The sequence below is a fragment of the Weissella paramesenteroides genome (genome assembly GCF_051903945.1).
In the GTDB taxonomy this organism is placed as follows: Bacteria; Bacillota; Bacilli; order Lactobacillales; family Lactobacillaceae; genus Weissella; species Weissella paramesenteroides_A.
In genome coordinates, this window is the sequence record NZ_CP192268.1 from 1,150,858 (window position 1) to 1,208,528 (window position 57,671).

Annotated in this window: 54 protein-coding genes (2 of these 54 only partly in view); 6 read left to right on the top strand and 48 right to left on the bottom strand. The window is 37.6% G+C overall.

The features are described 5' to 3' along the window. The 4 genes from ACQ4QH_RS05505 to ACQ4QH_RS05520 all read right to left on the bottom strand — a co-directional run. Positions 1-1,006: the 5' portion of an ABC transporter permease/substrate binding protein gene (locus ACQ4QH_RS05505; RefSeq protein ID WP_439818078.1), read on the bottom strand. 725 nt of this gene lie to the left of the window's left edge; 1,006 of the gene's 1,731 nt are visible here — the first part of the coding sequence; the start codon lies at positions 1,004-1,006; the stop codon falls past the left edge of the window. A 191-nt stretch (positions 1,007-1,197) separates the two neighbouring features. After that, entirely contained in the window at positions 1,198-1,581 is a 384-nt protein-coding gene (locus tag ACQ4QH_RS05510; protein WP_439818079.1) for a VOC family protein, read from the bottom strand. A gap of 21 nt (positions 1,582-1,602) precedes the next feature. Then, on the bottom strand, positions 1,603-2,337 hold the full coding sequence (locus ACQ4QH_RS05515; RefSeq protein ID WP_216811134.1) for a fructose permease: 735 nt from the start codon (positions 2,335-2,337) through the stop codon (positions 1,603-1,605). Positions 2,338-2,339: 2 nt separating this feature from the next. Next, positions 2,340-3,356 carry a zinc-dependent alcohol dehydrogenase family protein gene (locus tag ACQ4QH_RS05520; RefSeq protein WP_439819509.1) on the bottom strand — a complete coding sequence of 339 codons (1,017 nt, stop codon included), beginning with the start codon at positions 3,354-3,356 and terminating at the stop codon, positions 2,340-2,342. 370 nt (positions 3,357-3,726) lie between these two features. On the opposite strand from ACQ4QH_RS05520, the gene ACQ4QH_RS05525 reads away from it, so the two are divergent. Beyond that, on the top strand, positions 3,727-4,485 hold the full coding sequence (locus ACQ4QH_RS05525) for an SDR family oxidoreductase (protein WP_439818080.1): 759 nt from the start codon (positions 3,727-3,729) through the stop codon (positions 4,483-4,485). A gap of 150 nt (positions 4,486-4,635) precedes the next feature. On the opposite strand, the gene ACQ4QH_RS05530 is transcribed toward ACQ4QH_RS05525, so the two are convergent. From ACQ4QH_RS05530 to ACQ4QH_RS05605, 16 genes are all read right to left on the bottom strand, one after another. Continuing rightward, on the bottom strand, positions 4,636-6,042 hold the full coding sequence (locus ACQ4QH_RS05530; RefSeq protein ID WP_439818081.1) for a flavocytochrome c: 1,407 nt from the start codon (positions 6,040-6,042) through the stop codon (positions 4,636-4,638). 178 nt (positions 6,043-6,220) lie between these two features. Next, complete coding sequence (locus tag ACQ4QH_RS05535) at positions 6,221-6,649, bottom strand: universal stress protein (RefSeq protein ID WP_439818082.1); 429 nt, start codon at positions 6,647-6,649, stop codon at positions 6,221-6,223. An 18-nt stretch (positions 6,650-6,667) separates the two neighbouring features. Continuing rightward, entirely contained in the window at positions 6,668-8,080 is a 1,413-nt protein-coding gene (locus ACQ4QH_RS05540) for an amino acid permease (protein WP_439818083.1), read from the bottom strand. A gap of 563 nt (positions 8,081-8,643) precedes the next feature. Next, positions 8,644-9,321 carry a beta-phosphoglucomutase gene (gene pgmB / locus ACQ4QH_RS05545; protein WP_439818084.1) on the bottom strand — a complete coding sequence of 226 codons (678 nt, stop codon included), beginning with the start codon at positions 9,319-9,321 and terminating at the stop codon, positions 8,644-8,646. Between the two features lie 6 nt (positions 9,322-9,327). Continuing rightward, entirely contained in the window at positions 9,328-11,634 is a 2,307-nt protein-coding gene (locus ACQ4QH_RS05550) for a glycoside hydrolase family 65 protein (RefSeq protein ID WP_439818085.1), read from the bottom strand. Positions 11,635-11,655: 21 nt separating this feature from the next. Next, positions 11,656-13,167, bottom strand: coding sequence for a PTS transporter subunit EIIC (locus tag ACQ4QH_RS05555; RefSeq protein WP_439818086.1), 1,512 nt, complete (start codon positions 13,165-13,167; stop codon positions 11,656-11,658). Positions 13,168-13,183: 16 nt separating this feature from the next. Next, a complete protein-coding gene (locus tag ACQ4QH_RS05560) occupies positions 13,184-13,672 on the bottom strand; it encodes a PTS sugar transporter subunit IIA (RefSeq protein WP_439818087.1) in 489 nt (162 codons plus the stop codon). A 13-nt stretch (positions 13,673-13,685) separates the two neighbouring features. Beyond that, positions 13,686-14,390 (bottom strand): trehalose operon repressor, encoded by a 705-nt coding sequence (gene treR / locus ACQ4QH_RS05565; protein ID WP_439818088.1) that lies wholly within the window; start codon positions 14,388-14,390, stop codon positions 13,686-13,688. Positions 14,391-14,725: 335 nt separating this feature from the next. Continuing rightward, a complete protein-coding gene (gene larC / locus ACQ4QH_RS05570; RefSeq protein ID WP_439818089.1) occupies positions 14,726-16,033 on the bottom strand; it encodes a nickel pincer cofactor biosynthesis protein LarC in 1,308 nt (435 codons plus the stop codon). Further along, positions 16,026-16,715, bottom strand: coding sequence for a nickel pincer cofactor biosynthesis protein LarB (gene larB / locus ACQ4QH_RS05575; RefSeq protein WP_439818090.1), 690 nt, complete (start codon positions 16,713-16,715; stop codon positions 16,026-16,028). Before larB ends, larC begins: the two co-directional genes overlap by 8 nt. Positions 16,716-16,837: 122 nt before the next feature. Next, positions 16,838-17,683, bottom strand: a complete 846-nt coding sequence (gene larE, locus ACQ4QH_RS05580) for an ATP-dependent sacrificial sulfur transferase LarE (protein ID WP_439818091.1) — start codon at positions 17,681-17,683, stop codon at positions 16,838-16,840. 52 nt (positions 17,684-17,735) lie between these two features. Beyond that, the gene (gene larA, locus ACQ4QH_RS05585; protein ID WP_439819510.1) at positions 17,736-19,022 is read right to left on the bottom strand and encodes a nickel-dependent lactate racemase; all 1,287 of its coding nucleotides are present in this window, start codon (positions 19,020-19,022) and stop codon (positions 17,736-17,738) included. Between the two features lie 29 nt (positions 19,023-19,051). Beyond that, positions 19,052-20,065 (bottom strand): HoxN/HupN/NixA family nickel/cobalt transporter, encoded by a 1,014-nt coding sequence (locus ACQ4QH_RS05590; protein WP_439818092.1) that lies wholly within the window; start codon positions 20,063-20,065, stop codon positions 19,052-19,054. Positions 20,066-20,339: 274 nt separating this feature from the next. Then, a complete protein-coding gene (gene map, locus ACQ4QH_RS05595) occupies positions 20,340-21,143 on the bottom strand; it encodes a type I methionyl aminopeptidase (RefSeq protein ID WP_330154932.1) in 804 nt (267 codons plus the stop codon). A 19-nt stretch (positions 21,144-21,162) separates the two neighbouring features. After that, entirely contained in the window at positions 21,163-21,798 is a 636-nt protein-coding gene (locus tag ACQ4QH_RS05600) for an NAD-dependent epimerase/dehydratase family protein (RefSeq protein ID WP_439818093.1), read from the bottom strand. Positions 21,799-21,911: 113 nt separating this feature from the next. After that, positions 21,912-23,543 carry a peptide ABC transporter substrate-binding protein gene (locus tag ACQ4QH_RS05605; protein WP_439818094.1) on the bottom strand — a complete coding sequence of 544 codons (1,632 nt, stop codon included), beginning with the start codon at positions 23,541-23,543 and terminating at the stop codon, positions 21,912-21,914. A 263-nt stretch (positions 23,544-23,806) separates the two neighbouring features. Between ACQ4QH_RS05605 and ACQ4QH_RS05610 the strand changes: the two genes are divergently transcribed. Next, the gene (locus ACQ4QH_RS05610; RefSeq protein WP_439818095.1) at positions 23,807-25,141 is read left to right on the top strand and encodes an ISL3 family transposase; all 1,335 of its coding nucleotides are present in this window, start codon (positions 23,807-23,809) and stop codon (positions 25,139-25,141) included. 149 nt (positions 25,142-25,290) lie between these two features. Here ACQ4QH_RS05610 and ACQ4QH_RS05615 read toward each other — a convergent pair whose 3' ends face one another. The 16 genes from ACQ4QH_RS05615 to ACQ4QH_RS05690 form a co-directional block, all read right to left on the bottom strand. Then, positions 25,291-26,088, bottom strand: a complete 798-nt coding sequence (locus ACQ4QH_RS05615; protein ID WP_439818096.1) for an alpha/beta fold hydrolase — start codon at positions 26,086-26,088, stop codon at positions 25,291-25,293. A gap of 34 nt (positions 26,089-26,122) precedes the next feature. Then, on the bottom strand, positions 26,123-27,529 hold the full coding sequence (lpdA, locus tag ACQ4QH_RS05620) for a dihydrolipoyl dehydrogenase (protein WP_439818097.1): 1,407 nt from the start codon (positions 27,527-27,529) through the stop codon (positions 26,123-26,125). Between the two features lie 3 nt (positions 27,530-27,532). Next, entirely contained in the window at positions 27,533-28,840 is a 1,308-nt protein-coding gene (locus ACQ4QH_RS05625) for a 2-oxo acid dehydrogenase subunit E2 (RefSeq protein WP_439818098.1), read from the bottom strand. After that, on the bottom strand, positions 28,833-29,813 hold the full coding sequence (locus ACQ4QH_RS05630; protein WP_002827039.1) for an alpha-ketoacid dehydrogenase subunit beta: 981 nt from the start codon (positions 29,811-29,813) through the stop codon (positions 28,833-28,835). Before ACQ4QH_RS05630 ends, ACQ4QH_RS05625 begins: the two co-directional genes overlap by 8 nt. A 2-nt stretch (positions 29,814-29,815) precedes the next feature. Then, the gene (locus ACQ4QH_RS05635) at positions 29,816-30,952 is read right to left on the bottom strand and encodes a thiamine pyrophosphate-dependent dehydrogenase E1 component subunit alpha (protein ID WP_439818099.1); all 1,137 of its coding nucleotides are present in this window, start codon (positions 30,950-30,952) and stop codon (positions 29,816-29,818) included. A 16-nt stretch (positions 30,953-30,968) separates the two neighbouring features. Further along, complete coding sequence (locus ACQ4QH_RS05640; RefSeq protein WP_002827036.1) at positions 30,969-31,967, bottom strand: lipoate--protein ligase; 999 nt, start codon at positions 31,965-31,967, stop codon at positions 30,969-30,971. A gap of 269 nt (positions 31,968-32,236) precedes the next feature. Continuing rightward, positions 32,237-33,295, bottom strand: a complete 1,059-nt coding sequence (locus ACQ4QH_RS05645; RefSeq protein WP_439818100.1) for a SepM family pheromone-processing serine protease — start codon at positions 33,293-33,295, stop codon at positions 32,237-32,239. A 1-nt stretch (position 33,296) separates the two neighbouring features. Then, a complete protein-coding gene (gene coaD / locus ACQ4QH_RS05650; protein WP_439818101.1) occupies positions 33,297-33,773 on the bottom strand; it encodes a pantetheine-phosphate adenylyltransferase in 477 nt (158 codons plus the stop codon). A gap of 3 nt (positions 33,774-33,776) precedes the next feature. Further along, complete coding sequence (rsmD, locus tag ACQ4QH_RS05655; RefSeq protein ID WP_439818102.1) at positions 33,777-34,331, bottom strand: 16S rRNA (guanine(966)-N(2))-methyltransferase RsmD; 555 nt, start codon at positions 34,329-34,331, stop codon at positions 33,777-33,779. Beyond that, entirely contained in the window at positions 34,331-34,642 is a 312-nt protein-coding gene (locus ACQ4QH_RS05660) for a YlbG family protein (RefSeq protein ID WP_439818103.1), read from the bottom strand. The genes rsmD and ACQ4QH_RS05660 overlap by 1 nt, the downstream gene beginning before the upstream one ends. Beyond that, positions 34,643-35,854: an FtsW/RodA/SpoVE family cell cycle protein gene (locus ACQ4QH_RS05665; protein ID WP_439818104.1), complete on the bottom strand. Its 1,212-nt coding sequence runs from the start codon at positions 35,852-35,854 to the stop codon at positions 34,643-34,645. A gap of 161 nt (positions 35,855-36,015) precedes the next feature. Then, a complete protein-coding gene (gene typA, locus ACQ4QH_RS05670) occupies positions 36,016-37,860 on the bottom strand; it encodes a translational GTPase TypA (RefSeq protein ID WP_439818105.1) in 1,845 nt (614 codons plus the stop codon). 75 nt (positions 37,861-37,935) lie between these two features. Next, complete coding sequence (locus ACQ4QH_RS05675) at positions 37,936-38,721, bottom strand: inositol monophosphatase family protein (RefSeq protein WP_439818106.1); 786 nt, start codon at positions 38,719-38,721, stop codon at positions 37,936-37,938. 5 nt (positions 38,722-38,726) lie between these two features. Continuing rightward, positions 38,727-39,056 (bottom strand): UPF0223 family protein, encoded by a 330-nt coding sequence (locus ACQ4QH_RS05680; protein WP_439818107.1) that lies wholly within the window; start codon positions 39,054-39,056, stop codon positions 38,727-38,729. Next, positions 39,020-39,607, bottom strand: a complete 588-nt coding sequence (gene def, locus ACQ4QH_RS05685; RefSeq protein ID WP_439818108.1) for a peptide deformylase — start codon at positions 39,605-39,607, stop codon at positions 39,020-39,022. Before def ends, ACQ4QH_RS05680 begins: the two co-directional genes overlap by 37 nt. A gap of 45 nt (positions 39,608-39,652) precedes the next feature. Beyond that, a complete protein-coding gene (locus ACQ4QH_RS05690; RefSeq protein WP_439818109.1) occupies positions 39,653-40,135 on the bottom strand; it encodes a hypothetical protein in 483 nt (160 codons plus the stop codon). Positions 40,136-40,392: 257 nt separating this feature from the next. Between ACQ4QH_RS05690 and ACQ4QH_RS05695 the strand changes: the two genes are divergently transcribed. Both ACQ4QH_RS05695 and rnjA read left to right on the top strand, forming a co-directional pair. Next, entirely contained in the window at positions 40,393-40,605 is a 213-nt protein-coding gene (locus tag ACQ4QH_RS05695; RefSeq protein ID WP_002827023.1) for a DNA-directed RNA polymerase subunit epsilon, read from the top strand. A gap of 3 nt (positions 40,606-40,608) precedes the next feature. Beyond that, the gene (gene rnjA, locus ACQ4QH_RS05700) at positions 40,609-42,288 is read left to right on the top strand and encodes a ribonuclease J1 (RefSeq protein ID WP_439818110.1); all 1,680 of its coding nucleotides are present in this window, start codon (positions 40,609-40,611) and stop codon (positions 42,286-42,288) included. A 63-nt stretch (positions 42,289-42,351) separates the two neighbouring features. Here rnjA and ACQ4QH_RS05705 read toward each other — a convergent pair whose 3' ends face one another. The 6 genes from ACQ4QH_RS05705 to ACQ4QH_RS05730 all read right to left on the bottom strand — a co-directional run bounded on the left by ACQ4QH_RS05705 (position 42,352) and on the right by ACQ4QH_RS05730 (position 48,364). Continuing rightward, a complete protein-coding gene (locus tag ACQ4QH_RS05705; protein WP_439818111.1) occupies positions 42,352-43,293 on the bottom strand; it encodes a diacylglycerol/lipid kinase family protein in 942 nt (313 codons plus the stop codon). A gap of 74 nt (positions 43,294-43,367) precedes the next feature. After that, positions 43,368-43,898 carry a peptide-methionine (S)-S-oxide reductase MsrA gene (gene msrA, locus ACQ4QH_RS05710; protein ID WP_439819511.1) on the bottom strand — a complete coding sequence of 177 codons (531 nt, stop codon included), beginning with the start codon at positions 43,896-43,898 and terminating at the stop codon, positions 43,368-43,370. A gap of 12 nt (positions 43,899-43,910) precedes the next feature. After that, positions 43,911-44,756 (bottom strand): MetQ/NlpA family ABC transporter substrate-binding protein, encoded by an 846-nt coding sequence (locus tag ACQ4QH_RS05715; protein WP_439818112.1) that lies wholly within the window; start codon positions 44,754-44,756, stop codon positions 43,911-43,913. Between the two features lie 429 nt (positions 44,757-45,185). Beyond that, positions 45,186-45,356: a hypothetical protein gene (locus ACQ4QH_RS05720; protein WP_439818113.1), complete on the bottom strand. Its 171-nt coding sequence runs from the start codon at positions 45,354-45,356 to the stop codon at positions 45,186-45,188. Between the two features lie 16 nt (positions 45,357-45,372). After that, complete coding sequence (locus tag ACQ4QH_RS05725) at positions 45,373-47,100, bottom strand: ABC transporter permease/substrate binding protein (protein ID WP_439818114.1); 1,728 nt, start codon at positions 47,098-47,100, stop codon at positions 45,373-45,375. A 1-nt stretch (position 47,101) separates the two neighbouring features. Beyond that, positions 47,102-48,364, bottom strand: coding sequence for a quaternary amine ABC transporter ATP-binding protein (locus ACQ4QH_RS05730; protein WP_439818115.1), 1,263 nt, complete (start codon positions 48,362-48,364; stop codon positions 47,102-47,104). Between the two features lie 246 nt (positions 48,365-48,610). Here ACQ4QH_RS05730 and ACQ4QH_RS05735 point away from each other — a divergent pair, with 246 nt between their 5' ends. Further along, positions 48,611-49,228, top strand: a complete 618-nt coding sequence (locus ACQ4QH_RS05735) for a GntR family transcriptional regulator (RefSeq protein ID WP_439818116.1) — start codon at positions 48,611-48,613, stop codon at positions 49,226-49,228. A 72-nt stretch (positions 49,229-49,300) separates the two neighbouring features. Here the strand turns inward: ACQ4QH_RS05735 and ACQ4QH_RS05740 are convergent, their stop codons facing one another. From ACQ4QH_RS05740 to parE, 3 genes are all read right to left on the bottom strand, one after another. Next, a complete protein-coding gene (locus ACQ4QH_RS05740) occupies positions 49,301-50,227 on the bottom strand; it encodes a manganese-dependent inorganic pyrophosphatase (RefSeq protein ID WP_439818117.1) in 927 nt (308 codons plus the stop codon). 77 nt (positions 50,228-50,304) lie between these two features. Continuing rightward, complete coding sequence (parC, locus tag ACQ4QH_RS05745; RefSeq protein WP_439818118.1) at positions 50,305-52,764, bottom strand: DNA topoisomerase IV subunit A; 2,460 nt, start codon at positions 52,762-52,764, stop codon at positions 50,305-50,307. 5 nt (positions 52,765-52,769) lie between these two features. Beyond that, positions 52,770-54,797, bottom strand: a complete 2,028-nt coding sequence (gene parE, locus ACQ4QH_RS05750; protein WP_439818119.1) for a DNA topoisomerase IV subunit B — start codon at positions 54,795-54,797, stop codon at positions 52,770-52,772. Positions 54,798-54,992: 195 nt separating this feature from the next. On the opposite strand from parE, the gene plsY reads away from it, so the two are divergent. After that, complete coding sequence (gene plsY, locus ACQ4QH_RS05755; RefSeq protein ID WP_439818120.1) at positions 54,993-55,616, top strand: glycerol-3-phosphate 1-O-acyltransferase PlsY; 624 nt, start codon at positions 54,993-54,995, stop codon at positions 55,614-55,616. Between the two features lie 95 nt (positions 55,617-55,711). Here the strand turns inward: plsY and ACQ4QH_RS05760 are convergent, their stop codons facing one another. The 3 genes from ACQ4QH_RS05760 to topA all read right to left on the bottom strand — a co-directional run. After that, positions 55,712-56,593 (bottom strand): aldose 1-epimerase family protein, encoded by an 882-nt coding sequence (locus ACQ4QH_RS05760; protein ID WP_040760045.1) that lies wholly within the window; start codon positions 56,591-56,593, stop codon positions 55,712-55,714. A 73-nt stretch (positions 56,594-56,666) separates the two neighbouring features. Then, on the bottom strand, positions 56,667-57,593 hold the full coding sequence (gene xerC, locus ACQ4QH_RS05765) for a tyrosine recombinase XerC (RefSeq protein ID WP_439818121.1): 927 nt from the start codon (positions 57,591-57,593) through the stop codon (positions 56,667-56,669). A 28-nt stretch (positions 57,594-57,621) separates the two neighbouring features. Further along, on the bottom strand, positions 57,622-57,671 hold the final stretch of the coding sequence (gene topA, locus ACQ4QH_RS05770) for a type I DNA topoisomerase (RefSeq protein WP_439818122.1). Its footprint extends 2,092 nt past the window's final position; only the last 50 of its 2,142 coding nucleotides appear in the window; its start codon lies beyond the right edge, outside the window; it ends in the stop codon at positions 57,622-57,624.

The window sequence follows — 57,671 nt, forward strand, 5'->3', positions numbered from 1 at the left end:
CTTTCTCTGAATCCCATGGTGTCGTTGCAATCCTAATCGTTTCTTTTTGCGAATTTGCTGTTGTAAATGCTGTGACAGCACCACTTCCAATCATAGCAAGCGCAACGAGAAGCGCAGTCCACCCTTTCCAATGATACTTAGAAGGAACTGCTTTTTGATTTGGCATTTGATTAATCTTTTGCGTTAATCGATCAATGACAATTGCCAAAATAACCAACGAAATACCATTGACAAATCCCTTACCAATATCAGCATCTTGAACAGCTGCTAACACACCACGTCCTAGACCAGGAGCACCAATCATTGATGCAACCACAACCATTGACAACGCAAGCATTAGGGTTTGATTAATTCCTGAAAAAATCGTCTTCTTGGCTAATGGTAATTCAATTTTAAATAATTTTTGTGTTCCTGTTGATCCAAATGAATCCGCAGCTTCAACCAAATCATTGGGTACCTGGCGTATTCCTAAGTTCGCCATACGAACTGTGGGTGGCAATGCAAAAATAACTGAAGCAAATACACCTGGTACAACACCAATGCCAAAAAAAGCTACAGCGGGAATCAAATAAACAAATGCTGGCATGGTCTGCATAAAGTCCAAAATTGGTTGCACAATCTTATTGACAACTTCATTCTTTGCCATCCAAATCCCTAATGGCACACCAATAATAACTGAAATCAAACTAGAGATAATAACCAAGGTAAATGTATTCATCATACTTGTCCATAAGCCTTGATTCTCAACAATAATCAATCCAATAAAAGTAAAAAGTGGGAATCCCCATTTTTTACCGAACATTAAGGCGGCGAATATAGTTACTCCGACAATAAATAGCCAGATTGGAATACCTGTCAAGGCACTAGTCATAGTGTCCATCACGGCATTCCCACCATTTTGAATTGCCCCAAAGAAGCCGCTTAAATGTTTTGTTAACCAATTAACACCGTCATCGACCCAAGGGCCAAATGGTATTTTTGGTAAAACACTTGCTAAAACAAACATATTATACCTTCTCCTCCTGCTTGTTTAGTAAAAATCAAGCTTTCTAAAAAGTGACAACTTAATTATAAACATAAAGTTGTCACTTTAGTCAAATGAATAAATTCCTCAGGCAGGGTTAAATAGCAGTTTATATTGTTTTTTAATAAGAAAAGCCGGAACATTTTATTTTGTTCCGACTCGTTTCATCCATATTATTTAACTATTTCACAAAATTCAACGATAACGCCATCTGGTCCCTGAATATTAAAGAACTTAATGCCTTTATCCCAGAATGGTAAGTGTTGTACTTCAGAATTCATTAGTAATAATCCTTCAGCTTTAGCGGCAGTAAATGCAGCATCAGCGTCTGATGTATCCATCGAGATATGATTAATTGCGCCTGGCTTACCAACAATTTCATCACCAGTCCAAGTTTCAATAACAAGATTCTCCCGTTGCATGAAAATCACATGACCAACCGGAAAATCGCCAACTTTTTTAAATCCTAATTTTTCCCAAAAACGTTCTGATTCTTGTAATGATGAGGCTGGAATCCCCACGTGTTGCAACCCTGAATAATAATCCGTAAATGCCATTTTTATCTCCTCAATACTTTCCTATTTACCAACATCAATTGCTTGATGATGCAGATTACGAAAGACATACTGATCAGCAACTCCTGTTATACTACCCTGAAAAAGGAACGCAAACAATGTACCAATTCCAAAATTATAAAGTGATGGGAAAGTAATAATAAACGCAATTATCGCAAAAATAGTTGGTGGAATATAAGATGCCCACATCGCTTTAAAAGCTGATCCTTTAAAATATTTAAATCTGAGAATTTGCATCAAATCGTCTGCAGGATGCAAAACCAGGTTTACTCTTTGATAGATAGAAATTGCTGTCGCAATAAGCGCAACACCGATAAAATTAATAATCGTGTACAAAATAATCATGGGTAATGTCGTTGCATCTGGCATAATTTGATTAAAGATATTCGAGAACCATTGGATAAAAATGGAGAATGGTAACATGAAAATAAAGTTACCGAAGATCCGCTTCCAATCCAGTTTTCTCATTAACAATGCATTTAAAAATGATATCAACATACCAAGAACTAGGAACGCCCAAAATAGCGCCAATGAGTTATTTCCTAAAATTGCATTACCTAAATTGGCTTCACCTGCAGTCCAATATGCCGATCCAAGAAATGATGGATGCACATGTGCAGATGTAACCAAAGTCAACACATTTCCTAAAGAATTAAGAATCAAGGAAATTATGAAATACATAATGGAAGCGCTCATTGATAAATTTCGCTGTGCTTGTTTCTCCCCCACACTGTCCATTTTTATGCCTCTTCACCACCGACTTTAACAACCGCCTTTGATACAACCCCCAACTTACCATTAACAAAATCATCTACCGTTTTGTAATCTAGTTCATGTGACATCAATGCCTCAACATTTAATTTACCTGATGATAGCAAGGCTAGAGAATCTTCAAAACTATTTGGATTAATAAATGAACCTTGGATAGTTAGTTGCTTTTGGAAGATTTCGTAAGTATTCATTTCAAATGTTGCATCAGGACCACCAACACCAAACATTAGTACTTGCGCACCACGGGCTGCTGCTGCAATCGCCTCTTCTTGAGTTTGTGGCATACCAACAGCTTCAATCACAACATCATATTCTTCAGCAGGAATTTGATCACCATTTTTGGTATTAAATGTATTTTTAACACCAAATTGTTCCTTGTTCATTGCCAATTTTTCATCAACAATACCAGCTAAGTCTACCTGGTGGATACCGTAAGCTTGAAGAATTTGAACAAATAGTTCACCCATGAAACCATCACCAATAACCAGCGCCTTCTGGTATGGTGATAACTTTAGCAATTTAATTCCGTGTACAGCACACGAAATTGGTTCCACAACGGAAGCTGATTTCAATGAGACGTTATCAGGAATTTGATATACCACAGATGCAGGTGCCGTAAAGTACTCTTCAAATCCACCATCACGAGTAACACCAACTGCTGATAAGTTTTCACATAATTCTGGCCGACCTGTCCGGCAATACTTACACTGACCACAATAAATATTTGGATCAACAGTAACACGATCACCAACTTTAACATTTGTCACTGCATCCCCAACTTCCGCAACAACTCCTGAATTCTCGTGTCCCAACACAATTGGTGGAACAGCGTCTGCAGAACCTGGTAAGCCTGCATACAATGCATGATCAGTACCACAGATACCAGCAAACGCCGTATGAATCAATACCTCATTTGGTAAAACCTTTGGTCGATCAACGTCTTTTACAGTTAATTCCTTAATGCCAGTTAAAACAAGTGCTTCCATCATAAAATCTCCTTTTATATAAAAACTAACCTTCGCCTATATAGTAAACGCTTACGCAAATATTATCAAGTGGTTTTTGTAAATACATATTAATGATTTTTGGTAAGTAATTGCTTTTTATTTCCTAATAGACCACATATAAGTATTTACATAAACATTTGCTCGATTTGATTATATACGATATTAATCAAAAACGAAATAGTGAATTTTGTAACAATAAAAATCAGTTAGGTATTTATATTTTTTATTTACAAAGCTTTATTTAATTACTATTTTTAAAAAAGTTATTATTTCTATTTTACAATTTTTCGTTATTATGTGATATGATTCACATATAGATAAACTACAGAATTTTTTGGAGGGCTTAAAAATGGGTGAACGGTTAAAGGGAAAAGTCGCAATTGTTACTGGCGGTTCTTTGGGGATTGGCTGGGCAATAGCAAATAGATTTGTTCAAGAAGGTGCTAAAGTTATCATTACGGGTCGCCGGTCACAAATCGGTGAAGAAGCCGCCCAAAAAATTGGTACCCCAGATGTTATTCGTTTCATCCAGCATGATTCATCTGATGAAGCTGGCTGGATTGACCTATTTAATCAAACTGAACAAATATTCGGTCCTGTTTCAACACTAGTAAATAATGCCGGCATTGCCGTTGGCAATAGTATTGAAAATACGACAACCGAAGAGTGGCGTCAGATTATGGCTGTTAATTTAGATGGTGTATTCTTTGGTACTCGCCTAGGAATTCAACGAATGAAAAATAAGCATCTCGGTGCATCAATCATTAATATGTCATCAATTGAAGGATTTGTTGGTGATTCTAATTTAGGCGCTTATAATGCTTCAAAGGGTGCTGTCCGCATCATGTCTAAATCTGCAGCAGTTGACTGTGCATTAAAAGATTATGATATTCGCATCAACTCGGTTCATCCAGGTTATATCAAAACACCAATGGTTGAAAGCACGCCTGGCATGGTTGAAGCAATGTCACAACGGTCTAAGACACCCATGGGCCACTTAGGTGAACCAGATGACATAGCTTACATGTGCGTCTTCCTAGCATCAGACGAGTCAAAATTTGCCACTGGTTCAGAATTTGTGGTTGATGGTGGCTATACAGCGCAATAAAGAACATAATAATAATATATATAAAGTATACTTATACCCGAGGCTATACAACTGACGTTTACAAGTTGTATGGTCTCCAATTTTTTTATAAAAAAATGACTAATTACCGTAAATACGACAATTAGTCATGCAAAACCTATTAAATAGATACTAACCCTTCAATTCATTACTAAAAATATATTTTGCCGCTTGAATCCCCGCTTGACGACCGAAAATAACCGTTTCTGCAATAGAGTTACCCCCAATACGATTATTGCCATGTAAACCACCAGTCACTTCACCAGCCGCATATAACCCCCTAATTTTATTTCCTGTCTCTGTCAACACTTCCGTTGATCTATTTATTTTAATACCGCCCATTGTGTAATGGATCGCTGGCTTAATATGAATCGCATAATAAGGTGCCAAATTTAAGTCACGATCCATCCCCGTTTTCCGATCAAATTCTGTATCAAGGCCTGCTAATTGATTAGCATTCCACTTAGCAATCGTCTCCGTTAATTTTTCTCCATCTAGATGAGCTTTTTGGGCTAACTTTGATATACTATCAGCTGTCATCACGAGACCCACTGCCTGATAAAACTCAATAGCAGGAAATGCTTGTCGAACACCCTGATCAAAAATGAGAGTTGCACCATTTTCATGTAAAGTATTAATTGCAGTTGTTACTTTATCACGAGTGGTCATTTCATTAACAAATCGTTGTCCTGCTTGATTGACTAAAATAGCACCTTCTCCTCGAACGCCTTCACCAATTAAATAGACGTGGTCAGTATCTTGTTGTGTTGTTGGATGTACTTGAATTTTGTTCATGTCAACCACTGCCCCACCAGCTGCAACAACTAATTCTATGCCATCACCTGTAGCACCTGGATGATTAGTTGTTCTTAATGACAATAAATCAGGTGCATAATTTTTTAACATTGTTTGATTTTGTGCAAAACCGCCTGATGCAATCAAAATAGACTTTGTCTTAATCGTTTTTTCACCAATTTTATTATTATAAATTTTGAGACCAACTACCCTATCTTCTTTTTTTATAATCTGTATTGCCTGTGTTTGTGAAAATAGTGGAATATGTTTATCCAGTAATTGCTTTTGTAATCCTCTAACTAAGTAGCTACCCACTGCCGATTTATTATTTGGTCGATGAGCACGTTTTTGTGACATACCACCAGTAGATGTTAAATCTGTTAGGAAAATATCATGCTTTTCTAGCCAATTAATAGCTGATTCAGAATGTGTGACAAAATATTTTAATAACTCTTTATTATTCATTTTCCCCCCACCTTGCCAAATATCTTCATAAAAAGATGCTTGATCATCAATCACTTGATGGGCTAACTGAGTCACTGTCTCTGTAGCATTCATGCCTGTTGAAGCACGATTTGAATTTCCTCCTAGTTTAGCTAACTTTTCAAGAATAGCTACGTTAAGTCCTAATTCTTGTGCCTGTATAGCTGCTGTCATACCTGCAGCACCAGAGCCAATTACAATTAAATCATAGTTTTCTTTTAAATCATCGATACTCGATACAGGAAAAACAAATTTTGCCATTTTTTACACCTCTTTGAGATTTAATGATATGTTTCACAAATCATACCACATTTCTCTTTAGCTATTAACCCACTAATTTAAGTTAACCGTTTTAAAAATAAAAACAAAAAAATACACAAAATTTGTTTAATTTTGCGTATCTCTTTCATTATTTTACTAAGTTGTTCATTAACCCAAGTTATTTAACAACTAAAACATCACTACTTGAATGGCTGATTACATAGCCACTATGTGAACCTTGTAACATTTTTTCTACAGCGTTAGCACCGGTATTTCCAACAACAATCAAGTCTATATCATGTTCTTCCGGTAAATCTTTAGATAATACTGTTTTAATATTACCAATTACGGTATGACCAAACACTTCGACACCTTCTGCTTCTGCTTTAGCGACATACGGCTGCACTTTTTTTTGAACTTTTTTCGCCAAATCTTGGTAGAAGTCTTCACTAACACCAAACGATGAGGCCATACCACGATCACGATTTACTACCCATGCGATATGCAATTCAGCCGATAAAATTTTCGCTAAAGATAGCCCGGTTGCAAAAGCCCGATCTGCTTGATCAGAACCATCTAAACCAACCAAAATATTCTTATAGGTCATCAAATTTCTCCTTGTCTTTTAAAACTTTGCATCAGCGTGACGACGACCATAGCTAAAGTATAGAATCATACCAAAGGCCAACCAAACTAAGAAACGTAACCAAGTCTCCCAATTCAAACCAGCGATCAAAACGATACAGAAGACGATGGCAATAATTGGTGTAACTGGAACCCAAGGTGCCTTAAAGCCACGATGTAAATCAGGTTGCGTACGACGCATAATCATAACACCAGCAGATACTAGAATGAATGCTGTTAATGTTCCAATATTAACCAATTCTGACAAGATATTTAAATTAATAAATCCACCAGCTAAGGCAGTGATAATACCAAAGAACCAAGTTCCTTTGAAAGGTGTCTGATGTTTCTCATCAACGTGTCCAAAGAATTCTGGGAAAAGACCATCTCGTGACATTGAATAGCTGATACGTGATTGACCATAGAGTTGAACCAAAATAACAGTTGTCATTCCTAGGATAGCACCCAAGCTAACAATAATCGACAACCATGTTTGGCCCGTTTTTGCTAAGACGGCTAGAATTGGTGCATTTAAGTATTTTTCAAATACGGTATACTTTACAACTCCAGTCATAATCAAAGTCATGATAATGTAAAGAACTGTAGAAATCAAAAGAGAATATAGAATCCCTCTAGGCAACGTTTTACTTGGATTGATGGTTTCCTCAGCACTAGAAGAAACAGAATCAAATCCGATAAATGAGAAGAAAACAATTGATGCAGCTGGAATAATTCCAGTCGCGACACCGTTAGTATGTGAATACAAACCAAATGGACTAAATGGATGCCAATTTCCAGGCTTAATAAACCAAATTGTGCAGACAATGAACAAGATAATAACGGCTAACTTAATGATAACCATCGTATCATTAACTCGTTTCGTTTGTGTAATCCCAATTGAAATAATCCAAGTAATAATCAAAACGATCACAAACGCTGGTAAGTTAAAATACGTGGTAACACCTGGTGTTGTACCTGCTGCAGCTGTTAGCACAGTTGGAATGTGAATACCCATGTTCTCTAATAAATTAACAAAATAACCTGACCAACCAACTGAAACTGTTGCTGCCCCTAAGGCGTATTCAAGAATCAAATCCCACCCCATGATAAAAGCAATAATTTCTCCAAATGCAATGTATGAATAAGTATATGCAGAACCCGCTACGGGAGCCATTGAAGCAAATTCAGCATAACACAGACCAGCAAAACCACAACAGATTGCAGCAATTAAAAATGATACTGACAACGCAGGACCAGCAGTTAAAGCCCCTTTACCAGTTAAAACAAAAATTCCTGTACCAATAATCGCTCCAATTCCTAAGAAGGTTAAATCCCAAGTACGTAAAGTTCGTTTTAACGGTGAAGCATTTTTCGTCAGCGTATTAATATCTTTCTTTCGAAATAATGATGACATAATCTTTTCCCTTTCTCATTTGATTTTAATGATTTTATCACTAGAAAAATAATTTGTAAATAAAAAACATTGGTAATCATGTGATGAAAGCAACTCATTAGATTAAAATAATGTTGTTTCGTTATTTTGTTTTGAAAGCGCTTACTGACCTTTAATCATATAATATAATTTAAAAAAATATTAATAGAATTATTTATATACCATTTATATAAACATTATTCATTAAAAGTTATTATGTGGCATGGTTAAAATTAAACCTGAAAATTTTTAAGCAAAATCCAGAAATATAGTCATCCAAAAGCAAAATCGCTATTGATTAAAATGAGTTTTTAATTAGAGAAATACATTAGAATTTAATAATACGTGTTAGGTAATCTAACGAATTTAGTACACTACCCTATAAAACCCACTATAATAAAAAACTATGGTAATTTTCTTACTACTTTAAAAAAGCGGCAAACCTGCTTTTAACTTAAGTAAATAATAGATCCAAAAAGAGTACCAATCTACTAATTTACTTTGTAGATTGGTACTCTTTAATTTATCTTTTGGTATTAGTTAATTTATCTTTTACCTAAGGCTATTTTAATTGCATTTAACGTGACATCCGCAGTTTGATCAAAATTAACATCTGCTTCAGCTAAAACAGTTGCATCCCCAATACCAACACTAATTTCTCCTGCACCATTAATACTCTTGATACCAGCCGCTGAGTCCTCTAAGCCAATTACTTGCTCAGGCTTTAGATTTAACACCGCTGCTGCTGCCGAGAAAATAGCTGGATCGGGTTTACCCGCAGAAACTGATGCAGGATCCACAACAGCTTTAAAATAATCATCAAGTCCAAGACGTTCAATGATAAATGGTGCATTCTTTGAAGCCGAAGCAACACTTAATTGATAATCTTTTGCTTTAAGTTCATCTAAGAAGTTCTGCATCCCAGGTAAAATATCTGCAGGCGTTAATTTTGATATTAACTCACGGTAATTCGTATTCTTTTTTTCAGCTAATTCTTCACGTGCAGTTTGATCAAATTCATCTTCATGACCACCAGCGGCTATGATTAACGCTAAACTACCCATACGATCAATGCCTTTGAGTCCTTCTTCTAACTCTTTTGTCCAGGTAGTCCCCACTTCATCTGCAATCTTACGCCACGCAATCGTGTGAAATCGTGCCGTATCAGCTAAAACACCGTCCATGTCAAAAGCAAATCCCTTAATTACATCAAAATCACTCATTTATGTTTAATCCTCCGTAATATGTTGCTCTTCATTTGCACGCAAATTAATTTCCTTATGATAGACAGTCACACTAATATCTTGATTAGCTTTTATTTTAATTTCATTAGGATAAATATCTAATGAAATTAAAATACCATGGAATATTTGTTTGAATGATAACTTTGTCCAGTCATCAGGCAGACTTGGATTAACAACAAGATGTCCATCTCGCAATGACACACCACCAAACTCATTTTGGATGACAGCCAAGGTTTCACCCATCACACCAATATGGATTCCTTCAGCAGTGGTACCACCTTGAATATCATAATAATCAGAACCAATAGCTGTCTTCAAAAAATCCAATGCCTCTGTTTTATTTCCTAATGAAATGTCGATTCCAGCAAAGACTGGTCGTGATGTCGTCGACCCATGAACAGTTCTTGCCAAGTAATAGTCTGTGTTTTTTTTCAACCAGTCACTTGGTAAAGTATAGCCAAGCTGATTAACTAATCTTATAACATGTTCAGATCCTAAATTATAAAGCGTCATCAGGGTGTCTGTTTGCTTTGCAACTTGGTAATCATCTGGTGATAACCCTTCCGCCTTCATCAAACGATCTATACGGTGAATATCACCATATTTCTGACTATATGCTTCAAAGTCAACTTCTTTCAAATCAAAGTATCCTGCATACTGAGCAATAATACCATTGTCAATTTCTAGTGATAAATGCGTTGAGACATCTTGAGCTTTTTCTAGCAATGTTGTATTAATTGCAGGTAAATGCTTGTTTGCTCCTAGTTCTTGCAACCAATTTAATGCCCAAGTTAACATTAAGTTTGTATAGGCATTATCGGTAATACCGCCAGTGTTTGCATTGGGATAAGCTTCATGGAATTCGTCAGGACCCATCACTCCTGATAAATGATATCGACCATCATCACCCAATATCACTTTATTTAACCAAAATCTTGAAGTTTCAACGACAACATCAAGCCCACCTTCAAGAAGAATACTTTCATCCCCAGTTATCTGTACATAAACCCACAAGTTATAAACTACAGCTAATGAAACATGACGCTGCAATCTAGAATTATCTGGATCCCACTCATTATTCACCGTATTTAAATGAATAATTTGTGCCTGTTCATCACCCGTCATACCAGATTGCCAAGGATACATTGCACCACTTTCACCTTCAGTTTGAGCATTAAGTTTGGCACCATCTAGACGGGTAATTCGATATCTTAAAATGTCCTTAGCAGTTTCCGGATCGTTTGCTGCTAAATAAGGAACCACAAAAATTTCATCCCAGAAAATATGGCCTCGATAACCCTCACCAGTTAAACCACGAGAACCGACAGACGCATCTAAGTACTGATTGGCGTTGTGTTGTGCCGATTGTCGCAAATGAAAAACGTTCATACGAATCATTCGTTGTAAATCAGGGTCATTACTCTCCAAAACAATATCTGCTTCATCCCAAACTTTTTGCCAATATTTAAATGAATCAGCTGCAATTTCTTCAAAAGTAGCATCCTTCAATTGCTCATTCACAATTTGCTCTGGATTTTTTTCTTCATAACTTGTTGCAATACCAACAATTCGTTCAATATTTATCTTTTTATCCGGTGATAAAGTAAATTCACCTGTAGCAGTTATTTGGTCATCCCCAGTTGTCACCGAAAAATCCGTGACATCACTCGTTGTTTCCGCACCGACAACAAGTTTGATTTTTGACTGTTTCGTCTCAGCAATTAATTTATTAGCCGTTAATGAAGTTACGTCAAACTCTCTAGATTCAAAATCACGATATCGCTTGACGTTTTTATTTTCCACACGACCATCAATAATAGCCTGCACAGTAATATTTGCTGTAAAATCTCCACTAAGTTCAATTGCAAGACCAATTTGATGCATCTTAATAGGATTAACGGCCTTTTTTGTTTTTAAAGTAATGTTTCCCTTAGCAGTTGGTATCGTATAGCTTTCTGATAGAATGCCTGTATCAAAATGTAATGTTGATTGCCGCGCAGTTGGGTCAAATGCTACCAAGTCACCATCTACATAAAGTTTAAATAGTTGTGGATTAGGTAAATTTACCATATCTTCATTAATCACATCGCGACCAGCAACGGGTGTTGATGTTTGATTAAAAACGCCTGCAACATACAATCCCGGATAATGATCATCACTGTAAGATGTCATGATTGGTGCTCCACGCCAGCCTAAATAGCCATTTCCTAAGGTAAGTAATGATTCTTCACCATACGCACGAACCCCTGTTGACACCTTATCATAGGCTAATTGCCAATTACTTGAATTCATCAAAAGCTCCTTTCATCTCAATTAGTTATTTACTGCATCCTTAAATACATTCTTCTTTTCAGCAGCTTTAGCATTCTTAACATCCTCGTCTTTGAATCCCCAGAAATAAACTGCCACGAATGACACAACTGTCGTCACTACACCCGCAATAACGAAATACCAAATGTTATTTGGATTTGTTTTTGAGAAGAATGATGGGAACCCGATCCATGAACCGGTAAATCCAAACATATCAACTTTTAATAGTCCTGCGATAAACCCACCAACAGCACCACCGATATTTGCCATCCAAAATACTCGACCATACTTCAAATTAATTCCGTACATTGCAGGTTCAGTAACACCAGCAAATCCTGATAATGCACCGGCAAACGCTAAACTCTTAATATTTGTAATCTTTGATTTTGCCCAAACTGCTAGTGCTCCGGCACCTTGTGCAATCATCGTGAAGTTAATTAGTCCATTCAAGACTGAATGACCAGTTTGAGCAATATCGTTTGAAATAAGCGGAATAATCATCCAATGCAAACCAAAGATGACAAGAACTTGATATAGACCACCAATAATTAATCCTGCAATTGCTTGATTTAATGTTACTAACCAATTAATAAAGGTTGCTAATCCTGATGAAATCAATGTAATTACTGGTCCAACAACAACTAATACCACGATTGAAACGATAAACAATGTAAATAATGGTTGGAAAATTGAACGTAAACTCAATGGCAATACTTTTTTAAACCAATTTCCTACCGGACGTGCCAACCATGCTGCGAAGATAATTGGGAAAATCGAATACGTATATGATGGGATATGAATTGGCAGCCCAAAGAAGTCAGCATTCATTGTTACTCCAAGGAACTCAGCAAAGTTCTTTGACGTTTTCGCCCCCAAATCCACCATGGTTGGATGCACTAATACACCAGCAATAGCAGCCACAATGATTGGATCTGATTTTAATTGCTTTGCAGCAGTATATCCAACAAGAATTGGTAAGAAATAAAATGTAGAATCACCAATTGTATTTATAATTTGATAAGTAGCAGATGATTCATCAATCCAGCCTAAGTTAAATGTAAATAAAGTTAAAATACCTTTTAAAATTCCGGATGCAGCTAACAACCCAATGATGGGCATCATTGATCCAGTAATCGTACCAATTAATAACTGAAAGCCATATTTAATCATTCCGAAAATTCCATCTGGCTTATTAGATTTCTTACCACCTGTAGCTTCAACCGCTGCATCAGTTGCTTCTTTATCAACAACGTCATCACCTAATTGCTCGATAACTTTATCGTAAACATCTTCAACAGCTTGTCCAATAACGACTTGATATTGACCTAATTGTGCATTATAAACAGCACCAGCAATACCATCTAAATCTTGAATTGCATCTGTATCAGCCTTTTTCTCATCGTCCAAATAAAATCGTAATCTTGTGATACAGTGAATAACCTTATTGACATTATCCTTACCACCAACATTCGTGATAATGTTCTTTGCTAACTCATCATAATTTTGTTTTGCCATTTTAATCACCTCTCACTTAATCTATGGCAATTGCTTGACCAATTTGGGAACCAGCAGTTGAATCACCAACTTCTACAGAAAAATTATCTAATTTGTCTGCTGAATTTGTAATTAGAACCATTGTCGTTTTCGGCAATTTTGCGTCATCTACTTGTTGCCAATCTACTTCAGCTAGCGGATCACCACCATCAACAACATCCCCAACTTTTACCTGTGGTGTGAATGGACCACCATTTAAAGAAACCGTATCAATACCAATGTGGACCAGAATTTCTAACCCATCTGCTCGCTCTAAGCCAACAGCATGACCTTGCTGAATGGTGACCTTCCCAGCAACTGGAGAAACAATCGTATCACCCGTAGGCTCGACAGCAAAACCATCTCCCATCATTTTGCCAGCGAAAACAGGATCAGAGACATTTTCTAATTTAATAACTTCACCTGTCACTGGTGTATACAAACGATTATCATTGGTAACCGTTTTTTTCTTTCCAAACCCAAACATAAATAAAACCCTCCTATTTGTGACGTCTTGCAAATTCAACACTTGTAAAGCGGTCTGCACGATGTCGTGACTCAGTAAATGATAAGATCCGATTATCAGCTAAACGAGTTTCGCTTCGAATGACAACCATCGACATACTCTCATCAATATGAAGCAACTGTCGATCTTCAATAGTCCCTTTCTCAACAGTCATTCGTTTCACTGCATAATCAATCTGTAATCCTAACTGATTTTCAAAGTAATCAAACAACGAGTTTTTTGCCGCCTCATGAGGAATATGGTCAATAACAGCTTGATTGATGTAATCGTAGTCTAAAACCATTTCTTCACCATCCACCCAACGGCGGCGGACTACCAAGGTACATAATATTGATGAGTTATCTCCTGTTAACTTTTCCGGAACAGGTACATTCTGCTTAATAGCAATGACATCATTGCTAGCATCTAAATGTGCTTGCGCAACCATTTCACGATAACTTTCAAGTGTTGAAACAGGGAATACAAAATGTTTGCGATCCAAAACAACCGACCCACGACCAGGCAACCTTTGCACATAGCCATCATTGGCTAATGCTTTTACAGCCTTTCGAACCGTTTCACGAGAGACGTGATACCGTATGACAAGTTGTCCATCACTTGGTAAAAAATCACCAGGTTGATAGACCTTTTCTTGTAATGCCTTCAAAAGGTCAGAATAAATTTTTTGATACTTTTCCATTTCAGTATTCCCCCTTTCAACAGGTTCAGTGTACATGACTATGAAACCGTTTTCAATTCTTTTGTACTGGGCATTTTGCAACTAGACTAGTCAGGTTTAGAAAGAAGGTATACAGGCAAGGATTTCTAGACTAGTCAGGTTTTTTAGACGTTGTATGATTCCTTATTGTTGTATTTGTCTGCCAGTACCTCAATATATCTAAGAACTTCTTAGACTATCATATTGATAATGAATTGACTGACTAATTTTTGCACAAAAAAAAAGTTTTTGAACAGACTAACTCTTGTTCAAAAACTGTTTTTAGATTTCACAACATTTAATATTAATAACTAATTTTAAAAATCAAAATTTTCTTGAATAGCTACGATTGCCTGATAATACATTTGATTATATGACACACCATTTGTGTCAGCTAATTCTCGTACTGATTCAAATTCTGGAGTCACTTTAACTAATTGACCCTCAAAGTAACCCTGTTTAATTTTTACAGACCCATTTGCCAAAGGCAGTGTAGAAAACTGACGAGTTAAAATTTCCCGTTCTTTTAATATCGTCCTAACACCAAAGGTTGTGGATTCAAGTAACAATCGTTGTTTAAAATGATCCGCATCAGCCACTTTGCAAAGTAGTGTGATTTGATGTGCCGGCCGATTCTTTTTCATCATAATTGGTGTATAGTACATATCTAATGCACCATCGTTCATGACACTTTCTAATAATTGTCCTAACCCTTCACCAGTCATATCATCTATCTCACAGTTTATTTCACATACTTGGTTAACCGTACTGTCCTTAGTTGCTTTATCTGCAGTCTCTAATAGCACTGCACGCAATACATTAGGATGGTCAAACTGCTTCGTCCCCGCACCATAACTACTCTTAATAACCTTTCCCTTCATACTATTAGCAAATGAAGTAGCAAAAGTTTTAATGATGGCTGCTCCGGTAGGAGTTGTTAGTTCACTGGCAATATCAAAATCTTGTACTGGCACACCTTGTAAAATTTCTAGAGTAGCTGGTGCTGGTACTGGATATAAGCCATGCGCTACTTTCACTTTACCATAACCAGTTGCCACAGGAGTCGCAACAATATTATCTACCCCTAGTTGGTCAAGGGCCACACAACCACCAATGATATCAACCAATGAATCTACCACACCGACCTCATGGAAAGCAATATCTGACACAGGTATCCCGTGAATTTTACTCTCAGCCTGCGCAACATTATCAAACATACGTAAACTTAATGCTTTCACAGATTCACTTAGCGCACTATTTTCAATATTTTCCTTTATGGCTGCATAGTGAGTATGCTGATGGCTATGACCATGTTCATGATGGTGGTGGTCATGACTATGTTCATGATGGTGTTGTACCACTTCATCATGATGATGTTCATGTTCGTGATGATGTACACCGGCATCAAAATGATTTAAAGATTCATCTTTAAATTTCAGTACTAAATGATTTGCCATAATGCCATGTTGATCAATTCGATCAATTGACAGATCAAAATCATCGGTAATAACTTTCTTTAATTCAGCATGTACATCATCGATATCCACACCCAGACCACTAAGGGCTGATAAAAACATATCACCCGAAATACCGTACCCACAGTCTAGGAATAACGTTTTAGCCATTGTAATCTCCTAATCTTTTATTCATGCGTCGCAATATCAAACTAGCTTGGTAAGCTGCACCAAATCCATTATCAATGTTAGTAACAGTTATACCAGAACTACATGACGTCAACATCGATAGCATCGTTGTTATTCCTTGCAGATTTGCACCATAACCAACTGACGTGGGTACAGCTATTACTGGCGCATCGACCAAACCGGCCAGAACAGTTGGCATAGACCCTTCCATACCAGCAACTGCAATGATAACATCAGCCTTCCTTAATTCATCCGTGTAGTACAACAAGCGATTTAAGCCAGCAACCCCAACGTCCCATAGATATTTGACTTTAGCTCCCATCCACTCGGCAACTTGTACTGCTTCTTTTGCAATCGGTAAATCAGAAGTTCCGGCACAGACAACATAAACCAAACCTATTTTTAATTTAGGATTTGGTTTACCAACCGTTAACACTTGACTCACCTCATCATATGCTAAGTCTGGTATGTGAGCATCTAGATAGTCATATTTTTCCTCATTAACTCGTGTTACCAAAGCATTACCATTCTGTTCTAATAACACATTAACAATTTTTTCTATTTGTTCTGCTGTTTTACTACTGCCGTAAACTATTTCAGAAAAACCTTTTCTTTGTGCACGGTCAACGTCTATTTTTGCTGAACCAATATCTACAAACTTCAAGCCATTATCCTCTTTTCAAATGTTTCTTTATAAAACAAAAAAGTTGTTCAACTCATCGTAGCATGACGTTCTGGCCTAAAAAATGCAATACCATAACTTTGAGAAGAACAACTTCTATTAATTTATCCGTTATTGGCTGCTAATTCTTCTTCTGACAAAGTAGAATTCATACGACCGCTTTGGAATCCGGCTAAATCGACAGCGACGAAATTAAACCCAAATGATTTCAACTTATCATCAATAGCATCTTGATTATCAATAATCAATTGGATATCATCCTTTGGCACTTCAATCCGAGCAACATCCCCATGGTAACGAACACGAGCATTTGTGAAACCTAAACCGCGTAGATACTTTTCTGAATTCATAACTTGCTCAATACTTTGTGTATTGATTTTCGTATTATATGGGAACCGCGATGATACTGAACAGCTTGGCACTTTGTTCCAGTTGCTTAGCCCATTTTTTTTGGCTAACGAACGGACATCCGTTTTATACAAGTTAGCAGTCTGCAATGGGCTGACCACTCCAGCTTCCTTCTTTGCAACCAATCCTGGTCGATAATCATCATTATCATCCATAATCGTACCATCTAAGACAATATCGAAGCCCTTCTCTTGACGAATTTCTTCTAAACGAGTGAAGAACATTTGCTTTTGATAGAACCATGTTTGGGCAGTATTATTGGTAATTTCTTCATTCGATAAGTAATCTAATTGCGTACCTATTACATTTGCATCCAACTCATTAGCTAAATTAATAGCCTTGTCAAATTCTTCGTCAGTAAATAACTCTGAATTTGCTACAACGGCTAACACATTATCCTTACCTAACACATTCAAGGCTTCCTTAAGTACCAAAGTACTATCAATACCACCAGAAAATGCAACGATTACACGATTGTATGCTGCTAAAGTATCTTGCAAGACGATTTCTTTTTCATCTGTTACCATTTTTGAACTAATCATTATTACTTAACCTCCCAGTTAATACCTGTTATAATCTGTCAAACAAACCAATCTACGCCTTGATGATGGTCGATACACCGTCCGGTAATACTGCAATCGGTGCATCAGCGCCAACTAATTTATCCGCAATTGCTAAAGCAGACGGAATTGAATCGGCAAACCTCATCTTCATATCCTCAACAATTTGTTTATTAGCAGGATCAGTAACGACAATAACATGATGTTTCATCATGACACGTGCTAATATTTGCGCTTGCCATTGATCCTGCGGGGTCTCTTTAGCTGGTGTCTTTACAGCATTATCATAAATATCTGAAATTTTATCAGTATCTTTAAATTGGCGATATAATTCATCACCACCCGTTCCATCAGCTAAACCACTAGCAATAATGATGACACCATTTTCATTGTTTGTTGCTTCAGCACCAGTCATTCCTTTAACCATTTGATAAATATTTTGATCAAGTGGGTATCCACCATTACTGGTAATAGTAATATCTGTAAAAATGGGTTTTGCTTCCATAATACTATCAACAAATTTAGTTCCCTCAAGGTGTGCCGTAACTGAATCACCAGCAAAAGAACCAACAATTCGCTTATCATGATCCAAGACTACATTCACGATAAATTGTAATTTAGCTAAACGAGCAGCCTCAACCATATCCTTATGGATCGGATTGTGCATCAACATACCAGTTCGTGAATGCTTTGAATGAATGAATTGTCCATTGTGATTACCAACCACTGATTTTCGTGAGGCAATTCCTGGAAAAACTGCCTTACGTCCACCTGAATATCCAGCAAAAAAATGTGGCTCAATAAATCCTTCAGCGATTAACAAGTCGGCCTCTGCAGCAACTCGATTAATTTCACAATCAGCTCCTGAAGGTAGCGTCCCGACATTAATCATATTTTCCTTATCGTCACTATCATGGACAACAATATTGATGTTTTTGACGATTTCTGCACCATATTTATCAACCAACTCATCATGGGTTGTTAAACGATGCGTTCCTGTGGCTACCAGAATCGTAATATCTGCCTCTGGATTGCCTTTTTTAATTTCCGCAATGATTCTAGGCATAATTTTCTTTGATGGTACTGGTCGTGTGTGATCAGAACTAATAACAACCACGCGATTCTTGCCCACCACTAATTCAGATAAACGTGGCGAATCAATCGGATTAAGTAATGAATTTTCAACAATTTCAACTTCTGAGAATTGATAACTTTTTGCTAAAACAGCTTCTGAATCCGCCTGAATAATGCCTTTTGCACGATTAGATGGTATTTCTCCAACTAGTTTCCCCTTGCCATATGGTAGAGAAAATTCCATAATACAATGCCTCCTTTAAATACTAAACAATGTTAAATATTAGCGTTATTTTCTTTTTTAGGTATAATTTTTGATCCGATATATGTCATTGCCCAAATACCCAAAAAGACAACGATTAGTCCATAACCAACCCAATTAAAGTCTAATCGTTGTACCCAACCTATAAAGCCAGTCTTCATTACAAAGCTACTGGTTGAGACTTGTAACAATTCAACAATACCAATAATAAATGCCGCAATAATCGAAATTGTCGTAACGGTTAGGTTGTAATAAATCTTACGAATTGGTGCGTCAAAGGCCCACTGATAAGCGCCTGACATCATTACCGAATCAGTTGTATCCATGACATTCATACCAGCGGCAAATAAAATTGGCAAAGCAAATATACCCCAAATTGAAGCTCCTTGACTGGCCGTTCCTGCTGATAATGCGATCAATGTAATTTCCGAAGCTGTATCAAAACCCAGACCAAATAAAAAACCAATGGGGTACATCTGCCAAGACTGTTTAATAAACTTAAAGATAGGGCCTAAGAACCTTGCTAAGAATCCTCGTGACATTAATAATTCATCAAACTTTTTCTGGTCAAATTTACCGGATTTTATATGCCTTAGTTGCGACAGTAAATTGAATAATACAAAACAATTAGCAATGGCAATCACGATTAAAAAAACACCCGAGACAGTTGCTCCAATTTTCCCGCCCATTTCTTGTAAAAATGGTAAGTTTGTTTTTGCAAACTGCACTGACAACCCAACAACCAATGCCATAAGAAAGACAACCGTTGAATGACCCAAAGAAAAGAAAAAACCAACCCCTGCTGAACTCTTCTTTTCCTGAACTAATTTACGGACAGTATTATCAATTGCTGTAATATGATCAGCGTCAAATGCGTGACGCAATCCCAGTGTATAAGCCAATAAGCCAATTCCCCAAAAATGCGCATCTTGCACTGCAGCGGTAACTAACAGGGCGAAACCAATAATATGGATTAAAGAACTAATCATATAAAATGGCAACGCCTCATAAAAAATCTTTTTTCTCACACACTACCCCCATATCTATCATTTCCACTTTCAACCATCTTTGCCTACTCTTTGAAAGCGCTACACAATTTATAGTATACACTTTTCACTAAAAGTGAATCATAATTTTTGTTGTTTTTGTGAAGTTTATTCGAAAATTTCATATACAAAACAGAAATTTAATACCGATTAAGCATCATATCTGAACAAATACGTACAAATGAATGCAATAAAAAAAGCAACTCATAAATAAGATGGTTGCTTTTTGTCTTAATTGTTCAAAATGAATTAGTTGCTAATCTTGCCACAGATATTTGGCGTCACCAATTGGATCTTGCGATGTTAAAATTTTAGGGCCATCATTCGTAATAGCAATTGTGTGTTCATATTGTGCTGATAAACTACCATCTGCTGATACATAGTATTCCCAACCAGTTTCTGGAACAATTTCAGTCTCTATTTCCCAGTCGCCACCAGCATTGACCATTGGCTCAATAGTAATTACCATTCCTGCTTTTAGGCGCAATCCCTTATGTGCCACACCATAATGAAATACATCCGGCTTTTCATGCATCGTTGGTCCAATTCCATGACCAATTAAATCACGGACATCACCCATATGATTTTTATTTTCCACATAGTCCTGAATAGCAAAACCAATATCGCCTAAACGGTTGCCAACTTGTGCTTGGTCAATTGCTAAATATAAAGCAGTATGCGTCACATCCATTAAATGATCAATTTCTGGCGTGCTTTCACCAACTACATACGTCCAAGCTGAATCACTTTCATAACCGTGCCAGTTAACACAAAAATCCACTGTCACAATATCATGGTTCTTTAATTTCAGTCCCTTTCGTGGTGTTGCATGTGCAACTTCGTTGTTGATGCTGATACAAGTTGCATATTTGTACCCTTCAAACCCTTTTTCTGAAGGCGTTGCATCGTGATCCAGAATATATTGGTTAACAATTTCCTCGATTTCCCAAGTATCCATCCCCACGTATATTTGATCGCGTAATGCTAAATGTGCACCAGCTAAAATTTTACCTGAGTGGGCCATTCCTGATATTTCTCTATCTGATTTTAAAGTGATCAACTTTTCTCTCCTATGATAATTATGATATTTTGTTTGTCAAATCACTGGGCTGATTATTAATAATTCGAAGAATTTCCCGATTGAACGTCTGACGCTTGATTGGTCGGTATTTTTTCAAAAAATTTAAATGTAACCCATTAATGGCAATATGTAATATTATGCCTGGAATGAAATTAAAAAGACGCTGACGGTCATACACCATACCAGGATAAACCGCTACAAATCGATTATCCAACTTTTTGACACCGTAAGCAATAACCTCTTCTTTGGCTTTCATATAATCATTTAGGATCCATGGTGCATTATTTGCCGCAATAAAGATAAATTTCGTTTGTTTTGTTTTTACTGCCAGCTCATCAATCACCGTTTTTGCAGGCGCAATGCTATTTTTTTCATAGCTAGTATTTTTCTTTTTACTAGGTAAAAAAATACCTACACAGTCGATAACTAAGTCTGAACTATCAATGACCGTTTGCCAATCACCCGATTCAGTTAAATCAACCGCCAAATAAGTCACAGATTCAACCAAATTTGAGTGATTTTTCGCACCAGAGCGAGACAAACTAACCAGTTCATACTGATTTTTATTCTGTACAAGGACGGATAAGATTCCCTGACCAATATATCCTGTACCACCCATTATAGTTATTTTCAATTTGCTCCCCCTTACTAGTTAGTAATTTCTACATGTACTATCAATTTACATTCTAACATTAATTAAAAAAATCACTGAATATCAAATTCAGTGACTTGTGCGTTTATGAGTTATTAGTGTTTAACAGCATACTTGAAATTGAATGGTGCACCAGTAGGGTTTGCAATAACTCCCTTAACCTTAGGGTTCAGCAACGAAGCAGTTGAACGGTAGTACAAAGGTGCAACTCCTGCTTCCTTCTCAAGAATTTGTTCAGCCTTCTTAAAGTCTGCATACTGAGCCTTATTATTATTAGCATTCTTTCCTTCGGCACTCTCTAATGCAGCATTGTAATCCGCATTATTCCATTTACCATAATTATAAGAAGCGTCGCTCTTGTATAGATCCAAGAATGATGATGCGTCAGGGTAATCCGCTAGCCAACCGAAGTTTAGCATTTGGAAATCACCATCAGTACTCAACTTCAATCGTTGTTTCTTTGGTACTGTCTTAATCGAAACATCCATACCCTTTAGGTTTTGTTCTAATTGCTCTTGCAAGAATTGTGCCACGCGCTTTGATGTATCATCATCGTCAGTCAATAATTGAACAGACAACTTTGACTTGCCAACTTCCTTAAGACCTGCCTTAAACAACTTAGCAGCTTTCTTCTTATTGTAGCTAACAGCACCCTTTACCTCAGCATCCGTAGCAAAATCTTTATTATTATTTGGATTCTTAACTAAACCTTTAGGCGTGTACGTCGTTGCAGGAATTGCTGACCCAGTCACAATTTTACTTGATAATGTATCACGATTAATTGCATAAGAAATTGCCTGACGAATCTTAGTGTTCTTAAATTCAGGTACTTTTTCTTCATTCATCTGTAGTGCCTGGGTAGCACCAGTCTTGATAACCTTGTATCCCTTCTTATTCTTTGAAGCCTTCACTTGATCTGGAGATAATGGTGTAAAATCAAGTTTCTTGCCTTGATACAAATTGTAACCAGTATTCTGATCCTTAATTGTTTGAACAGCAATTTTCTTGGTCTTCACCTTATCAGCATCAAAATACTTATCATTCTTCACAAATGAATATTTATTATTTGAGCCTGTCCAACCTTTGAATTTATAAGGGCCAGCAGACAAGTACGTAGCTGCTGAAGTTCCATACTTACTACCCTGTTTCTCCACAAATTTTTGGTTTTCTGGGAAGAACACAGGCATCGTAATTTCTTGTAAGAAGTATGAAGCTGGTGACTCCAACGTTACCTGTAAGGTATGATCATCAATTGCTTTAATACCTAATTCAGATGGTTGTTTCTGACCATCCTCAATGGCCTTCGCATTTTTAACACTATCCATCAAATAAGCATATTCCGACGCAGTTTTGGGATCAATTGAACGTTGCCAACCGTAAACGAAGTCTTTTGCTGTCAGAGCATCCCCATTTTCCCACTTCAAACCTGAACGTAGGTGAAATGTATATGTTAACCCATCATCAGATTTTTCGTAACTTTTCGCTGCCTCATTTTCAAGTTTATTACCCTTACCAAATTGTAACAAAGGTAAACTCGTTGCCCCTAGCGCATCTGCAGATACAGTGTCTGTAGACTTTGCTGGATCCATTGTTGGTAATGCCGCAACTTCTGACCAATTAATTGTCTTGCCCGTTGATGCAGCAGATGCTGAGACTGCTGGTAATGCAACACTCCCCACCATCGCCACCGATGCAGCGGCGGCGGCTACTTTTCCAAATTTTTTCATGCCAAACTCCCTTTTGTGAACAATTTAATTTTAATAGTGTTATTATAATATCACGCAATTTCTCATTTGTCTAATTGATTTTTAATTTATCAAATGAAACATAAAAAAAGATGTTCAGGAATATTATTGGCTCTATACTTTCTAGCGTGAAACTAAAAATTTCACGCTTTTTATTTCGCCTTTTTCACAAATATAAAAAGACACCAATAATATACCGGCGTAAAATGTAATCGACGAAAAAAACAGATACGAGGTATTTATTGATGTCCATTAATGATTCTATCCTAAATTCAGTTGGTTTAACAGACAAAAACATTAAATTTTTAATTTCTGATAACGGTGATTTTAATGAATTAATGACCATAGGTCATGATCAACACCAAATCTTACGCTATCGCGCAACGTTAACGACAGTTCCAGAGCATTGTCCGCAATGTGGTTTCTTATTGTCGGGACATTTTTATCTGGCTGGTACCGATACTGCATCATACAAATTACCCACAGCAAACGGTTATCAACAAATTTTATTGTTAACCAAGCAACGTTATCAATGTCTACGTTGTAAAAACACATTTATAGCACAATCAAAAGATTTTATGTCCAATTCAACTATCTCACGGCCATTGTTACATCAAATTATTGATTTAGCAAAACGTGATATTTCCGAAAAAGATATTGCTTACATTTTGCATATATCACACAGCAAAGTTAATCGACTACTGCATCATGCCGCTAAAGCATATCGTACGAATTATACAAAATCATTACCTACGGTCATTTGTGTTGATGAAGTACTCTATGCAAAGCATCATTACGGTTTTGAAATGATAAATGGCACGACGAGTGATTTAATTGAGATTTTTCCAACCCGTACCAGTATAGATATTCGTAGGTATTTATCTAACTACGACCTATCTAATCGTCAACGTGTACAATACGTCGTTACTGATATGAACGCTAATTATAGCGCACCCTTACGGGTGATGTTTCCTAACGCTCAAATTATCATTGATCGTTTTCATATCATTCAATTAGCCATGAAGGCTGTACAATCCACACGTATCACACTACAACGAACAATTAATAATAAGCGTAGTCGTGTATATAAACTACTAAAATCTAACTGGCAATTCTTTATTACAGACCAGTCAAAGATAGACACAACGCAACCACGATGGTTCAAAGGAATTAATGAGTACCTATATCCACAAGATGCTCTACAACTTATCTTTGGTCTATCACCAAAATTCAAACAAGATTATAAAATATACCAAGCCGTCTTACGTGCGCAACGATCTCGTTCGTTTGATGAATTTTCAGTAATTTTATCGCAATACAAGCCCAATCACTCAGCAATGGACCAGGTGATTTTAACCTACAAGAAAAATCTAAAAAGTATCAGAAATGCCTTTTTACAAACACCTTCTAACGGACGTATTGAAGGCATTAATCGTCGCATTAAACAAATTGGCCGTACGGCATATGGCTATGGTAATTCATTGAATTATTTTTTCAGAATACGTCTACAACTATTCAATCGCAAACATATAAACGCTAGTTTTATGAACCTACTAACTAAAAAAAGCTTGCGAGTCTGACAAAATCATCAGATTCACAAGCTATATTTCACAAACTCTTTAGATCGATTTTACGATTTTTCACGCTATTTGACATAGAGCCATATTATTCCTAAACATCTAAATTCTAACTATACACATTATGAATAGTTTTATTGCTAAAGGCATGCTTAACTAAACTTTTTTAAAAATCCTAACACAATTTGGTTAAATTCATCCGGAAATTCCAAATGTGGGATATGACCTGCACCGTCAAAAACATGCATTGCTGACCCAGTAACCTTTTGTAAATCAAGGGCATATTTCGCATGATCTACTGGATACATCGGTGAAGCACTACCAGCCAAAAACAAGTGTGGTATGCTTTCATAACGGATAACATCACGCCAATCTTGCACAATACCATCAATCATCAATGGCCGATTTTTTTTGAAATCAAACGGCACATAACCATCTGATACTTGACGCTTCAGTTCTTTTGGAATGGCTTGTCTAACCAACTTTGTCGTCGGAAAACTATCCGAAATCTGGCTAATACGAGCAAAGGAGGAATCTTTAACACCGTACTGCCAGCCATCTTCATTCAACATCTTGGGTGTCTGATCTTCTGTTACAATAACGTCTACGCGACTATCACTAAATAGTGAGATATATTGACTTGCAACCATTGCGCCCATTGAATGTCCGATCAAAGTAAAATGATCGACATGCAGATAGTCCACTAAATTCGCTAAATCCATTGCTAACCTAGAAATACGCAAGCTCTTGTCCGTCTGTTCACTTTGACCATGATTTCGATAATCAAACCTTAGTACTCGAAAGCCTGCATTTTTAAATGCTTCAACTTGAGCCACCCATGTCGTTATCATACTTGTATAGCCACCGAGAAAAACGACGACTGGTTGATCACTACTACCATCAAACTGATAATGTAATCGGACACCGTCATTTGATTTAAAGAAAGACATTGCCTACCCACCTCAATATAGTTATTTTACTCTATTATACATGAATACCTAAACCATCCGCTACTTCGGCAGCATCCATAATAGCCTCGCCCAAAGTTGGGTGTGGATGGATAGTTAACGAAATATCTTCAGAGGTCAATCCATTTTCAATTGCCAATGAAAGCTCAGAAATCAAATCAGACGCTGATGGTCCGACAATTTGTGCGCCTAACATCGCATTGCTATCTTTATCAGTAATCAAACGGATAAAGCCAACACCTGCGTCCATGGCAAGGGCTCGACCATTACCAGCAAATGGGAACTTACTAATCTTAGCATTCAATCCCTTTTCCTTAACTGAATCTGGGGTCTCACCAGTTGTTGCCAATTCATACTGTGTATAAGCAACTGCTGGTAATGAATAATGAAGATCATGAGCATTGCTTGCCCCACTGATAGCGGCTGTAGCAACTTTACCTTCGAAACTAGCCTTGTGTGCCAAAGCAGGGCCGGCAACAATATCACCAATAGCATAAATATGTGACACACTTGTCTTCATTTGGTTATCAACTTCGATTAGACCGTGATCACCAACTTTAACATCCGTATTATTTAAGCCTAACGTATCAGAGTTAGCTCGACGACCAACTGAAACTAGCAAGTAATCACCAGTAACCGTTTGTTCCTTACCGTCAACTTCATAAGTTAAAGTAACATCTTTGTCAGTTTGTGTTGCACCCTTAGCCATAGCTGAAGTAATAATCTCACCACCGTGTTTCTTAAAATCGTTCAAAACAGGCTTTGTCATCTCTTTATCAAAGCCATTCAGTGTATGATCCAAGCCTTCAACGATAGTTACTTTCGCACCTAAGTTAGAATATGCCCCACCAAGTTCGGAACCAATCACACCACCACCAACAATGATTAGATGTTCTGGCACTTCTGGCAAGCTTAATACGCCAGTTGAATCAACAATACGACCACCAAACTTTAAGCTTGGAATTTCCACTGGTCGTGATCCAGCCGCAATGATAGCATTTTCAAAACGCAATAACTGATGACCATCTTCTTGTACAACATTCAAAGTTTCATTATCGTTAAATGTCGCCTCACCTTTGATAATCTGCACATGGTGCTTCTTCAACAACATGGCAACACCACCGGTCAATTGATCAACAACCTTATGTTGCTTCCAATCTTGTGCTTTTGCCCAATCTAACTGACCAGTCATTGATAATCCAAATGGGTTTTCTTCTTGACTATCACGATAATGATGACCAACATTGATTAATGCCTTTGATGGAATACATCCAATGTTTAAACAAACTCCACCAATATTGTCACGTTCAATCAAGGTAACATCTTGCCCTAGTTCAGCAGCACGAATTGCTGCCACATATCCACCAGGTCCTGAACCAATGATAACTGTACCAACATCAGTTGCTTCTGCTCCAACAACCATTTTCTATACCTCCATCAACATATAGCTAGGATCTGCCAATAATTGCTTCAAGTAATTCATTGACTGTTGTCCCAACATACCATCAATCAAACGGTGGTCATAACTTAGTGATAGCTTCATGTTTTGTCCAACAGCTAGTTCACCATTCTCATCAACAATTGGTTCTTTCAAAATTGAACCCAAACCTAAGATAGCTGATTCCTTACCATTGATAATTGGTGTGAACCACGTACCACGTGCTGAACCCAAATTAGAAATGGTAATTGTTGCTCCTTGCATTTGAGCAGGCTTAATTGTACCTTCACGAACTGCACTTGCTAAATCAGCGATTTCAGTGGCAATTGTCATAATTGACTTACTTTCAGCATGTGCGATAACTGGCACGTATAATCCTGAAGGTGCATTAACGGCAACACCAACATTAACTGTATCATGATAGATGACTTCATTAGTATCCATATCGATTGATGCATTAATTTCAGGGAATTTCTTACCAACAGCGGCCAGAGCCTTAACTGCATATGCCAAATAAGTTAATTTAACACCCTGTTCTTTAGCAGATTCCTTGAAGCTTGAACGGTGTGCAACAAGCTTTGAAACTTCAACACTGTCAAAGTTCGTAACCGTAGGAATTGTCGAATTCTGAACAGACATTGCCTTAGCAATTGCCTTACGAACACCGGACATTGGTTGACGTCCTGACTTAGTATCAGCTACTTCAATCTTCTTCTCTGGTGCTGGTGCACTTGCTTCAGGAGCAACAGGTGCTGCTTGAGGTTCAGGTGTAGGCGCTGTCGGTGCAGCTGGAGCACCAGTAAATCCAGTGACATCAGCCATCGTAATATGACCATGACGTCCTGAAGCGGGTACTTGTGACAAGTCAATATTCTTCTCAAATGCATAATGACGAACTGATGGCATTGCTAAGATTTGACCGTTTGTCGCAACAACATTTCCAGCTGGTGCAGTTGGAGCCTCAGGGGCTTCTGGAGCTGCCGGTGTTGCTGGTTCTTCAGCGGGCTTCTCTTCTTCCTTTGGTGCGGGTGCAGCTTCACCAGCTGCAGAACCACTACCATCACCATCAAATTCAATCAATGGATCACCAACAGCAACTGTTGTGTCAGGATCGACAAATAACTTTGTAACAGTTCCCGCATAAGGTGAAAGAATTTCTTGAACCAACTTATCATTTTGTACTTCAGCAACGGAATCATCAACTTTAACTGTATCACCAACCTTAACTAACCAGTTTGTGATATCACCTTCGGCCATTCCTTCACCGATATCAGGCATCTTAAAAATTTCAGTCATAGTTTACAACCTCCTTGGCCTTAGCAACAACGTCATCAGCCTTCATCATCCAGTCATTTTCTGCTTGAGCGAATGGGTAAACTGTATCAGGTGCAGCTACACGACCAATTGGTGCTTTCAAACTCAAGATAAAGCGTTCTGAAATTTCAGCCATCACTGTAGCTGCAACTCCAGCCATACGTTGTGCTTCTTGTACAACAACAACACGACCTGTCTTCTTAACTGACTCACCAATAGTCTCAATATCGATTGGTGAAACCGTACGAAGATCAACAACTTCTGCCTCAATACCTTCTTTAGCCAATTCATCAGCAGCCTTTAATGATACAGGAACAGCACCACCATATGAAACGATGGTTAAATCAGAACCTTCACGCGCAATCGCTGCTTTATCCAATGGTGTTGTATAATAACCATCAGCAACTTCACCCTTCATTGAACGATACAAGTGCAAGTTCTCTAAGAAAACAACGGGATCATCAGACTCGATTGAGCTTAATAGCAATCCCTTAGCATCAGCTGGGTTGGCTGGCATGACAACACGAAGTCCAGGTACCTGAGCAACGATACCTTCCAAGTTATCAGCGTGCATTTCTGGTGTCTTGGTACCACCACCATATGGTGAGCGAACCACGATTGGCATATTACGTGTGCCATTGAAACGGAAACGAGCACGTGACATTTGACCAGCGATTGAGTCCATGACCTCAAATAAGAATCCAAAGAATTGAATTTCCATAATTGGACGATAACCGGTTGTTGCTAACCCAATAGCTAAACCACCAATTCCAGACTCTGCCAATGGTGTATTGAATACACGTTCATCACTATACTTTGCTTGCAAACCATCAGTTGCACGGAACACACCACCGTTTTCTCCAACATCTTCACCAAAAATTAGGGTGTTCTCGTCTTTCTCTAAAGCTAAATCTAAAGCATCCTGAATTGCTGCAATATATGTTTTCTTAGCCATAATTACTTCCCCTCGCTCTCGAAGTGCTCAATTTGTTCCTTCATCGCTTGTCCTGGAACTTCCAACGTGTTCTTTAAGAAATCAGAAATCTTTTGCTTTTCAATGTTATCAGCAATCTTGATTTGATCGTCAATATAACTATCTACTTCAGCAATGTAATCGTCTTCTTTCTTATCGTCCCAGATACCCTTTTCACTCATAAACTTACGCATACGAATCAACGGCTCTTTCTTCCACCATTCGGCGATATCTTCCTTTGTACGATAACGAAGTGGATCATCACCAGCTGTTGAGTGTGGCTCCAAACGATTAGTCAACGTTTCAATCAATACAGGACCATTTCCGGCAGCAGCCCATGCACGAGCTTCTTTAGATGCTAAGTACATTGCCAATGGATCCATTCCATCAACAACTAGACTAGGAATACCTGATCCCCATCCCTTAGCTGCCAAATGAGGTGCGGCTGTTTGCAAAGCACGTGGTGTTGAAATAGCATAACCATTGTTTTGTACGAAGAAGACAGCGTTTGCCTTGTAAGCTGAAGCAAAGTTAACACCTTCATAGAAGTCTCCTTGCGACGTTCCACCATCACCTGTATAAGCATAGGCAACAGCATCTTGCTTACGCTTCTTCAAACCTAGAGCAACACCAGCTGCCTCAACATATTGAGCACCAATGATAATTTGTGGCATCCAAGAGTTCACTGGCTCACCATCTTCAGTAGTAAACTCATTACCCTTTGCGTGACCACGTGACCAAAGGATAGCCTTCCAAACTGGCCATCCCTTATCAACGATTTCAGGAATATCACGATATCCTGGGAATAGCCAATCTTCCTTACCAAAAGCATATGCTGAAGCCATTTGTGAAGCTTCTTGACCAGCAGTTGGTGCGAAGAAACCAAAACGTCCTTGCTTAGCTAACTTTGTTGAACGAATATCAAGCTGACGGCTAAACAACATCTTCTTCATAATTGCAACTAAATCTTCATCTGTTAATTCAGAACGCTTGTAAGCTGCTTTGTCCAATAATTTTCCGTCATTGTCCAACAACTTCAATGTTGGGAAAAAATCATCTTGCGCTTGCAATTGTCCATCAAAATCTAAAACCTTCTTGTTTGCATCTGCGATACTTGCCATTGCATGTAGCCCCTTTCTACTTATCACTGTCTCCAGTAAACAATACCGCTAACTCATCGTTGGTAATGCCACCAAAATATTGGCCATCTGAATTAGATTCCAAGACTTTGAGGATTGCCTCAGGTGAGAATACCTGACCAATGAACTTATCTTTAATTTCGCGCCAATCACGAACACCTAAGAAATCCCCTGTAAAATCAATATCTTGAATTTTACCTTCCTTAACATTCGCCTTAACATCAATACTACCGCCATCATATTTAGCATGATTCATGAAATCAAACTCAGGACTCTTACCATAATTCCATTCCCAAGTTGAGAACCGTTCATCACGCCAACGTTTAATGTCGGCAATTTGATCATCGGTCAGTACCAACTCACTATCTTTTCCCTCATTGGTTAGATAGTAACGTAAAGCTTCCATAAAGCCTTCTAAAGTTTGGCCTTCAGGTGCATAGTTCTTAATATTACCCACTCGCGCACGAACAGATTTTGCTGCTTTTGAAATGAATTTTTCATCAGCAACATTTAAAGAACGAACCATTGCTTCAACATCGGTGTCCCACATCAACGTACCGTGATGCATTAGGTAGCCACCGACGTAACGTTGTGCATTACCTGAGACTTTCTTTCCATCAACTTCTAAGTCATTTCGACCAGTAATTTTGGCATCAATGCCAATTGCGTGTAGTGCGTCATACATTGGTTCAACAAATTGCTTAAAATTGACCTGACTACTACTCTCAACTGGCACAAAGAAAGTAAAACAAATATTCCCCAAATCGTGGTAAACTGCGCCACCACCTGACATTCGGCGAACAACTTGTACACCTTCTTTATCCACATACTCTTGATTGATTTCTCCAAAAGTATTTTGATTTTGTCCTACAATAACAGCTTTCTTATTCTGCCATAAAGTAAATACTGGTTCTTTTGGCTTAAGGTTGTATAACAACCAGCTATCCATAGCAATATTCTGGTAGGCATCTGTGCCTAAATAATTAATGTACCTCACTACATATATTCCCCCTCTAAGAAAGCGCTTACATCTTTCTACAAGTTTTATTATAGCACTATTTATGTACCATACAAAATAGGAATTCCAAATTCCAAATAGTTCTATATTTTATATATAAGGTATTTTTATTTATATTATTAACAAACAATAAATATTTTTTTGAAATAAAAAAAGCCACTATTAACACATACAGATGTGTTAGAATAGCGACATTTTTTTACCTATTTTTGTATTTAATGTGTACCATATATGCAACTACTTTTATTTTAGGAATTACGTAAGTATGTTACAGCATCTGAAAAAGTTTTAACAGGAACTATTTTCATATTCGGTGCGTATTTTTTGGCAGTTTTAACCGCCTCTTGGTAGTTCGTTTTACCGTCTGATTCATATTTTAAGTTTTGCTTAGTTGGTTTAATATATGGTGCGAAGAATATTTTTGCACCAGCTTCATGAGCAACAATAACCTTCTTGTCGATGCCACCAATTTCGCCTACACGACCGTCCTTATCAATAGTACCCGTTCCGGCTACTTTACGACCATTAGCCAAGTTTTCTGAAGACAAACTATCATACATTTCCAACGCAAACATCAATCCACCAGATGGACCACTAATTCCTCCCATGTTAGCCGTAATTTTACGAGGTGAAGTCACATCAACAGAATCTGTCAAAGCAATACCAATTCCTGGGAGTTTCTTTGTACCAGTTAAAGCAACTGATTTTCCAGTAGCAGTTTTTGATTTGTTATTCTGTTTATAAGTAATTGTCATTGATGTGCCAACTTTATGTGATCGAATATATTTTTGAAAACCTTTTGCAGAACTAAACTGCTTGTTATCAACAGCGGTCACTGTATCACCAACGTGCAGTTTCTTTTTGAAAGTTGAATTTTCCTGGATAGACATTACATAAATACCATTGAATGTCCGCTGATAAGGAACATTTGCTGCCTTGTATGCAACAGCTTTTGCCTCATTTACGGCAGAATCCATGTATATTTTGTTGATAGCTTGGCTATCTGATTCACTTGATCCGCCATTGGCCTCACGACTTGTCATTAAGGTTGTTGTTGGGTTCAACGCTGCAATAATTGCACCCAGTCCATTAACTCTAGACAAATAAACGGCAGTAATCATGTATTGTCCATCAACTTTTGGCTTTTTGCCATCTACTTTGATATATGATTTCAAATTATCAGCCTCTCCAGGCGTTTCCGCATAGAGTGGTAAAGGACTAATTAATCCGATTAAAACTAAAACAAGACCAACTAGCCCAACTATTTTTAACCGCTTATGTTTTTTATTTACTTCTTTTATTTCCATATTATTTACCTAACTTTTCATATAAAGCTTCTTCTATAATGTTAGGCACATATTTTGAAATATCCGTACCGGTACTAGCTACCTCTTTTAGTAACGAGCTTGATAGAAATTGATGATCAGGTTTAGCTAAAAGGAAGACCGTCTCAACATCACCTAACTCATGGTTCATCTGTGCAATATCTCGCTCATATAGATAGTCTTTTTCATTTCTCAAGCCACGGATTAGTAAATCCGCGTTGATTTGTTTCATAAATTCAACAGTTAATCCTGACATTTCAAGAACTGTTACATTTGGTAGTTGTTGTGTTACCTTTTCGATCATGGCAATTTTTTCGGTAGGTTTGAAAAGATACTGTTTGCTCAAATTAGTACCAACACCAATAACAATCTCATCAAAAAGATTTGCAGCACGCTGTACAACATCTAAATGCCCATTTGTAAATGGATCAAAACTACCTGGAAACAATGCTTTTACCATATTTTACCTCCCGGTGTAACGATATAAAGTAATAACAGTAATACCGTAATCCTTTTGCTTAATTAACTCAAATCCAGGTACAGTTTCTGGCAAATCAGCAAACTGGTCAGTTTCAGCTACTACTAAAGCCTGAGGTGCAACAAGATTTGCAACAACCAGTGCTTCCAGATCCTTAATAATTGTTTGTTTAGCGTATGGTGGATCAAAATACAAGATATCAAATGGCAAACTGCCTTGTAAGCGATGAATAGCAGCTTCAGCTGTACTTTTTATAACATGAAATTTTTCTGGCTGCTTTGTGACCGCAATGTTTTCTTTAATGGTTTTGATTGCAGCATATTGTCGATCAACCAAGACTGCTTCGTTAATACCTCTCGAAACACCTTCAATACTCAATCCACCCGAACCAGCATATAAATCCAAAGACCTACCACCATCAAAATAAGGGCCAATCATGCTAAATAATGCCTCTTTTACTTTATCTGTTGTTGGCCTAGTTGCATTACCCGGAACAGCTTTTAACGGCCGTCCTCCAAAATCACCACTTATTATTCGCATCACAATTCCTCTTCATCAACAGGTTCATCCGATAATTCGTCAGGATCAATCATTAATTCAAATGACTCACCATCACCACCGACAGTTGTATCAACTTCTGACCAATGTGATAAACTAACCGAGGAAACAAAACCCAATCTCTCAATTAATTTTGATTTTGTTTCAATATCTTGCTCATCCATATAAATCACAGCATATTTCATTTTCTCAGATATATAGTTAACAACACCAAAACGACGCAATTGACGAGCTTGTCGAACATTTTTTAAATAGACAATCACACTGCACCTTGGCTTTACAACAAATGTCATTTAATCTACCTCTTCCAATTCCGTTTCGTATTTTATTTGGCCAATAATGTTTAGTGCAACACCAAACGTTATTCCCCAAGAGAGCAAAGAAGAACCACCATAAGAAACCATTGGGAATGTAACCCCAGTAATGGGTAAGATACCAACCACGCCACCTAAGTTAATTAGAATTTGAACCACAACATACGTTGCAATACCATAAAGTACTAATCTTTGTTGCATACGATGGGCGCGGATACCCATAATTATTAATCGACAAATGATAACCGCAAAAACGATTAAGACAATACAGATTGTTATAGCTCCGAGTTCTTCACCAACAATAGCCATAATAAAATCAGTATTAGGCTCTGGTAAATAGCCAGTTTTTTGGATACTATTACCCAAACCACGGCCAAACAAACCACCATTACTAATGGCATAATAGGAATTAATTAGTTGATGTCCAGAATCACCAGCTACCCATGGGTTAACATAGGCTTCAAATCTAGCAATTTGATACTGAAAAAAAGGTAATTTCTCAAGCAATGGTAATGAAAATGGAATAGCAATATAAATTGCTAGTACGCCGGCCATTAGCACTAAAAGACTGCGCATTCTAACGCCAGCCATCATTAAAATAATTAGAAAAATTAGCAGTAAAATGACAATTCCACCAAAATCTGGCATCAAAAAAACCATTGTCATTCCCAGAAAGGGGATAAACAAATCCTGCATTTTAATCTTGGGAAACCAGCCGTTTTTGTCTGGCTTCTTTCTGGAGAAGCGGTGAGCAATATACAAAATCATACTAATTTTAAAATACTCAACAGGCTGTATTCCAAAAGAACCGATATATATCCAACCCTTTGCCCCTGAAGTAACTTGTCCAAACAGTAAAGCATAAGCTAAACTTATCAATAAAATAACATTGATTCCTAAAATCGTCCTGATAACAAATTTTGACTGCCAATTTATTTTTAGTGTAAAAATAAAGAGCATTATTATTAAACTCATGAAACCAAATACAGCTTGTTTAATTAGAAAGCTACTGGCAGATCCGATGGCCATGTTAGTACTCGACGTATAAACCATTGCATCACCAAAAATCATTATTGCGATAATTGGAATTAGCAACCATAAATCTAAATAACGAAACTTATTTTTTATTCGTCCCATTAAGCTCAGATGTCTTTTCTCATCACTATGCTGACGAGTCATTTTTGCTTCCATATCAATGAGCTCCTTTTATAAATAGCTTTTTCTATTTTATCACATCTGATAGCGCCCAACCTTTATTCTTCAAATAGATAATTCATTTCTATCAAAAAATTCATGAAAAAGCGGTTGCTTCCTATCACTAGGTAACAACCGCTTTATTAATATTATTTTAATTAACCTTGTTGTGACATCTTACGACGCTTTGCAGCCTTTTCACGTTCGTTGGTAACCAAAATTTGCTTACGAATACGAACATTTTCTGGCGTTACCTCAGCGTACTCATCATCATCCAAGAATTCCAATGATTCTTCAAGAGTCATATCACGCGGCGTCTTGATTGAAGCCGTTTGATCCTTATTAGATGAACGAACGTTAGTTTGATTCTTAGCCTTAGTAACATTAACAGAGATATCGTTGTCACGGCTGTTCATACCAACAACCATACCTTCATAAATATCATCACCTGGGTGAATAAACATCGTTCCACGATCTTCTACACCCATGATTGCATATGTTGTTGCCTGTCCTTGGTTGATTGAAACCAGCGTTCCATTACGACGACCAGGGTTCCAGTTTTTAACAACTGGTGCATATGTTTCAAATGTGTGGTTGTAAATACCGTATCCACGAGTCAATGACATGAATTCAGTTGAATATCCAATCAAACCACGTGAAGGAACAAGGAATTCCATACGAGTAGTTCCTGTACCAGTTGGCTCCATGTTACGCATTTCACCCTTACGTTGGTTCAATGAGTCAATAACTGCACCAGAATATTCATCAGGTGTATCAACTTGAACTGCTTCAAATGGTTCTGATTGAACACCATCAACATCTTTGATAATAACTTGTGGACGTGATACTTGAAGCTCAAAGCCTTCACGACGCAAAGTTTCGATCAAAATTGAAAGGTGTAACTCACCACGTCCTGAAACCAACCATGCACCAGCTTCATCAGTGTCTTCAACACGCAATGAAACGTCAGTGTGCAATTCACGGTTCAAACGATCTTCAATTTGACGGGCTGTAACAAACTTACCTTCTCTTCCGGCAAATGGTGAATCATTTGTACGGAAAGTCATTTGCAATGTTGGCTCGTCAATGTGAAGTAATGGCAAAGCTTCAGGGTGAGCAGGATCAACAACAGTTTCACCAACAGAAATCTCATCCATTCCTGAAATAGCAATCAAATCACCAGCTTGCGCCTCATCAATTTCAATACGATCTAGACCGATGTAACCAAACAACTTAGTAACACGGAAGTTTTGGACTGATCCATCAGCCTTCATAACAGCAACTGAATCACCAACTTTGATCGTTCCGTTAAATACACGACCAATACCAATACGACCAACGAAGTCGTTATAGTCCAAAAGTGACACTTGGAACTGTAATGGTTGATCTGAAGTATCCTGAGGAGCAGGAATTGTCTTGAAGACCGTTTCAAAGATTGGTGCCATTGTGTGTTCTTGCGTTTCAACATCTGGATCATATGAAGATGTTCCATTCATTGCTGAAGCATAAACAACAGGGAAGTCCAATTGTTCCTCATCAGCACCAAGTTCGATAAACAAGTCCAAGACTTCGTCAACAACTTCTGATGGGCGAGCACCCGGACGATCCACCTTGTTCACAACCACAATTGGTGTCAAGTTTTGTTCGAAAGCTTTCTTCAAAACAAAACGAGTTTGTGGCATTGTTCCTTCAAAGGCATCAACTACAAGCAAAACTCCATCAACCATACCCATAATACGCTCAACTTCGCCACCGAAATCCGCGTGTCCTGGCGTATCCATGATGTTAATCTGCTTATCTCCAACCTTGACAGCCGTATTTTTTGACAAGATTGTGATACCACGTTCCTTTTCAAGATCGTTTGTGTCCATCGCACGGTCGCTTAATTCTGTACGCAAATCTAGCGTATCAGACTGCTTTAGTAATTCATTAACCAACGTTGTCTTTCCGTGATCGACGTGAGCAATAATTGCAATATTGCGGATATTTTCGCGTTTTGCCAAAATCCTATTCTCCTTGACGCATACGTCACTTTTTTCTGTAATCGGTGTAACAATCGAAAAACAAACCTAACATATCTAAGTCCATTCCTTTTGAATTAACTTGATATCATCAAATGTTTTCTCTGTTGCCACAAGTACTGAACCTGATACTAACATATTCAAAGGGTGTTCGTCAATCGTTCCAACCTTCAAACCCAAAGATTTTGCAAGTGCAACACCAGCTGCAAAGTCCCACGGACGCATACGACTAAGATATGCAACCGCTTTCCCCGTCAATACGTGTAAATATGAAATTCCTGCTGAACCATATACACGATAACCAATAGCTGATTTTGCAAGTTCTGTAAATCCCTTCTCTTCATATAAAAGACGCGCACCTGATAAAATAATCAATCCATCTTTTAATGCAGTATCTGCTGGTGCGTGAAGCGGTTCACCATTATGGAAGACACCAAAATCAGGTCCACCGTGAACCACATCGTGTTTGGTAATGTCCATGATCCATGCCATCACTGGTTCACCATCTTCATAAACAGCGATCATTGTTGCAAACTCATCTTGTTGCTTTACAAAGTTCATCGTGCCATCGATTGGATCAACATACCAAATACGACCTTCTGTTGACTTCACAGCATCCCCAAAACCTTCTTCACCTAAAATTTGTGCTTCAGGATCAAATGTCCGTATATGCTGTACATAGTACTGTTCAACTTCTCGATCAACATTGGTTACTAAATCACGATGACTTGATTTGGTCTCGATTTGCATTCTTTGTTGAACTCGTTTCATGACAAGATGACTAATATCATCTAGCCACCCCAGTACCGTTTCATCCATCTTTTGTAATTGTGTCTGATCCATAAACGCTAGTCCTCCATTTTGAGACGATGACTAGTTATCTGATGAGCTAATTTTATAGTTTTATAAATACTATAGCCCGAGGTTCTTTCAAATTCACGTCCAATTTGTTTTTCTTCACTTTTACTAGGAACAACTAACTTAAATGCATGATAAGCATTTAGAAGTTTATCCCGTTCAACCCCAACTTCATAAGCATTGGCCACCGCTGAATACAGATTACTTGCCATAATAATGTCCTCTTTATTCCAGCCAGGTAGAATTGGATAGGTAAAATTTTTATCCGAATTTGACATATTCATCACCCTAAGTAACGCGTATTTTCTGTCTCCGCCCATGGTTCAGTTTTATTAATATGATCATAATATAACGTACCATGTAAATGATCGATTTCATGTTGAAAGACAATTGCTGGGTACCCTTCCAATCGTAATTCTTGTTTATCACCATTTTCATCTTGGAATTTTACAGTGATTCGATATGAACGTGCCACATACCCGGGCAAATCATTATCAACTGATAGACAACCTTCACCCATTGATAAGGCACCTTTTTTGACAGATTGACGAGTAATCACCGGATTATAAATTGTCCCTTTGAAGAAGTAATCACTTTCTGCTGTTTTTTTATCTTGTAATTCTTCCACGTCATCTGATGGAATTAAGATTGACGTAAACTGTTGTGAAATACCTACTTGTGGCGCTGCCAAGCCGACACCTGGGCGTAATCCATATTTTTCATTTTCTTTTTCATCCTGGCTGACCACAAGATACTCCATCATATTTTTTGAAGCTTCTTTCACTTCATCAGACAAAGGAAATTCAACCTTAGCAGCACGCTCACGCAAAACCTTATCACCATCACGTACAATTTCATTCATCAAATACATCTTCAGAATCTCCTATTTTTTAAGTTAATTTTAGTATACCAAATTCTAAACGGGTTGATTTAATTTCCTTAAATCTCTTATATACGCAGCAGTCTCCTGATTAACAATATGCGCAATATCAATATGTAATTCTGAAACACGTGCATCATACCAAACATCTGTTACCAATAAGGCCATGTCTGTCTCAGATGCACTCTTTAAATTATTTTTTTCTGCATACTCTTTCAATGCATTATTAACAGCCTGTCTCACAACAATGACTTCCTGCATATCAGATACCGGTAACACAAATTCAAAAGCCATCACTTCATGCCCCCAAATATTTGCAACCAAGGTAGAAGAAATATGCCGTTCAGGAATTAAGTATAGGGCATCACCCAAATCACCTAATGCATATGTTAAACCTTTGTTCACTACTTGTTGAGACGCAATAATTTGTCGTTCAGTTAATCGGCGACCATATCGGCGATAAATTGTTACTGCGATAATAATACTTATTATAACTACCAGTATCCATAGAATCCACATTATAGGCTCCTCTCGAAAAATTATATATTATTAATCATTACTATATTTAGTGTACCTGAATTCAAAGTAAAAAACGATTTATTAAGTATCTGTAACTGACTATATTAAACAAACTAAGTTAAAACGTACGGATTAAGTACTTTGTATATAATTTTGTAAATAGGAAACTTTGCCTTAGTAGCAGACAATGCCTTTTTCTGCTAAACTAGCTTTATACGAATAATCGGAATAAAAAAATAAGGAGATACTTTATTACTATGATTTTTAAAGTTTACTATCAACCAAATAATTTTCAAAGTCCTGAGCGTGAAAACACACATTCTTTATATTTAGATGCGCAAGATTTACCAGCTGCTCGTTTGGCTGTTGAATCAAACACTGACTATAATGTCGAGCATATCGAACAATTATCAGAAAAGGCCCTTGCTTACGAGCAACAAGGTCCTGACTTTAAGTTGACGGAGTTTTAATATATGACAACTGATTTAACTATTCGGCCCGATGAAACAGCGGTTTATGCTTTGGGTGGACTAGGTGAAATTGGGAAAAACACTTATGGCATTGAATATGGCGATGAAATTATCGTTGTTGATGCTGGTGTCAAGTTTCCAGAGGATGATCTCCTAGGAATTGACTATGTTATTCCTGATTATACCTATCTAAAAGAAAACAAAGATAAAATCAAAGCGCTTGTTATCACTCATGGGCACGAAGATCATATTGGCGCCATTCATTTCTTTTTGAATGCTGTCAATGTACCTGTATATGCTGGACCACTAGCAATTGCTCTTATCAAAAACAAATTAGACGAGCACGGTCTTTTAAATAGTACAGAACTTCATGAGATAAATGAAGATACTGTCCTAAAATTTGACAAAATGAGTGTTGAATTTTTCCGCACGACTCACTCAATTCCTGATACATTTGGTGTAGCTGTTCATACACCTTCTGGAACCATTGTTGAAACGGGTGATTTTAAATTCGACCTGACACCAACAACAAAACAGCCGCCTAATTTACAGAAAATGGCTCGGATTGGTTCGGAAGGTGTCCTATTATTAATGTCTGACTCTACCAACGCCGAACGTCCAGAATTCTCAAAATCTGAACGCTGGGTTGGGAAAACCATCGACAAGTTGTTTAATGAAATTGATGGGCGCATTATTTTTGCAACTTTTGCATCCAACATGTCAAGAATCCAAATGGCAACAAAAACAGCTATTGAACACGGTCGTAAAATTGCTATTTTTGGTCGTTCAATGGAAAGTGCTGTAACCAATGGCTTAGCTCTTGGTTATCTGGATATTCCTGAGGACATGTTAGTAGATGCCCATGAAATCAATCGTTTACCACCAGAAGAAGTACTCATTATGTCTACTGGTTCACAAGGTGAGCCCATGGCTGCCCTAGCACGTATCGCTAACGGTACGCATCGACAGATTTCTATTCAACCAAATGACACCGTCATCTTTTCTAGTTCTCCAATTCCTGGTAACACACAATCTGTTAACCGCGTTATCAACGAACTAGAAGAAGCCGGCGCGCGTGTTATTCATGGCAAAATTAATAACATTCACGCTTCTGGTCACGGTGGTCAAGAAGAGCAAAAGTTAATGCTTTCACTCATGAAGCCAAAATTCTTTATGCCCATCCATGGTGAGTACAGAATGTTAAAAGTTCATGAAGGACTTGGTCATGATATCGGTGTCCCTGAAGAAAATACTTTTGTCTTAGACAATGGTGATGTTCTTGCGGTCTCACCAAACGAAGCTAGAGTTGCTGGACATATTCCAGCACAAGATACTTACGTCGATGGTAATGGTATCGGTGATGTTGGTACAGCTGTGTTGCGTGACCGACAGATGTTATCTGAAGATGGCTTAGTTGTTGTTGTTGCAACAATTGATTTAAAGAATAAAGAAATCACTGCCGGACCGGATATCTTATCACGTGGATTCATCTATATGCGAGAATCTGAAGACCTAATAAACGAGGGTCGTAAGGTTATATTCCATGCAATCCTATCTGCAATGCATGAGCCAACTGCTAACGAACATCTTATCCGAAATGCCGTTGTCTCACAATTACAGCGATTCCTCTTTGAACAAACGAAGCGTCGACCATTAATCTTGCCGATGTTTATCATGATTTAACAAATAAAATAAGGCCTCGCCTAACATTGACAGTTACAGTCAAAAGTTAGGCGGGGCCTTATTTTATATATAAAACGGATATTTCTTAGATGTCAAACACAAAATATTTTTTCTAGCAGGAACAACTTCACCATCCAGATGACTATACTCATCTTTACCGGGCTGTAGCCCAATCTGTGAAGATTTAAAATGATGAACCTCAGAATATTGATAATGATTCCCTCGTAGTAAGGCACCAATCAACCAAATTAGACGTCCCAAACTTTTAGGTCGATCAACTAAAATAATATCAAACAAACCATCCACTGAACTCGCATCGGGCAGTATCTTAATTCCCCCACCAAAATATGGTTGATTAGATACCGTTATCAAAAAAGCTTTGTCCGTATGAAGGTTTTTCTGCTGATCTTTTAGAGTGAATACAACATCAAAAGCATCTTGCTTAGTGAGGCTTTGAAAAATCGCTAAAAAATAACTCAAGCCACCTAAATGATATTTATTCAACCAACGCTTAATTTTTGATTGGTTTGCAAAAGCCACTGTTGTCGCATCTATCCCAATACCAATGTTATTTACAAAATAACGGACCATGCCAGTGGACTCATTGATGTACTCACCCACATCTAATAAAGTCACGTCTTGATTATTTATTTGCTGATGAATCCGTTTAAATGCTGTAATCGGATCACCTGACAAATGATGACTCCTAGCAAAATCATTACCTGAACCTGCTGAAATATATGCAAGCGGCCTTTGTAATCCTTGTGCCTTATCTTTCATTAAGCCATTAATGGCTTCATGCAGTGTACCATCCCCACCAATAATCACTAACTGTGATTGATCTTGATTCAACAGTCTCATTTGTTCTTCAATAGCCCCTGATGTTTTAGAAAAAAATACATCATAAGCGATTGACTGTTCATTTAAATAAATTTGCAAACTTCGCCATTTCTTTTCTGCAATGCCGTTACCAGCAATTGGGTTAACAAAAAAACGATATGCCATGTTGATAGCTACTCCTTCGTAAAATCGTTAACTACTAGTATAACGAATTCCACAAAGTTTGCCTATTAAGTCAATTATTTCTTGTGAGTACCCCAAAATTTTGCCTTGTACGCATCACGTTCCTGTTTCTCATCGGCATAAATATCTGCATGCTTCTTATAAAACTGTTGATGTTCATCCTCAGCATCCCAAAAAATATCAGCTTTTTCAATTTGTGTCACAATTGCATCATCGCCAAATATACCAGATGCTGCCAATGATGCTTTGGACTTATTAGCAATCTCCTCTTGTTCATCAGAATTTACAAAAATTACTGGTCGATAATTATCACCACGATCTTGAAACTGCCCCATAGCATCTGTGGGATCAGCTGTTTGCCAATATAGTTCAACAAGATCTTGGTACGTAACAACACTATTATCAAACCAAATTTTTACTGCTTCAGTATGTCCAGTTTCATGAGCTTTCACTTGTTCATACGTTGGATTTTCTAAAAAGCCACCAGTATATCCCGAACGAACCTTTAAAATACCTGGTAACGTTTCAAAAGGTTCAACCATACACCAAAAACATCCACCTGCAAAAATTGCTGTCTCTTCTGCCATCATCTTTTCTCCTTATTTTAACTTAATATCCCAAGCTGCTTTCTCAGCTGAACCATATAGATCCTTCATGTGACCTTTTGTTTTGTCTGTTTGATAAGCCTTAACGACTTCACGATATATTTTTTTGTGCTGACTATCCTTGCGTGACACAATTATGTTGATATAACCCTTATTTGCCTTATTAATTGGCTCTGTATAGAGAGCTTTGTTAATATCAAGCTTTGCATCAAGAGCATAATTTGTATTAACCACCCCAGCATCAACACTCTTCAACGCTGATGCTGTTTGTTCAGAATTAACTTCCTTAATCTTAAAGTGCTTTTTATTGGTTGTAATATCTGCAACACCGGGTATTTTTTTAGAATGATCGTATTTTATTAATTTTGCTGCTTCTAGTACATCTAATGCTCTTTTTTCGTTGGAACCATCATTTGGAACCACAATTGTTGCATTTTTTGGTAAATCAGCCAACGTCTTATATTTTTCAGAATAAATTCGTATCGGTGTAACATAGGTTTTGCCAATTGACACCAATTTATTGCCTAAATGTTTATTTTGTTCATTGAAATAATTAATTGTTTGCATCGCATTTAGATCAATTGACTTATCGACTAGAGCCTGGTTTGGTTTTACATAATCAGTAAATACCTTTAGCTTTACATTAATATGATAATTTTTTGCTGCATCTTTTTTTACATATTCCCAAAGTTGTCTGTCAGAATCGCCCACAAGGCCAACCGTTACTGTCTTCTCTTGACTATTTGCAGAAACTGATTGACTAGCCGTGTTTATCATCAAAATAGAAACGCCTAGTGCGCCAACTATTGCTGATACAGTACGTACTTTCCCAATATACATATCTTCCTCCATAAAAAAAGTCGTTTCCAGGATATACCTAGAAACGACAAATCGTGTTACCATTCTAATTTTTTCTAATGATTGCTCAATAAAAACTCCAAACGTGCAAGCAGGGTGCGATATGATGCAATGCCTATACGTGTGTCTAATAACGAAGACCAACCCGTGTCTTACTCATGGACTTGCCATTTATAAAACCCAATCACAGGCCATTTTCCATTATCTCCCTCAGACTGCATTTCAGCCAATTGCAGCTCTCTAAACATCGGACGATGATGTACTTTCCTGATCAATTTGTTTCAAAAATATTTTGTGTACGTCAAATATATTAGACGATTCTAATTTTTTAGTCAACAGTTTTATAAAAACAAATGCAAATTTCAAATAAAAAAACCACGATGACTTTTAATCATCATGGTTACAACCTCATTAATTGTTTCGCCACTGCCTTACTAACATGACTGCACCAGTAATTGAACCTAGTGTCATTATGATTTGGGCAAATAGTGACTTATCTGCCATAATCGTCATACTAACAACAAGTGCTAGTACAAGGACCATAAAATAAATACAGGCATCTTCAATCTGTTCGGTTAACATATAATATATTTCTCCCTTACTTGAACCAAGAATCAACCTTTGATTGATTATTCTTAATCCAAGTGTTTGCGGCTTGCTTTGGTGATTTACCATTTTGAATATCAAGCATGACCTTACCCATATCTTCCTTAGTCCACTTAAACTTCTTTAAGACCTTGTATGCGTCCGGCTTATCTTGCTTCAAATCTTTACGAGTCATTGTGTTAATAGACTCGGCACCACCAAATGATTTCTTTGGATCCTTTAGATACTTCAAATCGTACTTTTGGAACATCCAATGTGGTTCCCAACCAGTAACAACGATATCTTGCTTTGCCTTAATGGCTTTACCTAAGGCAACTGCCATTGCACCTGATGATGATGGTGTAACTTGCCATCCTTGACTATTTAGACCGTAATCTTTAATAGCCTTTTCAGCGTTCTTAGTAACACCTGCACCTGGCTCAATAGCTGTTACCTTCTTACCGGCTTCATTCTTCAAATCAGCAATTGAATCAACCTTCATGTACTTAGGTACAACTAATCCAGTTGTAGCACCCTTCAAGTTAGGTCCAAGAAGGTCAATATCGTTCTTATACTTCTTATATTGTGCCTTATGCGTATTTGGCAACCAAGCTGATACAGAGGCATCTGCTTGTCCATTCGCAATCGACTGCCACATAATTGAGTTATCTAGTGGTGTTAAATCGACTTGGTATCCATGCTGACGCATTGCTTGCGCCAAGACATTACTTGATGCAACTTCTGAATCCCATTGCACATAAACCAATTTAACTGACTCTTTATGTGAACTTGCAGAAGTTAATGAGGTCACGACACCACCACCAATCATAGCGACTGCAACTGCAAGAGCAGTCCAACCTTTCCAATGGTGCTTTGACGGTGTTGACTTGTCTGCTGGTGTTCGATTAAGTTTTTGTGTAAATCGATCAATAATAATTGCCAATACAACTAGTGAGAATCCATTAACAAACCCTTTACCAATGTCAGCATTTTGTACGGCTGATAGAACACCACGTCCCAATCCTGGTGCACCAATCATAGATGCAATAACCACCATTGAAAGAGCTAACATCAATGTTTGATTAATTCCAGAAAAAATGGTTCCTTGAGCCAGCGGCAATTCAACCTTAAACAACTTTTGTTTTCCAGTTGATCCAAAAGAATCCGCTGCCTCAACCAAGTCGGTCGGTACCTGACGAATACCAAGATTTGACATACGAACTGTTGGTGGTAATGCGAAAATAACAGACGCAAACACACCTGGAACAACACCAATACCAAAGAATGCAACTGCTGGAATCAAATAAACAAAGGCAGGCATTGTTTGCATAAAGTCTAGGATTGGCTGCACGATTTTATTAACCGTTTCATTTTTAGCCATCCAAATTCCAAGTGGCACCCCAATGATCACTGATATCAAACTAGAAATAATGACCAAGGTAAACGTGCTCATCAAATCAGACCACAAGCCCTGATTCTCAACAATAATTAACCCAATAAACGTGAAAAATGGGATCCCCCACTTTTTACCAAACATTAGGATTGCAAAGATGGTCATTCCTATAATAAATAACCAAACTGGAATTGCTGATAACGCACCAGTCATCGTATCCATGACGGCGTTACCACCTTTTTGAATCGCATCAAAAAGGCCACTCAAATGTGCCGTTAACCAATCAATTCCTGAATCAACCCAAGGACCTAAAGGTATTTTAGGAAATAAATTTGCTAAAACAAACATCTTATACTTCCTCCTTTGTCTCTACTTGATTTGACTCAGATTCAGCATGTTTCTTTTCGATTTCTTCTTCGACTGCTTCAGCTTCGTCTGACTGACCATTTTCTGCCAATGCTTCAAGGACACGACCACGAATCAAAATACCACGCAATCGGCCATTTTCTACAACAGCTAATGGTGTTGGCGAATCATAAATAATTGGCATAATGTCCATCACCAACATATCTGGTTCAACAGTTGGAATCTGTGTTGCAACATCAGCCAACGATAGTCCCTCCGTACGAGCTCGGATTGCATCCTCACTAGTAATATAACCGCGGAACTGACGACGACGATCAACAGCAATTAAACCAGAAACTTCTTCTGTACGCATCTTCTTTAGAGCAACATTAGGACCATCGACCTCAATATTTGTAAAGAAAGGTGAAATCATAATGTTTTCAGCCGTCAATACCTTTGAACGATCCACATCTTCAACGAAGGCACGAACATAATCGTTAGCAGGTTGCGTAACAATTTCTTCTCCAGTACCAACTTGAACAACTTCCCCATCCTTCATAATCGCAATACGATCACCAATACGAAGTGCTTCATTCAAGTCGTGAGAAATAAAGATGATTGTCTTTTGATATTGCTCTTGCAAATCCAACAATTCATCTTGCATATCACGACGAATCAAAGGATCCAAGGCTGAAAAGGCCTCATCCATTAATAGAATTTCAGGGTCATTAGCTAACGCACGAGCTAGTCCGACACGTTGCTGCATACCTCCAGATAATTGATTGGGATATTGATCCTTAAAGGCTAACAAATTTGCATTTTCTAATGCCTTTTCAGCCTTTTCACGTCGTTCAGCCTTTGGCACACCCTTTACTTCAAGACCATACTCCGTGTTTTGTAAAATCGTACGATGTGGGAATAATCCAAAGCTTTGGAAAACCATGCTCATTTTTTTCCGTCGCACATCCAACAATTTTTCTTTATTTAGTTTTGAAACATCTTCATCATCAATGTAAATATGACCCGATGTTGGTTCAATCAATCGATTCAACAGTCGAATCAATGTTGATTTACCTGATCCAGACAGACCCATGATAACAAAGATTTCACCTTCTTCGACAGATAAGTTAGCGTCATATACACCAACAGTTGCTCCTGTCTTCTTTAAGATTTCAGTTTTTGATTCATGTTTTTCAACCAACTGTAATGCTGGCTTAACACGCTTTCCGAAAATCTTAGTCAGGTGTTCAATTTTTACCTTTGACATATATTTTCTCCTCCTACTTGCTCGAAAGGCTAGTTGCTTTCGCTAAGTGACAATTCTATTGTAAACATAAGGTTGTCACATTGGTCAAATTATATCAACTATACCAATCATATGCAAATATTAAGCGTTAATAATAAACAAGCAAATTAAAAACTGTACCAATTATTTTTTCATGATTTTTAATAGCATACGTTTTCTGAAATCTATGGTATTCTTTATTTATATGACTAATTTTAGGAGGATATTATGCCAGCAATTAAGCAACCTCGTTATCGGACAATCGCTTTACGAATTGCTGAACAGATTAGTAATGGTCAATTACAAGTAGGTACAAAAATTCATGCGCGATCAACCCTAGCAACTAGTTATGGTGTGTCTTCAGAAACAGCACGCCGTGCAATTAGTATTTTAGAAGACTTAGGTATCGTTGAAACTCATCATGGCAGCGGTGCGATTATCATTTCACGTGATAAGGCCCAAGAATTTATTAACTCTGAAAGTGATGCACAGAATCTGCAAAACTTACAGACGGATTTGGTGAAACAAATTGAAACGCAACAGGCTGGTCTGGTCACATTAACGCAATCACTAAACGCCTTTATTGAACAAACACAGTATTACAAGAAACACAATCCATTTCGACCATATGAATTAAAGTTAATTGATGACTCACCTATGTTTGATAAGACAGTCAGTGAATTGAATTTTTGGCATCGAACTGGCACCACACTGGTTGGTATTATACATGAAAATCGCTTAACCCTATCTCCTGGACCATATGCCAAAATACAGAGAAACGATACACTGTACTTTGTTGGTGATGAATTAAGCGTACAAAATGTCTATAATCTCTTTTATGAATAACTGTTCAGTTTACCGCAAACAAAAAATTGCTGGTCAAAATCCTTATTAGGGATTTTAACCAGCAATTCTTTTTTATCCTTCAAACGCAGTGGTAAGCGGTGGTACAACTTGCTTCTTACGAGAAACAACTCCTGGTAATGACGCACGGCCATCAACTAACTTTACGCCAAATGCAGCTGCAACCTTTTCTTGATCCTCTCCCAACACAAGAATATCTGAGTCTGAATCCAAGATATTAGTAACAACAAATACGAAAGTGTCGTATCCATCATCTGCTAACTCTGCTTCAATTGCGGTAACAATTTCATCGCGGCGAGCAAAAACATCATTGACATCAACGGTGTTCACTTGACCAATACGAATAGTTTTACCAGCCAACTCAAATGACTTAGCATCACCATCAATTAGTTCTTTTGCTGACTTAGTTGATAAATCTGTACCAGCCTTTAACATTTCCAAACCATAGGCTTCATAATCATCCAAGCCCGCAATCTTTGCCAAATCTTCCAATGCTGGCTTATCTAATGGCGTTGTTGTTGGGCTCTTTAACAAAAGCGTATCAGAAATAATTGCTGAAAGCATCAACCCAGCAATCTTTGCTGGAATCTCAATACCTGCGTTTTTGTACTCATAATAAAGTACAGTAGCGACAGAGCCAAGAGGCTTGTTAATGAACCATAATGGTGCAGCAGAAGTGAAATTAATTTTATGATGATCATATACACCGGCCACAGTCACATCAGCCAAATTTGCAACAGATTGACTTGCTTCATTATGATCAACCAAAATTACTTCGTCAGTATCAGCCTTCTCAATGATACGTGGTGCATCTACTTTAAAATAGTTCAATGCATACTCGGTCTCTGCGTTAGGTGTACCTAATGCAGCAGCTTCAGTCTCAACTTGATATGCTTTATTTAAAAAGTATGCTGCAGAAACAGCAGATGCAATTGTGTCTGTGTCAGGATTTTGGTGTCCAAAAACCAATGTTTTAGTCATCAGATAATTCTCCAATTCATTATTTCTTTATTATTCTAATAATACACCATTTTTAATTGCGAAACATCTAGAAAACATTAATTTTCAACTTTTGTTTCATCATATAATTTGATAGTCGTTGGCTGTCCATCCGTATCCGTATCAATAATGAAGCTACCATTACTGTAACGTTGACTTAACGCATGATCTTTCGGCGATACATCAAACCTTTTGCCTCGACTGGTATAAATTGACAATGCTGCTGGCGATTGCTGATCAATGACAATCGTTGCAATAATCTCATGAGAATCTTTCTTTAACTCACGCATGATTGCCACACCTTTACGAGCACGACTAGTAATTGGAATCTCACTCACTGGCATCCATTTAAAAGCACCACGATGGGTAATGATCGCCAACGCTTGTTTTTCTGTTGCAGTGGCCATATTGACAATATTATCACTATCCGCAAGATTCATTGCCTTTACCCCAGCCGTCCGATTACCAGAAAGTGGCACTTCATTAACATCATAGCGTAACCCCACAGCATACTTTGTTGTTAGAATCACTGTCCGATTGCTTGCCGCGCCAATTGATAGATACTCCAGACCAATGATTGACGAATCATCAGCCTTTAACTTCATATAGACTGTACTACGCTTTTTATACGTACTTCTAGGGGTCAAATCTTCAAAATTGAACTGCTTAATGTAACCGTCACTGGTTGCACTCAACCAAGTTCCCTCAAGTGAATTTATATCATTTACAATCTCAACATGAATAATTTCTTCGTCAGAAATAAATCCACTGATTGACTGTGATAAATGCTCACCAGGTTCTTTCCATTTAAATTCTGGCAACTCATGTATAGGTCGATAAATCACATGGCCTTTATTTGTAAAAATAAACATGTGTTGTAGTGTATTTACACGTTCAATAAATAGCGGCTCATCATCATCGCGCAGCCCATTGTCATCCCCTGAAGCCTTAAATGACCGTAATGAAGACCGCTTAACGTAACCCATTTTTGAAACAAGTACCGCAACATCCTCATCGGCTACTGTCACTGTTGAATCATACTTTAATTCCTGAACATCTGCCTCGATTGCCGTTAATCGTGGCGAATTATATTCCTTTTTAATTGTTTTTAATTCTTGACGTAATTCTTGACGTAATACTTTTGGTTCAGACAAAATCGCATTAAAATGCATGATTTTATCTGAAAGCTCCTCAAATTCTGCCTGCAATTGTGTCACATCTGTGTTCGTTAACCGATACAATTGTAGAGTAACGATTGCTTCAGCCTGTTCCAATGTAAAGTCGTATTTATCAACCAAATTTTGCTTGGCATTTTTACGATCTTCAGAACTACGAATCGTTGCAATCACTTCATCAAGAATTGAAAGCGCTTTGATTAGTCCGGTAACTATATGTTGTCGTTCTTTCGCTTTACGTAAATCATACTCAGTTCGTTTTGTAATAATTTCAACTTGATGATCCAAAAATGCTTGTAAAGCCGTTTTTAATCCAACTCGTTCTGGGCGTAAATTGTGAATTGCCACCATATTAAAATTATAAGTTACCTGCAAATCAGTCTTCTTTAACAAATACGCCAAGATTCCTTGAACATTTGCATCTTTACTTAATTCAATGGCAATTGACAAACCATCACGATCAGATTCGTCACGTACTTCAACAATACCTGCCACGTCCTTATTTAAACGAATTTCATCAATTTTTTTAACTAAGTTTGCTTTATTTACTTCGTATGGAATTTCACTAATTTGAATCTGTGATTTACCACCCTTTAAAGCCATTATTTCAGTTTTTGATCGAACAACGATTCGTCCGCGACCATTTTTATAAGCTGACTTAATCCCATCAACCCCTTGAATAATACCGCCAGTTGGAAAATCAGGGCCCTGAACAAAGCCCATTAAATCTTCTAGGCTAGCATTAGGATGTGCTAATAAATAGATCAAAGCATCAATCACTTCGCCCAAATTGTGCGGTGGAATATCTGTTGCATATCCGGCTGAAATACCTGTAGCGCCATTTACTAATAGGTTAGGAAAGTGAGCTGGTAAAACTGTTGGTTCATATTCGGTATCATCAAAATTCAATACCATATCAACAGTTTCTTTATCTAGGTCACGCAACATTTCCCCCGCTAGTTTAGATAAACGTGCTTCCGTATAACGCATTGCTGCAGGCGGATCATTATCAATAGAACCATTGTTTCCATGCATTTCAATTAGTGGTGCTCGCAATTTCCAATCTTGCGACATTCGTACTAACGCCTCATAAATTGAAGAATCACCGTGTGGGTGGAAATTACCCATAACATTTCCAACTGATTTTGCAGATTTACGGAATTGTTTATCAAAAGTATTGCCATCTTTATTCATAGCGTACAAAATACGACGCTGTACGGGTTTTAACCCATCACGGATATCTGGTAATGCACGCTCTTGAATGATGTACTTTGAATATCGTCCAAAACGGTCACCCATTACCGCTTCTAGACTTAATTCTTGAATATTTCCAGTTTCTACCATTCAGATTACTCCTTTTTGTCTTGCCAGCTTTCTATAATTGGCGCAACAAATTCTTTACTTTGTGAATCCAGTTCTTCGCCTTGAGCAGCTTCGTCAAGCAGGGTATCGCCCTCCTCAACTAAATTAAAGGCTACGTTACTTTCAATCCATTTACGACGTGGTTCTACCTTATCCCCCATCAATGTTGTTACCCGTTTTTCAGCTAACATAGCATCATCAATTTTAACTCGAATTAATGTACGTTGCGTTGGGTCCATTGTTGTTGCCCAAAGTTGCTCGGCATTCATTTCTCCAAGACCCTTAAAACGTTGTAGTGTATAACCGCGACCAATCGTTTTTTCAGCAGTAACTAACTGACTATCTGTCCACGCATACTCAATTTTTTGTTGTTTTCCTTTACCCTTACGTAACATATACAACGGTGGTAAGGCAATATATACTTTACCAGCATCAATTAATGGACGCATATACTTATAAAAGAAGGTTAGTAATAGCGTCTGGATATGTGCACCATCATCATCCGCATCAGTCATAATAATGATCTTATCATAATTTGCATCAGCTACTTTAAATTCTGGGCCAACTCCAGCTCCAATAGTATAAATAATCGTCGATATCTCTTCATTTTTCATGATATCTTGTAACTTAGCTTTTTCAGTATTTAACACTTTACCTCGTAAGGGTAAAATTGCTTGGAATTTACGATTTCGTCCTTGTTTAGCAGAACCACCGGCAGAATCACCCTCAACTAAGAAAAGTTCATTTTGATTGGCATTTTTCGATTGTGCTGGGGTCAATTTTCCAGATAATAAGCGCTCACTTTTGCCCTTCTTTTTTCCAGATCGGGCTTCATCACGCGCCTTTCTAGCAGCCTCTCGAGCCTCTCGCGCACGAAGCGACTTTCGAATTAAACTCTGAGAAAACTCGCCATTTTCCATTAGATAGAAACCAAGTTGTTCCGTAATGATATTATCAACAATGGTTCTAGCTTCCGGCGTCCCCAATTTTTCTTTTGTTTGGCCTTCAAACTGAAGAATATTCTCTGGAATTCTTAAAGAAATAACTGCAGATAATCCTTCACGAACATCTGATCCTTCAAGATTTTTATCTTTTTCTTTCAAAAGATTTACTCGCCGAGCGTATTCATTAAATGCTTTCGTCCATGCCGATCTCAATCCAGCTTCGTGCGTTCCCCCATCTGGGGTACGCACATTATTCACGAAAGACATCATTGTCTCAGAGAAACCATCATTATACTGTGCTGATACTTCAACTTCGACCCCTTGCGCAGTACCTTCAAAATACATGATATCGCCTAGTGTATCCTTATCCTCATTTAGATAATCAACAAATGCCTTGATACCTTCTGAAAAATGGTAAGTTTCTGTTTGTTCTTGTCCTGGTCGTTCATCAGCTAAAGTGATTTTTACATTTCTAAGTAGAAACGCAGATTCACGTAATCTTTCAGCCAACGTATTGAAATTATAAATAGTTGTTGAAAAAATCTTAGGGTCTGGTTTAAAAGTAACAGTAGTTCCGGACGTTTCTTTTGTTTTACCGATTTTTTTTAGTGTGCCATCAGGATGCCCACCATTTATAAAATGTTCCTGATATTTTATCCCATCACGTACTATTGTGACAACTAGGTCACTAGATAATGCATTAACGACTGATGAGCCAACACCGTGCAGCCCACCGGATGTTTTATACCCACCCTGACCAAATTTTCCACCAGCGTGTAAAACCGTTAAAATAACCTCTGGTGTTGGTTTGCCAGACGAATGCATTCCCACAGGCATACCACGGCCATGATCTACCACTGTAATGGCATTATTTTCATGAATGGTTACATTGATTTCATCACCATAACCAGCCAATGCCTCATCAACAGCATTATCAAAGATCTCATACACTAAATGATGAAGACCTTTACCATCTGTCGAACCAATATACATTCCCGGTCGTTTGCGAACTGCTTCGAGTCCTTCTAAAACTGTAATGGAATCATCCGAATAATCATTTTTCTTTGTCATGGACGTTTCCCTTTCATATAATTTAACGTGCGCTTTAACGCGTTTCAAATTTCATAATAGCTCAAAACTAACCTCTGACGCAATACTATTAAAAAAATTTAAAGTCTCAAACTTTAGAAACATGCTAGAATAGATAACGTTCTTTAATAAAATAGAACCATGCAATTATTAAAATACATTTAAGGAGATATCGTTGTGACGATTTTTCATTTTATTATTAGTTTTGTGTTGGCTTACTTATTTGGATCGATTCCATCAGGATATTGGATTGGAAAAATTTTTTACAAAAAGAATATCTTAGAATTAGGTTCTGGAAATATCGGCACAACGAATACTTTTAGAACACTCGGCACATTTCCTGGTGTAGTTGTCTTGATTTTAGATTTATGTAAGGGAATCCTAGGTGCTTCAATGGCAACTCTATGGGGACCAGTACCACATTGGATGTTTATGGTGATCGGATTAGGTGCCATTCTAGGACATACATTTTCTATGTGGATTGGATTTAAAGGTGGCAAGGCTGTCGCTACTTCTGTTGGGGTGTTATTACTCTATAGTCCAGTTATGTTTCTCGCCGCTGTAATTGCCTTTATAACAGCAATTTTGCTCACTAGTATGGTCTCTGTTGGCTCAATGCTTGGTTTTACAGTCGTTACCCTACTATCAGCATTCTGGCTTCACGATTGGTTTTTAACAACTATAGCACTTGTATTAACTGTGTTTGTATTCTACCGACACCGTAGCAATGTTAAACGGATACTAAATGGTACAGAATCAAAAGTTCCCTTTGGACTCATCTATTGGTTCTCAAAAAAATAATAAATAAAAAAACTCTCTCAAAGCTAGTTAATTAAAAAACACATTTTAAGGTGTTTTCGTTCTAGACTTTGAGAGAGCTTTTTTATTTAATAATTTTAGAAAAATGATAGTGAGTATGACCCTGTAAATGTTTGGGCAGGCGCCAAACTGTTGATGGCATACTTATGATTTATTAGTCCATCAGCATCAACCGTGTCCGCAATTCCCCACCATGGTTCCAAGCAAACAAAGGGTGCATCCTTACCATAAGGTGTCCAAATACCTAAATACTTGGCATCCTGGACATGCATCGTTATCCCATGTGACTCTCGTAGTTTAGCCAATATAATTGATACAGGATTACCATCTAGTCGTAAAATAATGGCGTCATCTTTGTAATCATCATATCGCAAACGAAGTGGAATATCTGAATTAAACGTGGTATCTAAATTATTGTCTAAATAAGGACCCACAAGCTTTGAGCGCGCATATTTACGTTTTGGATCGACATTGACATAATAATCTGTAAATTTATCACCTGCTTCAAGTGGTACACGGAAACCTGGGTGACCACCTACTGAAAAGTAGATATCATGAGTATCAGTATTAGTAACAACATAGGTAATTCCCAACATATCTTGATCAGTTAATCTAAAAATGATATCAAACTGAAAATGAAATGGATAAATCGACTGAGTTTCTTCTGTATCTACTAAACGAAGTCTAGCCATCGTACTGGTTTTTTCAACTAAATCGAATTCATTATCACGAGCAAATCCGTGTTGTGTCATAAAGTACGTCTTATCTCGATATTTATAGCGGTCTCCTTTCAGACGACCAACAATCGGAAATAGATTTGGTGCATGCCGACCCCAAAAATTAGGATCCGCTGTCCACATATATTCCATACCAGAGTCCCGTCGCTTAACACTTGTAAGTTCTGCACCCATTTCTGATATTTTTACAATTATATTTTCATTTTCAAGTTTGACTGACATAACCCCTCCAAAATAACTAGGTAATATCATAATGATACCAAATAAAATTGGTCTTTACCAATTTATTATCCGCTTACTCTGAAGCTCTGGGAAAAAAGTTACGATAACTCTTTTGTAAAGCATCTGTCGTCACATGCGTATATATTTGTGTTGTACTTAGACTACTATGTCCTAATAATTGTTGGACGGTTCTCAAATCAGCTTGGTTATTTAAAAGGTCAGTTGCAAAAGTGTGCCTAAACATATGCGCAGTTACTTCTTGTGTCAGTCCTGCTTTTTTTCCAATTTGCTTTAAAATATACTCGATACCTGCTGTAGTAACTGGTGCACCACGTTGGTTCAAAAATAATTTATTGGATGTCTCAGCTTTCTTACTAGATAATACAGGACGCCCCGTTTTCAAATATTTCGCTAATGCATCTGCCGCATAATGACCAAAAGGCACAATTCGTGTTTTATTTCCTTTTCCAGTAATGGTTACAACACGTGCATGACTATCAACATTCTGTAAAGTCATATTTGCGATTTCTGATACTCGTGCCCCTGTGCCATAAAGCATTTCTAATAATAAATGATTTCTAAGTCCAAGTGCAGATTCATCTGTCATCACCACATCAAACATTTTCGTTAATTCTTTTTGATAAAAATAGCGTGGTAAATGTTGTCCTGGCTTTTTTAAAACAATACCAAAAAAAGGATTTTCAGCCACCATTTCATTGTTAATTAAAAATCGATAAAAACTACGCAAAGAACTAACTTTTCGAGCAATTGTCCTTGAACCATCTCCTTTTTCGTAAAGTTCAGATAAAAATACACGTACATCAAATGACGTAATATTTGATAAAACAATACTTTTAGTAGCTTGTGTTCCCGACAAAAATGTCAAAAATTCGGCAATATCGCCCTCATAAGCTTTTTGTGTTTCAAGTGAATATTGTCTCTCAATACGTACATAATCTAAAAAAAGTTGCTTTGCACGCTCAGCTTCATTTACAGTCATAACTTCAACCCCTCACTAAATATGAATGCTATTTCGAAGTTTGTGATGTCTCTACTGACTTTGCTTTATCATCCGTTT

Coding starts and splice junctions, on each gene's coding strand:
- ACQ4QH_RS05510 (WP_439818079.1), bottom strand. CDS start 1,581: ATGGCATTTACGGATTATTATTCAGGGTTGCAACACGTGGGGATTCCA.
- ACQ4QH_RS05515 (WP_216811134.1), bottom strand. CDS start 2,337: ATGGACAGTGTGGGGGAGAAACAAGCACAGCGAAATTTATCAATGAGC.
- ACQ4QH_RS05520 (WP_439819509.1), bottom strand. CDS start 3,356: ATGGAAGCACTTGTTTTAACTGGCATTAAGGAATTAACTGTAAAAGAC.
- ACQ4QH_RS05525 (WP_439818080.1), top strand. CDS start 3,727: ATGGGTGAACGGTTAAAGGGAAAAGTCGCAATTGTTACTGGCGGTTCT.
- ACQ4QH_RS05530 (WP_439818081.1), bottom strand. CDS start 6,042: ATGGCAAAATTTGTTTTTCCTGTATCGAGTATCGATGATTTAAAAGAA.
- ACQ4QH_RS05535 (WP_439818082.1), bottom strand. CDS start 6,649: ATGACCTATAAGAATATTTTGGTTGGTTTAGATGGTTCTGATCAAGCA.
- ACQ4QH_RS05540 (WP_439818083.1), bottom strand. CDS start 8,080: ATGTCATCATTATTTCGAAAGAAAGATATTAATACGCTGACGAAAAAT.
- pgmB (WP_439818084.1), bottom strand. CDS start 9,321: ATGAGTGATTTTGATGTAATTAAGGGATTTGCTTTTGACATGGACGGT.
- ACQ4QH_RS05550 (WP_439818085.1), bottom strand. CDS start 11,634: ATGAATTCAAGTAATTGGCAATTAGCCTATGATAAGGTGTCAACAGGG.
- ACQ4QH_RS05555 (WP_439818086.1), bottom strand. CDS start 13,167: ATGGCAAAACAAAATTATGATGAGTTAGCAAAGAACATTATCACGAAT.
- ACQ4QH_RS05560 (WP_439818087.1), bottom strand. CDS start 13,672: ATGTTTGGGTTTGGAAAGAAAAAAACGGTTACCAATGATAATCGTTTG.
- treR (WP_439818088.1), bottom strand. CDS start 14,390: ATGGAAAAGTATCAAAAAATTTATTCTGACCTTTTGAAGGCATTACAA.
- larC (WP_439818089.1), bottom strand. CDS start 16,033: ATGGCTAAAACGTTATTCCTAGACTGTGGGTACGGTATTTCGGGTGAT.
- larE (WP_439818091.1), bottom strand. CDS start 17,683: ATGATTAGTTCAAAAATGGTAACAGATGAAAAAGAAATCGTCTTGCAA.
- ACQ4QH_RS05605 (WP_439818094.1), bottom strand. CDS start 23,543: ATGAAAAAATTTGGAAAAGTAGCCGCCGCCGCTGCATCGGTGGCGATG.
- ACQ4QH_RS05610 (WP_439818095.1), top strand. CDS start 23,807: ATGTCCATTAATGATTCTATCCTAAATTCAGTTGGTTTAACAGACAAA.
- ACQ4QH_RS05615 (WP_439818096.1), bottom strand. CDS start 26,088: ATGTCTTTCTTTAAATCAAATGACGGTGTCCGATTACATTATCAGTTT.
- lpdA (WP_439818097.1), bottom strand. CDS start 27,529: ATGGTTGTTGGAGCAGAAGCAACTGATGTTGGTACAGTTATCATTGGT.
- ACQ4QH_RS05625 (WP_439818098.1), bottom strand. CDS start 28,840: ATGACTGAAATTTTTAAGATGCCTGATATCGGTGAAGGAATGGCCGAA.
- ACQ4QH_RS05630 (WP_002827039.1), bottom strand. CDS start 29,813: ATGGCTAAGAAAACATATATTGCAGCAATTCAGGATGCTTTAGATTTA.
- ACQ4QH_RS05635 (WP_439818099.1), bottom strand. CDS start 30,952: ATGGCAAGTATCGCAGATGCAAACAAGAAGGTTTTAGATTTTGATGGA.
- ACQ4QH_RS05645 (WP_439818100.1), bottom strand. CDS start 33,295: ATGGAAATAAAAGAAGTAAATAAAAAACATAAGCGGTTAAAAATAGTT.
- coaD (WP_439818101.1), bottom strand. CDS start 33,773: ATGGTAAAAGCATTGTTTCCAGGTAGTTTTGATCCATTTACAAATGGG.
- rsmD (WP_439818102.1), bottom strand. CDS start 34,331: ATGCGAATAATAAGTGGTGATTTTGGAGGACGGCCGTTAAAAGCTGTT.
- ACQ4QH_RS05660 (WP_439818103.1), bottom strand. CDS start 34,642: ATGACATTTGTTGTAAAGCCAAGGTGCAGTGTGATTGTCTATTTAAAA.
- ACQ4QH_RS05665 (WP_439818104.1), bottom strand. CDS start 35,854: ATGGAAGCAAAAATGACTCGTCAGCATAGTGATGAGAAAAGACATCTG.
- ACQ4QH_RS05675 (WP_439818106.1), bottom strand. CDS start 38,721: ATGGATCAGACACAATTACAAAAGATGGATGAAACGGTACTGGGGTGG.
- ACQ4QH_RS05680 (WP_439818107.1), bottom strand. CDS start 39,056: ATGGGCGGAGACAGAAAATACGCGTTACTTAGGGTGATGAATATGTCA.
- def (WP_439818108.1), bottom strand. CDS start 39,607: ATGTATTTGATGAATGAAATTGTACGTGATGGTGATAAGGTTTTGCGT.
- ACQ4QH_RS05690 (WP_439818109.1), bottom strand. CDS start 40,135: ATGTGGATTCTATGGATACTGGTAGTTATAATAAGTATTATTATCGCA.
- ACQ4QH_RS05695 (WP_002827023.1), top strand. CDS start 40,393: ATGATTTTTAAAGTTTACTATCAACCAAATAATTTTCAAAGTCCTGAG.
- rnjA (WP_439818110.1), top strand. CDS start 40,609: ATGACAACTGATTTAACTATTCGGCCCGATGAAACAGCGGTTTATGCT.
- ACQ4QH_RS05705 (WP_439818111.1), bottom strand. CDS start 43,293: ATGGCATATCGTTTTTTTGTTAACCCAATTGCTGGTAACGGCATTGCA.
- msrA (WP_439819511.1), bottom strand. CDS start 43,898: ATGGCAGAAGAGACAGCAATTTTTGCAGGTGGATGTTTTTGGTGTATG.
- ACQ4QH_RS05715 (WP_439818112.1), bottom strand. CDS start 44,756: ATGTATATTGGGAAAGTACGTACTGTATCAGCAATAGTTGGCGCACTA.
- ACQ4QH_RS05720 (WP_439818113.1), bottom strand. CDS start 45,356: ATGTTAACCGAACAGATTGAAGATGCCTGTATTTATTTTATGGTCCTT.
- ACQ4QH_RS05725 (WP_439818114.1), bottom strand. CDS start 47,100: ATGTTTGTTTTAGCAAATTTATTTCCTAAAATACCTTTAGGTCCTTGG.
- ACQ4QH_RS05730 (WP_439818115.1), bottom strand. CDS start 48,364: ATGTCAAAGGTAAAAATTGAACACCTGACTAAGATTTTCGGAAAGCGT.
- ACQ4QH_RS05735 (WP_439818116.1), top strand. CDS start 48,611: ATGCCAGCAATTAAGCAACCTCGTTATCGGACAATCGCTTTACGAATT.
- ACQ4QH_RS05740 (WP_439818117.1), bottom strand. CDS start 50,227: ATGACTAAAACATTGGTTTTTGGACACCAAAATCCTGACACAGACACA.
- parC (WP_439818118.1), bottom strand. CDS start 52,764: ATGGTAGAAACTGGAAATATTCAAGAATTAAGTCTAGAAGCGGTAATG.
- parE (WP_439818119.1), bottom strand. CDS start 54,797: ATGACAAAGAAAAATGATTATTCGGATGATTCCATTACAGTTTTAGAA.
- ACQ4QH_RS05760 (WP_040760045.1), bottom strand. CDS start 56,593: ATGTCAGTCAAACTTGAAAATGAAAATATAATTGTAAAAATATCAGAA.
- xerC (WP_439818121.1), bottom strand. CDS start 57,593: ATGACTGTAAATGAAGCTGAGCGTGCAAAGCAACTTTTTTTAGATTAT.